Annotated in this window: 57 protein-coding genes and 1 tRNA gene (2 of these 58 running past the window's edge); 34 read left to right on the top strand and 24 right to left on the bottom strand. The window is 70.7% G+C overall.

The annotated features are described in order from the left end of the window. Window positions 1-43: the final stretch of a non-homologous end-joining DNA ligase gene (gene ligD, locus BLR91_RS11895; RefSeq protein ID WP_172823209.1), read on the top strand. 977 nt of this gene lie to the left of the window's left edge; the window shows 43 of its 1020 coding nt (coding positions 978-1020); its start codon lies off the left edge, out of view; its stop codon occupies window positions 41-43. A gap of 4 nt (window positions 44-47) precedes the next feature. Here ligD and BLR91_RS11890 read toward each other — a convergent pair whose 3' ends face one another. Together BLR91_RS11890 and BLR91_RS11885 are read right to left on the bottom strand one after the other, a co-directional pair. Then, a complete protein-coding gene (locus BLR91_RS11890; protein ID WP_089875143.1) occupies window positions 48-695 on the bottom strand; it encodes a UdgX family uracil-DNA binding protein in 648 nt (215 codons plus the stop codon). Window positions 696-759: 64 nt separating this feature from the next. Beyond that, window positions 760-1824: an ATP-dependent DNA ligase gene (locus BLR91_RS11885; RefSeq protein WP_089875145.1), complete on the bottom strand. Its 1065-nt coding sequence runs from the start codon at window positions 1822-1824 to the stop codon at window positions 760-762. Between the two features lie 120 nt (window positions 1825-1944). Here BLR91_RS11885 and BLR91_RS11880 point away from each other — a divergent pair, with 120 nt between their 5' ends. Next, complete coding sequence (locus BLR91_RS11880) at window positions 1945-2391, top strand: SIP domain-containing protein (RefSeq protein WP_089875147.1); 447 nt, start codon at window positions 1945-1947, stop codon at window positions 2389-2391. A 117-nt stretch (window positions 2392-2508) separates the two neighbouring features. Here BLR91_RS11880 and BLR91_RS11875 read toward each other — a convergent pair whose 3' ends face one another. From BLR91_RS11875 to BLR91_RS11845, 7 genes are all read right to left on the bottom strand, one after another. Beyond that, window positions 2509-3354, bottom strand: coding sequence for an SDR family NAD(P)-dependent oxidoreductase (locus tag BLR91_RS11875; RefSeq protein ID WP_089875149.1), 846 nt, complete (start codon window positions 3352-3354; stop codon window positions 2509-2511). Beyond that, entirely contained in the window at window positions 3351-3731 is a 381-nt protein-coding gene (locus tag BLR91_RS11870; RefSeq protein ID WP_089875152.1) for a Fe-S oxidoreductase, read from the bottom strand. Before BLR91_RS11870 ends, BLR91_RS11875 begins: the two co-directional genes overlap by 4 nt. Further along, entirely contained in the window at window positions 3728-5179 is a 1452-nt protein-coding gene (locus BLR91_RS11865) for a dihydrolipoyl dehydrogenase family protein (RefSeq protein ID WP_089875154.1), read from the bottom strand. Before BLR91_RS11865 ends, BLR91_RS11870 begins: the two co-directional genes overlap by 4 nt. An 87-nt stretch (window positions 5180-5266) precedes the next feature. Next, the gene (locus BLR91_RS11860; protein WP_089875157.1) at window positions 5267-6052 is read right to left on the bottom strand and encodes a crotonase/enoyl-CoA hydratase family protein; all 786 of its coding nucleotides are present in this window, start codon (window positions 6050-6052) and stop codon (window positions 5267-5269) included. 10 nt (window positions 6053-6062) lie between these two features. Continuing rightward, window positions 6063-6944, bottom strand: a complete 882-nt coding sequence (locus tag BLR91_RS11855; RefSeq protein ID WP_089875160.1) for an arginase family protein — start codon at window positions 6942-6944, stop codon at window positions 6063-6065. After that, window positions 6941-7690, bottom strand: coding sequence for a PspA/IM30 family protein (locus BLR91_RS11850; RefSeq protein WP_089875162.1), 750 nt, complete (start codon window positions 7688-7690; stop codon window positions 6941-6943). The genes BLR91_RS11855 and BLR91_RS11850 overlap by 4 nt, the downstream gene beginning before the upstream one ends. Before the next feature lie 56 nt (window positions 7691-7746). After that, on the bottom strand, window positions 7747-9834 hold the full coding sequence (locus BLR91_RS11845) for a TPM domain-containing protein (protein ID WP_089875164.1): 2088 nt from the start codon (window positions 9832-9834) through the stop codon (window positions 7747-7749). A gap of 124 nt (window positions 9835-9958) precedes the next feature. On the opposite strand from BLR91_RS11845, the gene BLR91_RS11840 reads away from it, so the two are divergent. After that, complete coding sequence (locus BLR91_RS11840; RefSeq protein WP_089875165.1) at window positions 9959-10705, top strand: gamma-glutamyl-gamma-aminobutyrate hydrolase family protein; 747 nt, start codon at window positions 9959-9961, stop codon at window positions 10703-10705. A gap of 7 nt (window positions 10706-10712) precedes the next feature. Here the strand turns inward: BLR91_RS11840 and BLR91_RS11835 are convergent, their stop codons facing one another. The 7 genes from BLR91_RS11835 to BLR91_RS11805 all read right to left on the bottom strand — a co-directional run bounded on the left by BLR91_RS11835 (window position 10713) and on the right by BLR91_RS11805 (window position 18142). Beyond that, entirely contained in the window at window positions 10713-11429 is a 717-nt protein-coding gene (locus tag BLR91_RS11835) for a protein-L-isoaspartate(D-aspartate) O-methyltransferase (protein WP_269457365.1), read from the bottom strand. Further along, entirely contained in the window at window positions 11383-12387 is a 1005-nt protein-coding gene (locus tag BLR91_RS11830; RefSeq protein ID WP_089875168.1) for an N-acetylglucosamine kinase, read from the bottom strand. The genes BLR91_RS11835 and BLR91_RS11830 overlap by 47 nt, the downstream gene beginning before the upstream one ends. Continuing rightward, a complete protein-coding gene (locus BLR91_RS11825) occupies window positions 12384-13655 on the bottom strand; it encodes a 6-phospho-beta-glucosidase (RefSeq protein WP_089875170.1) in 1272 nt (423 codons plus the stop codon). Before BLR91_RS11825 ends, BLR91_RS11830 begins: the two co-directional genes overlap by 4 nt. Before the next feature lie 4 nt (window positions 13656-13659). Then, a complete protein-coding gene (locus BLR91_RS11820; protein WP_018190310.1) occupies window positions 13660-14571 on the bottom strand; it encodes a carbohydrate ABC transporter permease in 912 nt (303 codons plus the stop codon). Further along, on the bottom strand, window positions 14568-15551 hold the full coding sequence (locus tag BLR91_RS11815; RefSeq protein ID WP_089875171.1) for a carbohydrate ABC transporter permease: 984 nt from the start codon (window positions 15549-15551) through the stop codon (window positions 14568-14570). Before BLR91_RS11815 ends, BLR91_RS11820 begins: the two co-directional genes overlap by 4 nt. Before the next feature lie 10 nt (window positions 15552-15561). Further along, window positions 15562-16893: an ABC transporter substrate-binding protein gene (locus BLR91_RS11810; RefSeq protein WP_018190312.1), complete on the bottom strand. Its 1332-nt coding sequence runs from the start codon at window positions 16891-16893 to the stop codon at window positions 15562-15564. Between the two features lie 97 nt (window positions 16894-16990). Beyond that, a complete protein-coding gene (locus tag BLR91_RS11805; protein WP_089875173.1) occupies window positions 16991-18142 on the bottom strand; it encodes an ROK family transcriptional regulator in 1152 nt (383 codons plus the stop codon). Window positions 18143-18301: 159 nt separating this feature from the next. On the opposite strand from BLR91_RS11805, the gene BLR91_RS11800 reads away from it, so the two are divergent. Further along, entirely contained in the window at window positions 18302-18859 is a 558-nt protein-coding gene (locus tag BLR91_RS11800) for a COG4315 family predicted lipoprotein (protein WP_089875174.1), read from the top strand. An 18-nt stretch (window positions 18860-18877) separates the two neighbouring features. Here BLR91_RS11800 and BLR91_RS11795 read toward each other — a convergent pair whose 3' ends face one another. Beyond that, window positions 18878-19873 carry an SDR family oxidoreductase gene (locus BLR91_RS11795; protein WP_018190315.1) on the bottom strand — a complete coding sequence of 332 codons (996 nt, stop codon included), beginning with the start codon at window positions 19871-19873 and terminating at the stop codon, window positions 18878-18880. 157 nt (window positions 19874-20030) lie between these two features. On the opposite strand from BLR91_RS11795, the gene BLR91_RS11790 reads away from it, so the two are divergent. Continuing rightward, window positions 20031-21278: a mechanosensitive ion channel family protein gene (locus BLR91_RS11790; protein ID WP_089875176.1), complete on the top strand. Its 1248-nt coding sequence runs from the start codon at window positions 20031-20033 to the stop codon at window positions 21276-21278. Then, a complete protein-coding gene (locus BLR91_RS11785) occupies window positions 21275-21703 on the top strand; it encodes a hypothetical protein (protein WP_089875178.1) in 429 nt (142 codons plus the stop codon). The genes BLR91_RS11790 and BLR91_RS11785 overlap by 4 nt, the downstream gene beginning before the upstream one ends. A gap of 1 nt (window position 21704) precedes the next feature. On the opposite strand, the gene BLR91_RS11780 is transcribed toward BLR91_RS11785, so the two are convergent. After that, on the bottom strand, window positions 21705-22430 hold the full coding sequence (locus BLR91_RS11780) for an alpha/beta fold hydrolase (protein ID WP_089875180.1): 726 nt from the start codon (window positions 22428-22430) through the stop codon (window positions 21705-21707). A gap of 208 nt (window positions 22431-22638) precedes the next feature. Between BLR91_RS11780 and msrB the strand changes: the two genes are divergently transcribed. The 4 genes from msrB (at window position 22639) to BLR91_RS11760 (ending at window position 25358) form a co-directional block, all read left to right on the top strand. Next, window positions 22639-23085, top strand: a complete 447-nt coding sequence (gene msrB, locus BLR91_RS11775) for a peptide-methionine (R)-S-oxide reductase MsrB (RefSeq protein WP_018190319.1) — start codon at window positions 22639-22641, stop codon at window positions 23083-23085. Between the two features lie 11 nt (window positions 23086-23096). Further along, window positions 23097-23606, top strand: a complete 510-nt coding sequence (msrA, locus tag BLR91_RS11770) for a peptide-methionine (S)-S-oxide reductase MsrA (RefSeq protein ID WP_089875181.1) — start codon at window positions 23097-23099, stop codon at window positions 23604-23606. An 82-nt stretch (window positions 23607-23688) separates the two neighbouring features. Next, window positions 23689-24549: an ABC transporter ATP-binding protein gene (locus tag BLR91_RS11765; RefSeq protein WP_089875183.1), complete on the top strand. Its 861-nt coding sequence runs from the start codon at window positions 23689-23691 to the stop codon at window positions 24547-24549. Further along, on the top strand, window positions 24546-25358 hold the full coding sequence (locus BLR91_RS11760) for an ABC transporter permease (protein WP_089875185.1): 813 nt from the start codon (window positions 24546-24548) through the stop codon (window positions 25356-25358). Before BLR91_RS11765 ends, BLR91_RS11760 begins: the two co-directional genes overlap by 4 nt. Window positions 25359-25387: 29 nt before the next feature. Here the strand turns inward: BLR91_RS11760 and rlmC are convergent, their stop codons facing one another. Beyond that, a complete protein-coding gene (gene rlmC / locus BLR91_RS11755) occupies window positions 25388-26512 on the bottom strand; it encodes a 23S rRNA (uracil(747)-C(5))-methyltransferase RlmC (protein WP_089875186.1) in 1125 nt (374 codons plus the stop codon). Window positions 26513-26624: 112 nt separating this feature from the next. Between rlmC and BLR91_RS11750 the strand changes: the two genes are divergently transcribed. From BLR91_RS11750 to BLR91_RS11735, 4 genes are read left to right on the top strand one after another with little or no spacing between them, the layout of a single operon-like run. Next, on the top strand, window positions 26625-27410 hold the full coding sequence (locus BLR91_RS11750) for a DeoR/GlpR family DNA-binding transcription regulator (RefSeq protein WP_231918894.1): 786 nt from the start codon (window positions 26625-26627) through the stop codon (window positions 27408-27410). Next, window positions 27407-28357 carry a hexose kinase gene (locus tag BLR91_RS11745; protein ID WP_172823208.1) on the top strand — a complete coding sequence of 317 codons (951 nt, stop codon included), beginning with the start codon at window positions 27407-27409 and terminating at the stop codon, window positions 28355-28357. The genes BLR91_RS11750 and BLR91_RS11745 overlap by 4 nt, the downstream gene beginning before the upstream one ends. 41 nt (window positions 28358-28398) lie before the next feature. Continuing rightward, window positions 28399-30486 carry a PTS fructose transporter subunit IIABC gene (locus tag BLR91_RS11740; RefSeq protein WP_089875192.1) on the top strand — a complete coding sequence of 696 codons (2088 nt, stop codon included), beginning with the start codon at window positions 28399-28401 and terminating at the stop codon, window positions 30484-30486. 31 nt (window positions 30487-30517) lie between these two features. Beyond that, a complete protein-coding gene (locus BLR91_RS11735) occupies window positions 30518-30787 on the top strand; it encodes an HPr family phosphocarrier protein (protein WP_089875194.1) in 270 nt (89 codons plus the stop codon). Window positions 30788-30815: 28 nt separating this feature from the next. On the opposite strand, the gene BLR91_RS11730 is transcribed toward BLR91_RS11735, so the two are convergent. Together BLR91_RS11730 and BLR91_RS11725 are read right to left on the bottom strand one after the other, a co-directional pair. Continuing rightward, a tRNA-Arg gene (locus BLR91_RS11730) sits at window positions 30816-30891 on the bottom strand. An 86-nt stretch (window positions 30892-30977) separates the two neighbouring features. After that, window positions 30978-31592: a hypothetical protein gene (locus tag BLR91_RS11725; RefSeq protein WP_018190328.1), complete on the bottom strand. Its 615-nt coding sequence runs from the start codon at window positions 31590-31592 to the stop codon at window positions 30978-30980. A 141-nt stretch (window positions 31593-31733) separates the two neighbouring features. On the opposite strand from BLR91_RS11725, the gene argS reads away from it, so the two are divergent. From argS to prfA, 8 genes are all read left to right on the top strand, one after another. Then, window positions 31734-33422: an arginine--tRNA ligase gene (gene argS / locus BLR91_RS11720; RefSeq protein ID WP_020075233.1), complete on the top strand. Its 1689-nt coding sequence runs from the start codon at window positions 31734-31736 to the stop codon at window positions 33420-33422. An 18-nt stretch (window positions 33423-33440) separates the two neighbouring features. Further along, entirely contained in the window at window positions 33441-34238 is a 798-nt protein-coding gene (locus BLR91_RS11715; RefSeq protein WP_089875196.1) for an LmeA family phospholipid-binding protein, read from the top strand. Window positions 34239-34360: 122 nt separating this feature from the next. After that, window positions 34361-35818 (top strand): diaminopimelate decarboxylase, encoded by a 1458-nt coding sequence (gene lysA / locus BLR91_RS11710; protein WP_089875198.1) that lies wholly within the window; start codon window positions 34361-34363, stop codon window positions 35816-35818. After that, a complete protein-coding gene (locus BLR91_RS11705) occupies window positions 35815-37188 on the top strand; it encodes a homoserine dehydrogenase (protein WP_018190332.1) in 1374 nt (457 codons plus the stop codon). Before lysA ends, BLR91_RS11705 begins: the two co-directional genes overlap by 4 nt. Further along, window positions 37188-38312, top strand: a complete 1125-nt coding sequence (thrC, locus tag BLR91_RS11700; protein ID WP_018190333.1) for a threonine synthase — start codon at window positions 37188-37190, stop codon at window positions 38310-38312. Before BLR91_RS11705 ends, thrC begins: the two co-directional genes overlap by 1 nt. Further along, on the top strand, window positions 38309-39277 hold the full coding sequence (thrB, locus tag BLR91_RS11695) for a homoserine kinase (protein WP_089875201.1): 969 nt from the start codon (window positions 38309-38311) through the stop codon (window positions 39275-39277). The genes thrC and thrB overlap by 4 nt, the downstream gene beginning before the upstream one ends. Window positions 39278-39528: 251 nt before the next feature. Beyond that, complete coding sequence (gene rho, locus BLR91_RS11690; RefSeq protein WP_089875203.1) at window positions 39529-41757, top strand: transcription termination factor Rho; 2229 nt, start codon at window positions 39529-39531, stop codon at window positions 41755-41757. 90 nt (window positions 41758-41847) lie between these two features. Next, a complete protein-coding gene (gene prfA / locus BLR91_RS11685; protein WP_089875205.1) occupies window positions 41848-42924 on the top strand; it encodes a peptide chain release factor 1 in 1077 nt (358 codons plus the stop codon). 82 nt (window positions 42925-43006) lie between these two features. Here the strand turns inward: prfA and prmC are convergent, their stop codons facing one another. Then, entirely contained in the window at window positions 43007-43903 is an 897-nt protein-coding gene (prmC, locus tag BLR91_RS11680) for a peptide chain release factor N(5)-glutamine methyltransferase (protein WP_089875207.1), read from the bottom strand. Between the two features lie 101 nt (window positions 43904-44004). On the opposite strand from prmC, the gene cysK reads away from it, so the two are divergent. Together cysK and epsC are read left to right on the top strand one after the other, a co-directional pair. After that, the gene (gene cysK, locus BLR91_RS11675; RefSeq protein WP_089875210.1) at window positions 44005-44943 is read left to right on the top strand and encodes a cysteine synthase A; all 939 of its coding nucleotides are present in this window, start codon (window positions 44005-44007) and stop codon (window positions 44941-44943) included. A 5-nt stretch (window positions 44944-44948) separates the two neighbouring features. Beyond that, window positions 44949-45518: a serine O-acetyltransferase EpsC gene (gene epsC, locus BLR91_RS11670; protein ID WP_018190339.1), complete on the top strand. Its 570-nt coding sequence runs from the start codon at window positions 44949-44951 to the stop codon at window positions 45516-45518. Between the two features lie 117 nt (window positions 45519-45635). On the opposite strand, the gene BLR91_RS11665 is transcribed toward epsC, so the two are convergent. Then, window positions 45636-46625 (bottom strand): TetR/AcrR family transcriptional regulator, encoded by a 990-nt coding sequence (locus tag BLR91_RS11665; protein ID WP_089875212.1) that lies wholly within the window; start codon window positions 46623-46625, stop codon window positions 45636-45638. 132 nt (window positions 46626-46757) lie between these two features. On the opposite strand from BLR91_RS11665, the gene BLR91_RS11660 reads away from it, so the two are divergent. Continuing rightward, a complete protein-coding gene (locus tag BLR91_RS11660; RefSeq protein ID WP_089875215.1) occupies window positions 46758-47675 on the top strand; it encodes an ATP-binding cassette domain-containing protein in 918 nt (305 codons plus the stop codon). Continuing rightward, window positions 47672-48469: an ABC transporter permease gene (locus tag BLR91_RS11655; protein ID WP_089875218.1), complete on the top strand. Its 798-nt coding sequence runs from the start codon at window positions 47672-47674 to the stop codon at window positions 48467-48469. Before BLR91_RS11660 ends, BLR91_RS11655 begins: the two co-directional genes overlap by 4 nt. 105 nt (window positions 48470-48574) lie before the next feature. Here BLR91_RS11655 and BLR91_RS11650 read toward each other — a convergent pair whose 3' ends face one another. Then, on the bottom strand, window positions 48575-49201 hold the full coding sequence (locus BLR91_RS11650; RefSeq protein WP_089875220.1) for an HAD family hydrolase: 627 nt from the start codon (window positions 49199-49201) through the stop codon (window positions 48575-48577). Between the two features lie 59 nt (window positions 49202-49260). Here BLR91_RS11650 and BLR91_RS11645 point away from each other — a divergent pair, with 59 nt between their 5' ends. From BLR91_RS11645 to atpA, 8 genes are all read left to right on the top strand, one after another. Next, the gene (locus BLR91_RS11645; RefSeq protein ID WP_089875223.1) at window positions 49261-49971 is read left to right on the top strand and encodes an L-threonylcarbamoyladenylate synthase; all 711 of its coding nucleotides are present in this window, start codon (window positions 49261-49263) and stop codon (window positions 49969-49971) included. After that, window positions 49968-51227 carry an MraY family glycosyltransferase gene (locus BLR91_RS11640; RefSeq protein ID WP_018190345.1) on the top strand — a complete coding sequence of 420 codons (1260 nt, stop codon included), beginning with the start codon at window positions 49968-49970 and terminating at the stop codon, window positions 51225-51227. The genes BLR91_RS11645 and BLR91_RS11640 overlap by 4 nt, the downstream gene beginning before the upstream one ends. Next, window positions 51224-51718, top strand: a complete 495-nt coding sequence (locus BLR91_RS11635; protein ID WP_089875226.1) for a hypothetical protein — start codon at window positions 51224-51226, stop codon at window positions 51716-51718. Before BLR91_RS11640 ends, BLR91_RS11635 begins: the two co-directional genes overlap by 4 nt. Before the next feature lie 179 nt (window positions 51719-51897). Beyond that, window positions 51898-52695: a F0F1 ATP synthase subunit A gene (gene atpB, locus BLR91_RS11630; RefSeq protein WP_018190347.1), complete on the top strand. Its 798-nt coding sequence runs from the start codon at window positions 51898-51900 to the stop codon at window positions 52693-52695. A gap of 51 nt (window positions 52696-52746) precedes the next feature. Next, complete coding sequence (gene atpE / locus BLR91_RS11625) at window positions 52747-52968, top strand: ATP synthase F0 subunit C (protein ID WP_018190348.1); 222 nt, start codon at window positions 52747-52749, stop codon at window positions 52966-52968. Window positions 52969-52996: 28 nt separating this feature from the next. Continuing rightward, complete coding sequence (locus tag BLR91_RS11620; protein WP_018190349.1) at window positions 52997-53569, top strand: F0F1 ATP synthase subunit B; 573 nt, start codon at window positions 52997-52999, stop codon at window positions 53567-53569. Beyond that, window positions 53569-54360 (top strand): F0F1 ATP synthase subunit delta, encoded by a 792-nt coding sequence (locus tag BLR91_RS11615; RefSeq protein ID WP_089875227.1) that lies wholly within the window; start codon window positions 53569-53571, stop codon window positions 54358-54360. Before BLR91_RS11620 ends, BLR91_RS11615 begins: the two co-directional genes overlap by 1 nt. A gap of 22 nt (window positions 54361-54382) precedes the next feature. Then, window positions 54383-55920: the 5' portion of a F0F1 ATP synthase subunit alpha gene (atpA, locus tag BLR91_RS11610; protein ID WP_018190351.1), read on the top strand. The gene runs 100 nt beyond the window's last position; the window shows 1538 of its 1638 coding nt (coding positions 1-1538); it begins with the start codon at window positions 54383-54385; its stop codon lies off the right edge, out of view.

Raw genomic sequence — 55920 nt, 5'->3', positions numbered from 1 at the left:
GGAGCCGCCGCGCGTGCAGCCGAGCCGCGCGAAGAAGGCGTAGCGGGTCAGTCCGCCGCGAGACCGGAGGCCGCCTTCGCCGCCGTCTCCAGGTCGGCGACGAACGCGTCGAACGCGGCATCCCATCCCGGATCGTCGCGCAGCCGCAGCAGGGCGGACGGGTGCGTCGTGACGAGTACCGGCCGGCCCTCTGCGGACTCCTGGACGCGTCCCCGCTCCTCCTGGATGCGCGCCGGGCGCCCGAGGACGCTCCGAGCGGCCGTCGCGCCCAGGCAGACGACGAGCCGGGGGCGGACCGCCGCGAACTCCGCCTCCAACCACGGGTGGCAGGCGACGATGTTGCCGACGGCCGGCTTCTCGTGGATGCGCCGCTTGCCCTGGCGGTGGAAGCGGAAGTGCTTCACCGCGTTTGTGACGTACACGTCGCCGCGGTCGATCCCCGCCGCTTCCAGCGCCTGGTCGAGCAGGCGCCCGGCCGGCCCGACGAACGGCTCGCCCTCGATGTCCTCCCGGTCGCCGGGCTGCTCGCCGACGAGGGCGAGCGCGGCCCCCGCGCGACCCGAAGAGAAGACGACCTGCGTCGCATCCCGGTACAGCTCGCAGCCGCGGCAGTCCGGCGCGGCGGCCCGCAGGCTCCGCAGGTCGCGTTTCTCGGGGAGGAACTCGTCGGCTCCAGGTCGCTCGACATCCGCCATGCGAATCACGGAACCACCGGGGAGCGTGTCTCGCAACGCCCTCACGGCGCTGTCGTGTGGCGGATCAGGTCAGCACGTCGCCCAGGTCGTACGCGATCGGCCGGTCCAGCTGCTCGAAGGTGCACGACCGCGCCTCGCGGTCCGGCCGCCAGCGCTCGAACTGCGCCGTGTGCCGGAAGCGCATCCCCTCCATCTGGTCGTACCGCACCTCGAGAACGCGCTCGGGGCGCAGCCGCACGAACGACACGTCCTTGCTGCCCGAGAAGCGGCTCCGGTCGGTCTCGCCGGTGACGGCCGCTCCGCTCTCGTCGCGCTCCACCAGCGGCTCCAGCTCGTCGATCAGGGACAGCCGCTTCGCGTCGGTGAACGCCGAGACGCCGCCCACGTTGCGCAGCTGGCCGTCGTCGTCGAACAGCCCGACGAGCAGGGAGCCGACGCCGCGGCCGCTGGTGTGGATGCGGTACCCGAGCGCCACGACATCGGCCGTCCGGTGGTGCTTGATCTTGAGCATCGTGCGCTTGTTCGGCGCGTACGGCCCGGCCAGCGGCTTCGCGACGACGCCATCCAGCCCGGCGCCCTCGAACTCGACGAGCCAGCGGCGCGCGAGGTCGACATCCGTCGTGGTGCGCGTCAGCTGGATCGGAGCGGGCAGGTCGCCGGCGAACTCCTCCAGAGCCGCCCGCCGGTCGGCGAACGGCCGGTCGACGTACGAGTCGTCGCCGATGGCGAGCAGGTCGAAAGCGACGAAGGTGGCCGGCGTCTGCTCCGACAGCAGCTTCACGCGGGTCGCGGCCGGATGGATGCGCTGCGACAGCGCCTCCCAGTCGAGCCGCTGCTTCCCGGGCTCGCCGGTCGGCACCACGATCTCGCCGTCGAGCACGCACGGGCCGGGCAGGATGCTGCGGAACGCCTCCACGAGCTCTGGGAAGTACCGCGTGAGCATCTTCGAGCCGCGGCTGCCGATCTCCACGGACTCCACCGCGCCGTCGCCCTCGGCGTAGACGATGGCCCGGAAGCCGTCCCACTTCGGCTCGTAGCTGAGGCCGCCCGTCACGCTGTCGGGCTCCGGGACGGCGGGGACCGCCTTCGCGAGCATCGGGGCGATGGGGGAGGAGGCGGAGGGCTGCATGCTCCGATCATGCCGCGAACGACCGACCTCGGGAAGGGATGCGGTCACCCGCGTCGCACGCTGAGGATGCGCTCACAGCCGTTGGAGCTTAGGTAAGGCTCGCCTATACTCGATCGCGAGATGTACCGTCCCGATCACGCCACCCACACCGCCTCGACCGCGCACCACGACGACCGCGTGCAGTTCCTGGTCGTCGGGGATGAGACCTCGCTCACCGAGCTGGAGGCCGAACTCGCGCTCCTCCCGCTGTGCGCGCGCGGCCGCGTGTTCGTCGAGGTCGGGGAGCCCTCGGAGGTCGTGCCGCTGGCGACGCCGATGCGCATGACCGTCACCTGGCTGATCCGCTCGCACCGCAGCGGTCGGCCCGGCACCGGCGAGCTGTGCGCCCGCGGCGAGGCCGGCGCCCGCGCCGTGCGCGCCTGGTGCGACGAGATGCTGTGCGACGGGCCGGGCGAAACGCGTGCGATCGTCACCGGCGGCTTCGCGCTTGCGACCGAGGTGCGCGACCACCTCATCCACACGGTCGGCATGCACCCCGAGGCCGTGGCGGCGCCGTCCTTCCGCTGACGCCGGGCGTCCGCCGTGTCGCCCACCCCAGGTCGGTGAGCTGGTTGACGCGGCACGCCGCGACGCGTCCGTATTGCGCGGCGTGTTGCGTCAACTCGGCGGGGTCAGCCGGCGGGATCAGGCGGGGACGTCCAGCCCCACCAGCGCCTCGCTCGCGGCCCAGAGGTCGCGCCCGAGCTGCGCGTTGCGCGCCTGCGGGTTGACGCGGCCGTTCACCGTCAGGCGGTCGAAGTACGTGCCGCTCGGCGCACCGACCCGCGCCGGCCCGGCCAGGAACAGCAGGGGAGCGGCCCCCGCCGCGACCGAGATGCCGAAGCTGCTCCGCGTCACCAGGTGGCCGAAACGGATCAGCGGCGACGAGTTGCCGAAATTGGTGGCGATGGTTCCGGGATGGAACGAGTAGGCGCTCACGCCGGTCCCAGTCAGGCGCTCGGCCAGCTCGGCGGCGAACAGGATGGTCGCCAGCTTCGCCGTGCCGTACGCGCGCCAGCCGCCCTGCCAGGGGCGCCGCTCCCAGTCCAGGTCGTCGATGCGCAGGTTGCCGAACCGGTTGGCGAGGCTGGCGGTGGAGACCACCCGCACATCCCGTCCGGACGCCGCGGTCTCGACGAGTCGCGGCCGCAGCAGTGCGGTGAGCAGGAAGGGCGCGAGGTGGTTCGCCTGGATGGTCCGCTCGTGCCCATCCACCGTCAGCTCGCGCTCGTGGTAGAGCCCGCCGGCGTTGTTGGCGAGCACGTCGATCGTGTCGTACCGGTCGAGCAGGGCCGCCGCGAGGGCGCGCACGTCGTCGAGGCGCTCGAAGTCGGCGAGGAACGGCGTCGCTCCGATGCGTTCCGCGACTGCGCGGGTGCGCTCGGGGTTGCGGCCGACGACCGCGACCTCGTCGCCGCCCGCCTTCAGCTGCTCGGCCGCCACGGCTCCGATGCCGGAGCTCGCGCCCGTGATCACGATGGTGCGCGTCATCGGTACCCGCCTTTCTCGAGGCCCGCCTCGATTTCGAATCGGTTGCGGAGGGGATTGCGGCCGGCGACGAAGTAGAGCAGCGGGAACAGCATCCCGTACCGCTGCCACTGCCGCTTGTGGATCGCCTCGTGCTCGAGCACGTCGTCGCTCACGTTGTGGTCGGTGAGGTACACGCCGCCCACACACGACCCGCCGCGGCCGAAGGTCGCCTTCGGCATGCCGCGGAACACCGTGAGCCCGGCGCGACGCTCGATGCGCCCGGTGCTCCAGAGGAATCCCCAGGTGAGGCCGACCGCGGTCGCATAGAGGTATCCGGCGCGGCTCACCGGCGAATCGAGCAGGATGCGGCCGAGCGGCGTGCGGTCGAAACCGCTCACTTCTCGGGTCTTCCGTAGGTCTCGAGCAGCCGCAGCCACACCTCGCTGACCGTCGGGTACGACGGGACGGCGTGCCACAGGCGGTCCAGCGGCACCTCGCCGACGACGGCGACGGTGGCCGAGTGGAGGAGCTCGCCGACGTCCTGACCGACGAAGGTCACCCCGAGCACGACCTTGCGGTCCTCGTCGACGACCATGCGGGCCTTGCCCTCGTACCCGTCGGCGACGACGTGCGCACCGGACACGCTCCCGATGTCGTAGTCGACGACCCGGATGCGGTAGCCCGCCTTCTCGGCGCGAGCGGCGGTCAGCCCGACGGAGGCGACCTCCGGGTCGGTGAAGGTGACCTGGGGGACGGCCTCGTGGTCGGCCGTCGCGACGAAGGCGCCCCACGGCTCCAGCGAGACGTCGCGTCCCTTGGCGCGAGCGGCGATGGCGTCGCCGGCGGCGCGGGCCTGGTACTTGCCCTGGTGGGTGAGCAGCGCGCGGTGGTTGACGTCGCCGACGCCGTACAGCCAGCCGCCGTCGACGGGCCGGCCGTCGCCTCCGAGCACGCGCATGCTGTCGTCGACGTCGAGCCAGGCGCCGTCCTCCAGACCGAACGCGTCGAGTCCGATGCCGAACGTGCGGGGGAGGCGCCCGGTGGCCACGAGGAACTCGTCGGTCTCGAGCACCGTGCCGTCGTCGAGGCGGATGCGGAAGCCCTCGTCGTCCGTGCGCTCCACCTGCTCGACGCCGGAGTCGAGGTGCAGGGTGGCTCCGAGCTTCGTGAGTGACTCGGCGACCATCTCGCCGGCGAACGGCTCGTCGCCGCCCAGCAGGCCGCTGCGTGCGATCAGGTGCACCTCGGTGCCGAAGCCGGCGTAGGCCGTGGCCATCTCGGTGGCGACGACACCGCCGCCCAGGATCGCGAGGGAGACCGGCACGCGCTGGGCGCTCGTCGCCTCACGGCTCGACCACGGCTCGCTCTCGCGGAGCCCGGGGATATCGGGCATGAGCGCGGCGGATCCGGTGGAGACCGCGACCGCGTGCTTCGCGCGGAGCACCGTGACCGTGCCGTCCTCCGCCGTCACGGTGACCTCGCGCGGCGCGGTGATGACGCCCCACCCGCGCACCAGGTCGATCCCGGCGCCGTTCAGCCACTCGACCTGGCCGTCGTCGTTCCAGTTGCTTGTCATGTCGTCGCGGCGCTTCAGCACCGCGGCCACGTCGAGCGGACCGGTGACCGCTTCGCGCGTCCCTCCGACCTTCTGGGCCGCGCGCAGCAGCGCCCCGCTCCGCAGCAGCGTCTTGGAGGGCATGCACGCCCAGTAGGAGCATTCGCCTCCGACGAGCTCGGACTCCACGATCACCGTCCGCATGCCGCCCTGAGCGGCCCTGTCGGCGACGTTCTCGCCCACGGCTCCCGCACCCATCACGATGACGTCGTAGTCCTTGATCTCGCTCATGTCTTCTCCCTGCCGCTGTCGATGGTGTGTCGGATGTGGTGCGTCGTGTCGTCCGTGGGGTTCGTCGCGCGCCCGCGGATCGGATGGCTAGCGGCCGACGAAGTGCGCCTCCGTGCGGGTCAGGAACGCCTCCATGCCGATCCGGGCGTCCTCGCTGCCGACGAGCCGGACGAGGGCGGGCTGCAACTCGGCCTCCGCCGCGGCATCCCCGTCGCGCACGGCCCGCTTCGCGTTGGCCAGCGCGGCCTGCACCGCCAGGGGCGCCTGTGCGGCGATCCGCTCGGCCAGCTCCAGGGCGCGGTCGAACTGCTCGCCGTCCTCGACGAGCTCCTGGACGAGGCCGATGCGGTGCGCCTCGGCGGCGTCGAAGAGGTCGCCGGTGAGGATGTAGCGCATCGCGTTGCCCCATCCCACCGCCCGGGGGAAGCGGAGGGTGGCGCCGCCGAACGGCAGGATGCCGCGCGTGACCTCGATCTGACCGAACCGCGTCCCGCGTGCCGCCACCGCGATGTCGGAGGCGAGGATGAGCTCGATCCCGAGGGTGAGGCAGGTGCCTTGCACGGCGATGACGACCGGCTTGGTCAGCTGCTGCCCCGAGACCTGCCACGGGTCGATGCCGTCCTCGCCGACGAAGGAGAGCCCGTCCTGTCCGATGCGCGGCCCGAGGTCGGCCAGGTCGAGCCCGGCCGTGAAGTGCTCGCCCACGGCGTGCACGAGACCGACCCGCAGTTCGGGATCGCGCTCCAGCTCTCCGTAGGCCAGCGCCAGCTGGCTCAGCAGCTCGAAGTCGGCCGCGTTCCGCTTCTCCGGCCGGTTCAGGCCGATCAGCAGCACGTGCCCGCGCCGCTCGGTCAGGATCTTGGGCTCGCTCATGGCTCCCAAGCTACCGCGCTCCGTCGGAGCCGGCCGCGGCCTGCGACGCGGTCGGGCCGGTCAGCGCACCGAGGATGCGGAGGATGACCGGGAGGTCGTGAGCTGCGGCGTCCGGGTTCTCCGGCGCGAACTCCATGAGGCCCGCGCCCGCGAGCTCGAACCGCCGGCGGAGTGCGCGGATCGCCTCGGTGAGCCGCTCCGGGAGCACGCCGAACGGCTCCGGGTAGCCGATCCCGTCGATGGTGGACGGGTCGAGCACGTCGAGGTCGATGTGGAGGTACACCGACGTCGCGCCGGTGGCCGCCACCGCGTTCACGGTCGCCTCCGGGTCATCCAGCTCGCCGGGTGCGACGACGCGGATGCCGGCCTGGTCCACGAAGGCCGACTCGCCGTCGTCGAGCGCCCGGACACCCGCGAGGATCAGCTGAGCGGGAGCGAGAACCTCCGGCCCGGTCGAGGCGAGCCCGTCCGGTCCGTCGCCGAGCAGCGCGCGCAGCACCATCCCGTGGAAGGCGCCGGACGGCGAGGAGTCGACATCGTTGAGGTCGCCGTGGGCGTCGAACCACACGACCGCCACCGACCCGGCGGGATGCGCGGCGAGCGCGTGCTGGATGGGCGCGAGCTCCGCACCGCAGTCGCCGCCGACCGTGACGACCGGCGCCTCGAGCAACGCGAGCTCGGCCAGCGTCGCCTCGCGGACGGCCGCGAGGGACGAGAACCGGTTGACGCCGCTGCCGAGCGACTCGCCCGCGGCGGCGGGCACCGGCACCTGGTGGGTGCGGGTGCCCGGCAGGTCGCCGCGGATGGCGTCGGCGCCGTCGATCAGGCGCATGGCCCGTGACGAGCCCGACCCCTGCCACTGCGGGACGACGAGGAAGGACGCGCCGCTCACCCCTGGGCGCCCGAGGTCACGGCCCCCTGCGACCCTCCGCCGGACTTGAGCGCGGCGAGCCGTGCCTCGACCTCGGTCATCTCGCCGAGGTCGTCGAGCTGCTCGAACTGCGAGTCGAGGCTGGATGCGGCGAGCTCCTGCGCGCCCCGCACCTTGGCCTCCTCCCGGCGGATCTTCTCTTCGAAGCGGGAGACCTCGCTGGTCGGGTCCATGATGTCGACGCTCTTCACGGCATCGATCACCTGCGCCTGCGCCTGCGCGCTCTTGGCGCGGGCGATCAGCTCGGAGCGCTTGCTCTTCAGCTGCTCCAGCTTCTCCTTCATGGCGTTGAGCCCGGTCTTGAGCTTCTCGACCACCTCGGTCTGCGCGGCGATCTGCGGCTCGGCGGCCTTCGCCTCGTTCTCCGACGAGATCTGCCGCTGCAGCGCGACCTTGGCGAGGTTGTCGAACTTGTCGGCGTTCGCGGTGTCGCCTGAGGAGCGGTACTGGTCGGCCTGACGGCTGGCGGCGAGCGCCTTGTCGCCCCACTCGGCCGCGGCCTCCACGTCTTCGCGGTGGTCGTCTTCGAGCAGTCGCAGGTTGCCGATCGTCTCGGCGATGGCGCTCTCGGCGTCGGCGATGCTGTTGGTGAAGTCGCGGACCATCTGGTCCAGCATCTTCTCCGGGTCCTCCGCCTGATCGAGGAGGGCGTTGATGTTCGCTCGCAACAGTTGCGAGATCCGTCCGAAGATGGATTGCTTCGCCATGTGCTCTTCCTTTCGCTCCCGCCCCCGTTGGGCGCTTGTGAGATGTGTCCGGCGGTTCAGAACCGTCCGCCGCCACGCCGGCTGCGGGTGCCCCCGCCGCCGAAGCTTCCTGCGCTGAAGCCGCCGCCGCCGCTCCGGGTGCGGCCGCCGCCTCCGCCGAAACCGCCACCGCCGAAACCGCCGCCGCCCCAGTTGCCTCCGCCGCCGCCCATCCCGCCGCGCAGGACCGAGTCGATGAGGATGCCGCCGAGGATGGCGCCCATCGTGCCGCTCCCGCCGCCGCGCCCGGAGGTGCCGCCGCCGAAGATGTCGCCGAGGCCGCCGCCTGCTCCGCCCATCCCGCCGAGGTCCGGCTGGAATCCGCCCACGTCCTGCTGGGCGAGCTGTGTCGCCTGGTCGGCGAGCTCCGCCGCGCGCTGGGCCTGGGCCAGGGCGGACACGGCGTCGGTCGCCGCGGTCTGCTCGGCCTGGACCACGAGCCGGGCAGCCTCCGCCAGCCGGGTGCGCGCCTCGGCGCCGACGGCTCCGCGCCGGGCGGTGATGAAGTCCTCGCACGCCGACACGCGCGCTTTCGCGGTCATCAGGGTCTGCTGGAGTGCCGACTGGGCGCGCTGCGCCTGGGCACGGGCATCGCGGACGCCCTGTAGCACCCCGTCGATGGATCGGTTGGCGGCGTCGAGCCGCTGGGCCAGTTCGAGAGGGTTGACGCGTCCGGCGGAGAGGGCCGCCTGCACGTCGGTCACGGTCTGCTCCGTGCCGGCGACCGCCGCGGCGATGGCGCCGCCGGGGTCGCTGGAGGCGGCGAGCGCGCGCGCCTCCGCCAGGTCGCTCCGCAGCTCGGCGAGGGTGCCGTCGAGCGACTGCTGCGCGGCGGCCAGGTCGGAGCCGAGCCGGTCGACCGCGTCGAGCAGCAGTCCCGCCTGGTCCGCCGACTCCTCGGCGGCGCGAACGCCCACCGCCGCGGCGCCCGCATCGCCGGCCGCCGCCTTCTGCGCGGCGCCCGCCAGCGCGGTGTCGGTGAAGTCGAGGCGCTGCGTCGCCTGGTCGATGTTGTCGTGAACGGTCCCGAGGGAGGCGTCGGTGTACCGCTGCGCCAGTCCGTCGAGCGTGCCGCGCGTCGCCGCGAGACGCTGCCGGAGGGCCGCGGCCTGGGTGGCGATCTCGGCACTCGCCTCGGGGATGCGCTTCTCGATCGCCCGCAGTTCGTCGAAGGCGTCGGCCTGCGCATCCAGTGCCTGATTGGCGGTGGCGCAGAGCTGGACGATCCGGATGTTCCACTCGCGGCGCTGCTCGTCGGTGTCGGGCTCCGCGTCGTCGAGCCGCTGCTTGAGCGTGAACGCCTCGCGCAGCTGCCCCTTCGCCGTGTCGAGGGCGGACTGGAACGGCACCACCGCATCCGCCCCGTACTGTGCGGTGGCGAAGCCGAGCTCCTCCTCGCTCGTACGGATGGCGTCGTCGGTCTGCACCAGCGCGGACCCGGCTCGCCGTTCGAGGTCGGGGAGGGAGATGGTCTGCAACTCGCTCTGCGGCGTGGTCGGCCCCGCGGCGGCCTTCTTCTTGCGGGAACCGCGTGAGCGGACCAGTAGGAACACGACGAGGCCGACGATCAGCACGCCGATGAGGAACACCCAGAAGAACACGGCGCCGCCACCACCTCCGCCGACGGCGTCGCCGAGCCCGTTCGCCGCGGCGACGGCCGCCCCGGCCCAGTCGCCGTCGTGCAGCTTCGGTTCGATGTCGTTGCGCTCGATGGAGTCGAGCTGGTCGGCGCTCACCGGGCCGTTGTCGTCGCCCGACAGGTAGTAGGTGCGGCCCTCGGTGGAGACCGCGAGCAGGTAGTCGCGCTGCCCGAGTCCGTTGCGCGCGGCCGTCTCGTTGGCCCAGTCGGCGGCCTCGGTCGGATCGGTGAACCGGTCGACGTAGACGACGTAGAGGTCGATGCGGTGATCGTCGTAGAGCTTTTTCGCGGCCGCCGTGATCGTCGACTCGTCCGATCCGCTGAGCACCTGCGCCTGATCGACGACGTGGCTGGGACCGAGATCGACCGGGTCCTGTGCGGAGGCCGGCGAGGCCGTGAGCAGCGTCGGCCCCGCTACGAGTCCGAGCGCCAGCAGGGCTCCGGTCAGCAGACGTCGCAAGCGCATCCACCCACTCTCTCGGGTCCGGCTGATACGCAGCCGAGTCTATTGGTGCTCTCCGACAGTGTCACTGTTTCGGCCTGTTACGGCCACCCGTGCGCTCGACGGACCCTGCTGGTGGGATGGGATCATGTCCGAGCAGCCGACTCTCGCCGTCGTCGAGGCCACGCGCTTCCGCGGCCATGATCCGGCCTATCACGACTACGTCCAGCTGCTCGTCGGCAACGTCATCGCCGAGGCCGAGGCGCAAGGCTGGAGGGTCGACCGGCTCGCGGCGGACCGCGGCGCCGACGCACTGCTCGCCGAGACCGAGCCGGCCGACGCCGTCGTCATCGTCGGCGGCGAGGACATCCATCCCGACTTCTACGGCGGCCGGACGGGCTACCCCAACGAGTCCCGGCATCTGCCGGCGGCCGACGCCGCGCAGATCGCCCTGGTGCACGCCGCCCTGGTGCGCGGCACTCCGCTCCTCGGCATCTGCCGCGGGCTCCAGATCGTGAACGTCGCGCTGGGCGGCACGCTGGTCCAAGACCTGGGCGAGGAGTGCGCGCACGTCAACCGCGGCGTCCCCATCCCGCAGGTGCTCACCACGCACACCGTGCAGGTCGAGGCGGGCAGCCGCGCGTCCGATCTCCTCGGAGCGGGTTCGCTCGAGGTGCGCAGCGCCCACCATCAGGCGGTGGATGCGCTCGGCGCCGACCTCGTCGTCACCGCCCGGTCCCACGACGGCCACGTCGAGGCCATCGAGCACGCCGACGCCCCGCTCCTCGCGGTGCAGTGGCACCCCGAGGACATCGCCGCCCCGGCCGGGCAGCTGACCGCGCTGCTCCGAGCGCTGAGGGTCGCCGTCCCGGCTCGCGAGGTCGTCGCGGCCTGAGCGGTGCTCAGTCCCGGGGCGGCCGCACCGGCCAGCCCTGCTCACCCAGCAGGGGCACGAACGCCACACCGCCGAGGTTCGTCTCGTGCAGCGACCCGTCGTCGCCGCGCGTGAACGCGGCCAGGTGCTGCGCGCCTCCCGGCCGCCCGACCGGCATGACCACGCGTCCGCCCGGCGCGAGCTGCGCCCGCCAGGCGCCGGGAACGGCTGGACCTGTCGCGGCCGCCAGGATCACGTCGTACGGAGCGCCGGACGGCCAGCCCAGCGTGCCGTCGCCGGTCACCACCTCCACCCGGTAGCCGAGTGCGTCCAGCGTCGCCGCGGCCCCCACCGCCAGCCCAGGATGCCGCTCGATGCTGACCACGCGATGCGCGAGCAGAGAGGCGACGGCTGCCGCGTATCCCGAGCCGGTGCCCACATCGAGCACGACGTCCTCCGGGCCGATCCGCGCCGCCTGCAGCATCAGCGCGACGATGTACGGCTGCGAGATCGTCTGGCCATCGCCGATGGGCATCGGATGGTCCTCGTACGCGTAGGGCTCGGCCGACGGCTCCACGAACAGGTGCCGGGGCACACGTCGCATCGCATCGAGGACGCGCTGGTCCTCGATCCCGCGCGGGACGAGCTGCTGCTCGACCATCCGCGCCCGCTCCGAGTCGTGATCGTGGTCCGTGCGGCTATTGAACCACCGCGGCGGGTCGCTCCTCCAGAGTGCGTCGGGCAGCGTCCAGCGCGGCCGGGTCTGCTCCGGCCGACTCCAGTGCCAGGAGGGCGGCGCCGAGGATGGGCGCGGCGGTGACGAGCTCCATGCGCGCTGCCGGCGCCCGCTCGGCGAGCAGCCGCTCGATGGTGCCGAGCAGCCGCTCGTCGCGCCCGCCGATCACGCCGCCGCCGAGGACGACGGGGACCGGCCGGTCGAGCAGGTCGAGTCGGCGCAGCGTCGTCACCGCGAAGGTGGCGATCTCTTCCGCCTGCTCGTCGATCAGCGCCGCCGCTATGGCGTCCCCGGCGCGCGCGCTCGCGAACACGGTCGGTGCGAGCAGCGCGAGGTCGCGGTTCGGGAGGCGGCCGAAGTGCAGCGCTTCGATGACCGCCTGGACGCTGTCCAGCCCGAACGCCGCGGGGACCGCCCTGGCGAGCTCCGTCGCCGGACCGCGGCCGTCGACCGCGCGTGCCGCGTGCCAGAGCGCACGCTCTCCGAGGTGCCAGCCGCCGCCCCAGTCGCCCGAGATGGTCCCGAGCGACGGGTAGCGGACGACGGCGCCGTCGGCGCGGACGCCGACGCAGTTGATGCCCGTGCCGCAGACCACGGCGACCGCGTCCGGCTCGTCGGTTCCCGCTCGGAGCAGGGCGAACAGGTCGTTGTCGACCGTCGCCGCCGCCCACGGCGTCCCCGCGATGCTCGCCCGGAAGTCGTCGATCTCGGTGGGCAGGTCGAGTCCCGAGAGGTACAGGTTGGCAGCGGCGATCGGACGCGGGCCGGTCTGCTCCAGCAGGCGGCCGATCAGTGCCGAGACGAGATCGGCCGAGCCGCGCATCCCGATCAGGTGCGGGCTGGAGGTGGTGCCCCTCGCCTCGGCGACGACCGTGCCGTCGAGCTCCAGCGCCACCGCGTCCGTCTTCGATCCGCCGCCGTCGACGGCGATCACGAGCGGCGCGATGGGCGCGTTGTCGTCGGTCACTTGGCCCACTCCAGGTGGTCGCGGTTGTGAGCGATCAGTAGGTCGGTCAGTCGCTCGGCCCGATCGTACTGACCGACGAGGGGATGCGCGAGCATGGCCCGCAGCACGCGGTCGCGTCCACCGTGCACCGCGGCGTCGAGCGCGAGCCGCTCGTAGCCTGCGACGTGGGAGATCAGCCCGGCGTGATCGGCGGGCAGAGGGTCGATCGGGAGGGCGGTGACGCCCCGCGCATCCACTGTCGCCGACACTTCGATCACATGGTCGTCGGGGAGGAACGGCAGCGCTCCGTCGTTGCGCAGGTTCACGACCTGCACGTCGCCGCGGTCGCCGGTGAGCGAGGCGATCAGGTCGACCGCCGCCTCCGAGTAGAACGCGCCGCCGCGCTGCGAGAGCTGCTCGGGCTTGGTGTCGACCGCCGGGTCGCCGTACAGCTCCAGCAGCTCGCGCTCGACGCGCTGCACGGCCTCGGCGCGGGTGGGGGAGTCGAGCTGCTCGCGGAGGACCTCGTCGTGGGCGTAGTAGTAGCGCAGGTAGTAGCTGGGCACGTCGCCGAGCAGCCGGATCAGGGACGCGGGGAGCTCGACCTCCTCGGCGAGCTGCTCCAGCCGGGTGCCGAGCAACTCGGGAAGGGCGTCGCGCGTGCCGGAGTCGTCGGTGACGAGGGCGGAGCGCTCCCACGTCAGGTGGTTCAGCCCGACGTGGCCGAGCTGAACCTGTGCCGGGGCGACGCCGAGCATCCCGGCGAACCGCCGCTGGAAGCCGATGGCGACGTTGCAGAGCCCGACTGCGTGGTGGCCCTCCTGGAGAAGCGCGCGCGTCACGATGCCGACGGGGTTGGTGAAGTCGACGATCCAGGCGCCCGGCTTTGCGTGCGTGCGGACCGCGTCGGCCACGCGCAGCACGACCGGCACCGTCCGCAGCGCCTTGGCGAAGCCGCCGGGGCCGGTCGTCTCCTGACCGATGCAGCCGCACTCGTGCGGCCAGGTCTCGTCGCCGTGGCGCGCCGCCTGACCGCCGACCCGCAGCTGGATGAGGACGACGTCCGCGTCCGAGACGCCCGCGACCAGGTCCGAGGTGGGCACGACGCGACCCGGGTGGCCGGCCGCGCGGAACATCCGCTGGCTCATCCCGCCGACCAGGCGCAGGCGCTCCGGATCGGGGTCGACCAGCCAGAGCTCCTCGATCGGGAGCAGGTCGCGCAGCCGCGCGAACCCGTCGATGAGCTCGGGGGTGTAGGTGGAGCCGCCTCCGACGACCGTCAGTTTCACGTGTTTATCCCTTCACGCCGGTGAGTGTGATGCCCTCCACGAAGACGCGTTGGGCGAAGAAGAAGATGAGGACGACCGGGACGGTGACGAGCATCGTCATGGCCATGGTGAGCCCCCAGTCGGTGCCGTGGACGCCGCGGAACGACGCCAGGCCGTAGGCGACCGGCCACGCGGCCGGGTTCTCGGAGGTGTAGAGGAGCGGCCCGTAGTAGTCGTTCCAGGAGGCGAAGAACAGGAAGATCGCGGTGGCCGCGATCCCCGGCTTCGCCATCGGGAGCACCACCCGCCAGAGCACCCCGAACTCGCCGTTGCCGTCGATCCGCGCCGCGTCGGCGTACTCGCTCGGGATGGTGAGGAAGAACTGCCGGAGCAGGAAGATCGAGAACGCATCGCCGAGCAGGTTCGGCAGGATGAGCGGCCACAGCGTCCCGGTGAGTCCCAGTTGCGACCACATCACGTAGATCGGGATGGCCGTCACCTGGGGCGGCAGCAGCATGGCGATGATGATCACGGTGAACAGCACGCCGGAGCCACGGAACCGGATCTTGGCGAGCGCGTACGCGGCCGGAACGCTCGAGAGCAGCATGAAGGCCGTCGCGAGCACAGCGTACATCGCGGAGTTGGCGAACCACTGCGCGAGCGGCACCGTCGTGAACACCTTGACGTAGTTGTCCCAGTGGAACGGCTGCGGCCAGAGCGATGCGGTCAGGGTCTGCTCGCTCGACATCAGCGAGGTGAGGAACACGAAGATCACCGGCGCGATGAACAGCACCGCGAGCACGACGAGCACCGCGTGCTCGGCGATCCAGCTCAGGATGCGCCGGGCGCGGGCGGACCGCGGGGTCGGGATGCGCCGGGGCGGCAGGGCGGGACGGTCCGTCGTCGCCGTGCCGGGGGTGAGGGTTGCCGAGGTCATTGCGCGCCTTCCGGGGTGAACGCCTTGAAGCGGTGGAGCAGCAGGACGAGGATGACCGCGGCCACCACGAACAGCAGCACCGCGAGGGCGGAGGCGTAGCCGAGCTGGTAGGTGCCGAAGCCGCGCACATACAGCCACTGCGTGTACGTGAGGAGCGAGCCGTCCGGGTAGCCGAGATTGGAGCTGATGCCCTGCCCGACCACGGCCTTGCCCGACGCCACCGAGGAGGCCACGGCCGCCTCGGTGAAGTACTGGATGGCCGCGATGACGCCGGTCACGACGGCGAAGAGCAGCACGGGGGCGATCGACGGCATGGTCACGTAGCGCACCTTCTGCACGCCGTTGGCGCCGTCGAGCGACGCCGCCTCGTACTGCTCGCGGGGCACATCCAGCAGGGCGGCGAGGAAGATGATCATCACGTCGCCCATGACCCAGATTCCGAGCAGCACGAGGGAGGGCTTCGACCAGGCCGGGTCGTTGAACCACAGCGGTCCCTGGATGCCGAAGAAGCCGAGGATGTGGTTCACCGGTCCGGTGCCCGGGTTGAACAGGAAGACGAACGCGACGACGCTCGCGACCGGCGGCACTAGGGCGGGCAGGTAGAACACCGTCCGCCAGAAGCCGGATGCGCGGCGCGCCCGGGCGAGGAGCCCGGCGACGATCAGCGCGAACGCCGTCTTGACCGGCACCCAGATCACGACGAACCACAGCGTGTTGAGCGTCGCCAGCCAGACGTTCGGGTCCTGCGTGAACAGGTACTGGTAGTTGCGCAGGCCGATCCACTGCGGCGGCGACACCAGGTCGAACCGCGTGAACGAGTAGTAGACGGAGGCGATCAGCGGGTAGACGAAGAAGATCAGCAGCCCGAGGAGGGCCGGCGCGAGCAGCGCCAGCGTCACCAGGGAGCGCTTGCGGCGGGCCGGGGAGCGGCGCGTGGGGCGGGCGGTGGCCCGCCCCACGCGTTCTGCGGTCGCGGTCATGGCGTCCGGCTCACGGTCCGGTGCTCAGCGCGAGCGCGTCGTTGATCTGCTTGTCGACCGACTTCAGTCCGGCGTCGAGGTCGCCGCCCTGGCTCTGATACTTGTTCCACCAGTCCTGGAGCGACTGCTGGTAGCCGGGGCCGAGCGGGCTCGGCGGCGTGGTCTGGACGTTCTTGTTCGACGCGATGTCGAGGAACGTCTTGAACTGTTCCGAGACCTCCAGCTTCGGCGAGGCGAGCGCGTCCTTCGTCGTCGGCACGTTCTTGAGGCCGTTGGCGAGCTTCACGACGGCGTCCGTGTCGGTGGTCAGGTAGCGCAGCAGCGCCCAGGCGAGCTCGGGCTGCTTCGACCCCTTGGAGATGCCGATGATGTTGCCGGTGATGTAGCCGCCGCCGTACAGCTGCGTCTGGTCATCGGCGGTCGGGAAGGGCGCGGTGCCGTAGTGGAGGTCCTTCGCCTGGTCGTCGATGAACGCCGTGCGGTACTCACCGTCGAGGTTCATCGCGACCTGCCCGGTCTGGAACGCGTTGTCGGCCGAGAACTCCTGACCGAGCCCGGAGGTGAAGGCGTTGAGCTTGTCCCAGCCGATGGTGTCGACGAACTTCTTCTGCCAGGTCATCAGCTCCTTCCAGCCCTCGCTGGAGCCGACCGCACTGGTGCCGTCGGACTTCAGCCACTTCGCGTCGGCGGCGGGACCGACGTGGGCGGCCGAGTTCTCGTACCAGCCCATGGTCGGATTGAAGCCGAGGGTCTTGATGGAGCCGTCCGGGTTGAAGGTCGTCAGCTTCTCGGCCATCGACTCCAGCTCGCTGAGCGTCTTCGGCGGCGCGGTGTAGCCGGCCGCCTTCAGCAGGTCGGTGTTGTAGTAGAGGCCGTAGACGTCGGCGAGCATCGGCATCGCGCAGCGGGTGCCCTTGAACTCGGTGTACGACTTCACGGTGTCGGAGAACTGGCTCATGTCGACGCCGTCGCGCTCGATCACTTTGTTGAGGCTGCGGAAGGCGCCGTTCGAGCAGAAGTTCCCGACGATGTCGGTGGAGTACGAGAGGCCCACGTCGACCTTGCTGCCGGTGGCGATGGCCTTCTGGAGCTTCTCGTCGTCCTGGCCGGAGTGGACGTCGACCTTGATCTTCGGGTACTTCTTCTCGAAGTCGTCGACGACGGACTGGATGACCTTCGCCTCGCGGTCGGAGAAGAAGTGCCAGAACGACACGGTGCCGCTGAGGTCCTTCGGGGTGCTGGCGGCGAAGTCGGTGCCGCCTCCGCCGCCGGAGCAGCCGGAGAGGGCGAGCGCGGCGGCGGCGGTGACCGCTGCCGCGGCGATGAGATGGCGGTGTTTCACGGGTGGCTCCCTCACTGTCGGTGGGTGCAGGTGTGGTGGTGCGGGATGTGGGTGGATGGGGTGGTGCGGGTGGATGCGGTGGTGCGGTCGCGGGTCGCTACGGTGCGATCCGCGACACTTCGGCGAAGAGCGCGTCGCGCACCTCGCCGATGAGGTGCTCCCTGGCTCCGCGGAGCACCGGGTGGGCGTCGACGCCGGTCGCGACGACGCTGCGTTCGCCCCAGGCGGGGCGGAGTTCGGAGGTGACGAGTTCGGCGAGCCGGTCGCCGCCCGCCGAGCCGGTGGGGCCGCCCAGCACGACCAGCTCCGGGTCGAGGAGGGCGAGGACGGGGACGACGCCGACGGCGACCCGGCTGGCCAGCTCGCCGAGGAACGCCTCGCGTGCGTGCGGGTCGCCGGCGAAGGCGCCGTCGCTGGAGACCCCGTGGCGGGCCGCGAGCCGGGCGACCGCCGGGCCTCCGATGAGGTCCTGCAGGTCGCCTGCCTCGGGGTCGAGCTCGGCGGCGGAGCGGGGGATGGGCAGATAGCCGATCTCGCCGGCGCCCCCGGACGCGCCGCGGTGGACGCTGCCGCCCTGGTCGACCGATAGCCCGAGGCCGTCGCCCATCCAGAGCAGCGCGAAGCCGCCCGTGTCGCGCCCGGCGCCGTCCGTGCGCTCGGCGAGCGCGGCCAGGTTCACGTCGTTGTCGATGCGCACCTCGATGCCGAGGGCGTCGCGCAGCCGCCGGCCGATGCCCTGCTTGGGCCAGCCGGGGAGCGTCTCGATGTAGGTCAGTTCGTCGGTGCGCGGGTCGAGTGCTCCCTGCACGCCGATGCAGACGGAGCGCACCTGCTGCGGATCGGCGCCCGCTACTGCGCAGGCCGCGTCGATCGCCGCGCGCACATCCTCTTCGGGGGAACGTCCGGCGAGGGGCGTGACGGCGATGGGCTGCTCGGAGCCGGAGGCGTCGACGACGGTCGAGTGCAGGGCCTCGGCGTCGATGTCGATGGCCACGGCGAGCATCCGGTCGGTCCGCACCGCGTAGCTGGCGGCGTTCGGACCGCGGCCGCCGGAGACCTCCCCGACGACGTGGATGAGCCCCGCCGTCTCGAGCCGCGCGACCATCTGCGCGGCGGTCGGCTTGGAGAGCCCGGAGAGCTCGCCGATGCGGTTGCGGGTGAGGACGCCGTGCTGCAGCAGCAACGACAGGGCGGTGCGATCGTTGGTCTCGCGCAGCCACCCGGGGGTGCCCCGAACCGGTCCGGTCATCCTCATCCCTTCGTCGGAACGATGCTCTCGCGGAAATGTATCAGGAAAGTTTCTTTATAGTAAAGCTCCTGTTTCCGAATAGGCGCCTGATGGTCCTCTCCGGAAGTGAACCATCCGCCCTTCGGGCAGCGTGCCATGGGTGGAAGGGAGCATCCGCTCATGAGAAACATCACCTCACCCACGCGCTTCGCGGCACTGGCGGCCGGAGCCGCCGCCGTCCTCCTGGCGCTCGCCGCCTGCTCGACCACGGGAGGCGGGGGATACTCGGCGCCCGCCTCGTCCAGTCCGTCGACGTCCACGTCGTCCGGCGCCTCTGCGTCCGGCGCGACCGCCCTGAAGACCGGCTCGACCACGCTCGGCACCGTGGTCGTCGACGGGAAAGGCCTCACCGCCTACGTCTTCGACAAGGACACCGCCGGTTCCGGGATGAGCGTCTGCTCCGGGCAGTGCGCCACCCAGTGGCCGGCCATCGAGGCCGGGAGCGACCACCCGACCGTGCAGGGGGTCACCGGCACCGTCGGAACGATCACCGGCGTCGACGGCAAGAAGCAGGTCACCCTCGATGGGCACCCGCTGTACACCTACGCCGGCGACTCCTCGGCCGGCGACGTCACCGGCCAGGGCTTCGGCGGCATCTGGTGGGTCGTCGCACCGGACGGCACGAAGATCACCTCCTCGTCGTCCACGCCGACCTCCGGCAGCGGCTACACCAAGTGACGCAGCGCGCCCGCGTGCTCAGCCGAGCGCGCGGGCGTGCTCCACGAGGCGGTCGAACGCCGCATCCAGGTCGGGGTCGACACGCTGCCGCTCCTGGTCGGCGAGGTACCACTCCACGATCTCCCCGGCGCCGCGGGCGAACGGCACCCGCGCACGGAACCCGGGAACCATCGCCTTGATCTTGCTGTTGTCGAAGTGCATCGAGTGGGCCTTGTCGCCGAGGAGGCCGGGGCCGACCTCGGGGATCACGGCGGCGATCGACTCGCTCGACACGTGCACGAGTTCGGCCTCGACGCCGAGCGCCTCCGCCAGGTAGCAGTAGATCTGATCCCACGTCGGGGCCTCGTCGCCGGTGATGTGGAAGGCGTCTCCGACGGCCTCCGGGCGGCCGAGCAGTCCGACGAACCCCACCGCGAAGTCGGTGTTGTGCGTGATCGTCCACCGGCTCGTCCCGTCGCCGTGCACGACGACGGGGGCGCCCCGGCGCATCCGCTCGAGGTCGGTCCAGTGACCGGACGTCGGGATCATCGTGCGGTCGTAGGTGTGCGACGGCCGCACGATCGTGACGGGGAAGCCGCGGTCGCGGTACGCCTCCATCAGCGCATCCTCACAGGCGATCTTGTCGCGCGAATACTGCCAGAACGGGTTGCGCAGCGCGGTGGACTCGGTCACCGGCACGCGCGACGGCGGCTTCTGGTAGGCGGAGGCGGAACTGATGAAGACGTACTGCCCGACCCGGCCCTCGAACAGGTCGAAGTCGGTCGTGATGTGCTCGGGCGTGAAGGCGAGGAACTCGGCGGCGACATCGAAGCTGCGCTCGCCCAGCGCGCGGTGCACGCTCTCCGGGTCGCGGATGTCGGCGTGCAGCACCTCGACGCCATCGGGGAGGGGACGGGTCGAGCTGTTCCCGCGGTTCACCACCGTGACCTCGTGGCCCTGCTCGAGGGCCTCCGCCACGCACGCCGAGCTGATGACGCCCGTCCCGCCGATGAAGAGTGTCCGTGTCGCTGCCATTCCCGCTCCTTTACGCGTCCTGCGTCGCCGATCGGCGGACGTCGCCCCGAATGGCCAGGCTAGTCCGCTGGCCCCGCGCTTGCGAGGGCGGGTCGACCCTCCGGCGGTGCGCGCGTACACTCCTTCGCGAATTCGACCCCGAGGAGTCCTCCCACCCGTGTTCCCCCTCCACAGCTGGCCCGGCCTCGCCGTCGCCTGCCTCCTGGCCGTCGTCGTCGCGGTCGCCGTCACGGCCATCCTGGCGGTGGTGCTGCGTCTGATCGGCCGGAGGAGACAGTGGCCCGAGCTGCTGATCCGCCACGTCCGCGTGCCTTTCCGGCTGTTCCTCGTCGTGATCGTGCTGTGGATCGCGGTGGCCGTCAGCATGCCGCCGGAGGTCACGGCGGCCTGGCGGAGCGGCATCAATCACACGTTCCTCATCCTGAGCATCGCCACCGGCGTCTGGTTCGTCGCCGCCTTCGTCGTCTTCGTGGAGGACCTCGGGCTCGCGCGCTACCGGCTCGACGTGCCGGACAACCGCTACGCGCGGCGCGTGCGCACCCAGGTGCTCATCCTGCGGCGGCTCACCATCGTGGCGGCGGTCGTCATCGGCCTGGGAGCTGTGCTGCTGACGTTCCCCGCGCTGCAGGCGGCGGGCGCGAGCCTGCTGGCCTCCGCAGGCGTCATCGGGATCATCGCCGGTGTGGCCGCCCAGTCGAGCCTCGCGAACCTGTTCGCCGGCATCCAGCTCGCGTTCTCCGACGCCATCCGCATCGACGATGTCGTCGTGGTGGAGCAGCAGTGGGGCACCATCGAGGAGATCACGCTCACCTACGTCGTCGTGCACGTCTGGGACGACCGCCGACTCGTGCTCCCATCCACCTACTTCACGACGAAGCCGTTCGAGAACTGGACGCGGCAGCACAGCGAGCTGCTCGGCTCGATCGAGTTCGACCTCGACTGGCGGGTGTCGACCGGCGGGATGCGCGCGGAGCTCAACCGCATCCTCGCCACCACGGATCTATGGGACCACCGCACCGGCATCCTCCAGGTCACCGACGCCATCGGAGGCTGGGTGCGCGTTCGGGTGCTCGTCACCGCGAAGGACGCACCGACGCTGTTCGACCTGCGCTGCCTCGTCCGCGAGCGGCTGATCGACTGGATGCAGCGGTACTCTCCCACGTCGCTCCCGCGACAGCGGGTGGAGCTCGTCGAGCCGCCGGAACCGCGCGACCGGCCGGCGCGCGCCCGCAGCGAGGAGGAGGGCCGCCTGTTCAGCGGCAGCCCCGAGAACGAGCAGCGCGCGCAGCAGTTCACCGACGCCATCCCGATCATCCGGGACAGCGACGGCGACCTCGACGCCGACGCCGACCGCACCGCCGCGGCCGCCGAGGCGGCGAGCCCGAGAGACGAGGAGAACCGATGACCGACGGACCCGACGAACCCCACACGCGACCCGGCGGCCTGGACGACGCGACGGTGGATGCGCTCGGCAGCCTCAGCGAGGCGCTCGAGGTGGTCGAGCACGCGCGCGGACTCCTCTACGGTTTCCACCGCCTGACCGGGAAGGCCGATTTCACGCTCGGCGAGGCCGTGGAGAAGCTGCGCGACGCAGGCCACGCCGACCTCGCCGACCGCATCGAGCGCGAGCTGCTCGGCCGGAACGTCATCGAGGGACGGTGGACGTTCCAGATCGTCGAGGACTACGACGATGGCTACTACGCCCTGTTCCGCGACCTCGAGCGCGAGGCGCGGGACCGGCTCGCCGGGGGCCGCCGCCACCTCTACGAGGCGGAGCTCAAGGAGCAGCGGCGCACCCACGGCGAACCGGGCCACGAGGCCCGCCCGTGACTCAGGAGAGGGACTCGGCCGCCGCGACGATCGTGCCTGTCACGACATCCGGGGCGGCCAGCATCGACACGTGCCCTGCGGCCGTCTCCACGATCGTCGCCTGCGCGCGCTCGGACATCCGCCGCTGGAGCGCTGGAGGGATGATGCGGTCCTCGGTGCCGACGACGGACCAGACGGGGAGGCTCTGCCACGCGGCAGGGCCGGCCGCGATGACGTTGGCGGCGAGCGCGATCGGCCGCTGACCGGCGGCGATCAGGTCCTGGTCGGTCTCGGAGAGGTCCTGGGCGAAGAAATCGCGGACCGTCGATGCCTTCAGGTACGCGTCCGCATCGCCTTCCGGCGCCCCGGGGTAGCCGACGATGTCGAGCACCGTCGTCGGGTCGGGGACGTCGAGGGCGGAGCCGGAGCCGGCGAGCAGACCGACGACGTTCTCTCCCTCGTCGGGGATGAACGCATCCACGTAGACGAGGGCCCGCACATCGCCGCCGCCGAGCCCGGCGCCGCTGACGACGGCGCCGCCGTACGAGTGCCCGGCGAGAACGACCGGCCCCTCGGTGTGCTGCGCGAGGAAGGCGGCGACGTAGGCGGCATCCCCGGTCACTCCGCGGAGCAGGTTCGGCGGGGCGTACACGGTGAATCCCCGCGCGCGGAGATCCGAGATGACGGGGTTCCAGCTGGAGGCGTCCGCCCAGGCGCCGTGGACGAGGACGATGGTGGGATTCGGCATGGATGTTCCTTCGCTCTGTGCTGTGAACGGGTGGGTGACGCTCTCGGAACGCCGCCAGGCTAGGGGGCGGCTTCGGCGCGCGTCTACCCCTTTCCGTTCGGCTTTCGCGCACTCGGCGAACTCACAGGATCAGCGGGACCATCCCGGAGTGCTCGGGTGTTCCATCTACTGACGGCGCCGCAGCCAGCGCGCCGCACGAGGAGGAAACGTGACACAGGACTACCGCAAGGACCCGGAGGCCCTCGCCCAGCTGACGCCGCGCCAGTACGCGGTCACGCAGGAGGCCGCCACCGAGCCCGCCTTCCGCAACGAGTTCTGGAACAACCACGAGGAGGGGCTGTACGTCGACATCGTGTCGGGGGAGCCGCTGTTCGCGTCCGTGAACAAGTACGACAGTCGCTCGGGATGGCCGAGCTTCACCGTTCCGGTGGAGCCCGCGAACATCGTCGAGAAGGTGGACCGCACCTACGGGATGGTGCGAACCGAGGTCCGCTCGGCCCACGGCGACAGCCACCTGGGTCACCTGTTCGACGACGGGCCCGCCGAGGCAGGCGGCCTGCGCTACTGCATCAACTCCGCCGCCCTCCGCTTCGTCCCGCTCTCCGAGCTCGACGCGGCCGGCTACGGCGACTACACGAAGCTCTTCGAGAAGTAAGGACACAGAAAATGACTGAGAAGGCCATCCTCGCCGGCGGATGTTTCTGGGGCATGCAGGATCTCATCCGCAAGCTCCCCGGCGTCACCAGCACCCGCGTCGGCTACACCGGGGGCGACGTCCCCAACGCCACCTACCGCAACCACGGATCCCACGCCGAGGCGATCGAGATCGAGTACGACCCCGAGCGGACCACCTACCGCGACCTGCTCGAGTTCTTCTTCCAGATCCACGACCCGTCGACGAAGAACCGCCAGGGTAACGACGTCGGCACCAGCTACCGTTCCGCGATCTTCTACGAGAACGACGAGCAGCGCCGCGTCGCCGAGGACACCATCGCCGACGTGGACGCGTCGGGGCTGTGGCCCGGAAAGGTCGTCACCGAGGTGACCGCCGCCGGTCCCTTCTGGGAGGCCGAGCCGGAGCACCAGGACTACCTGGAGCGCATCCCGTGGGGCTACACCTGCCACTTCGTGCGCCCGGGCTGGAAGCTGCCGAAGCGCGAGACCGCGGCGAGCTGAGCGATCCGAGCTATCCGAGCGATCTGAGCGACACCACCGGCCGGTGGACACACGTCCACCGGCCGGTTGCCATACTGAGGCCGTGAGCAGCGACAGCGCGGTGACGGTCCGGGAGCTTCGGAAGTCCTACGGATCGTTCGACGCCGTGCGGGGGATCGACTTCGACATCCACGCGGGGGAGACGTTCGCCCTGCTCGGCCCGAACGGCGCCGGTAAGAGTACGACGATCGAGATCCTCGAGGGATACCGTGACCGGTCGTCGGGCGACGTGTCCGTCCTCGGTGTCGATCCGGCCAAAGGCGGGACGAAGTGGAAAGCACGACTCGGAATCGTCCTCCAGACCGGGGCGGAGGCGACGAACGTCACCGTCCGCGAACAGCTCACCCACTTCGCACGGTTCTACCCGACGCCGCGCGACGTCGACGAGGTGATGGCGGCGGTCGGGCTCTCCGACAAGGCCAAGGCGCGCGTCCGCAGCCTGTCCGGCGGCCAGCGCAGGCGGCTCGACGTGGCGCTCGGCGTCATCGGCCGGCCCGAGCTGCTGTTCCTCGACGAGCCCACCACCGGTTTCGACCCCGAGGCGCGGCACCAGTTCTGGGAGCTGATCCGTTCGCTGAAACGCGAGGGGACCACCATCCTGCTCACCACGCACTACCTCGACGAGGCCGCCCAGCTGAGCGACCGCGCGGCCGTGATCGCCGAGGGACGGCTCGTCGACATGGGCGCCATCCACCAGCTCGGGGGAGCGGCGGCCCGCGTCCCGATCGTGCGCTGGCGTGACGCGGACGGCATCCCGCGCTCCGAACGCACCGACACGCCCGCGGCCGTCGTCGCACGGCTGACCGCGGAGACCGGCGGCGAGCCCTCCGACCTCGAGGTCATCCGGCCGAGCCTGGAAGATGTGTACCTCGACCTCGTCCAGCGGGCGGGAGCGGAGTCGTGAGCGCCCTCGGCCTGGGGATCGAGCGGGCCAGGTACGAGACGATCACCTACTTCCGCCAGCCGGACACGATCTTCTTCACCTTCCTGTTCCCGGTCGTGATGCTCGGCATCTTCTCCGTCGCGTTCCAGGGGATGGGGGACGTCGGAGCGGCGCCGGACGGCACGGGAGGGATCAGCCAGGCCGCCTACTACCTGCCCGCCATGATCGCGGCGGGCATCCTGCTCTCCGGCGTCCAGAACCTGGCCGTCGACATCGCGGGGGAGAAGAGCGACGGCACCCTGAAGCGCCTCGGCGGCACCCCGCTGCCGGTGATCTCGTACTTCATCGGGAAGATGGGCCAGGTGCTCGCGACGAGCGTGCTGCAGATCGGCCTGCTGCTCGTGGTCGCCCGGTTCGCGTTCGACGTCGCGCTCCCGACCGAAGCCGAGCTCTGGGTACGCTTCGCGTGGATCTACCTGCTCGGCATAGTGACATCCGCCGTGCTCGGGATCGCGCTGTCCTCCATTCCGCGCACCGGTCGGAGTGCAACGGCCGTCATCATCCCGATCGTCCTGATCCTGCAGTTCATCTCCGGCGTCTACATCCCCTTCAACGTGCTGCCGACGTGGCTGCAGAACGTGGCCAGCGTGTTCCCGCTGAAGTGGATCGCCGAGGGGATGCGCAGCGTCTTCCTGCCGCCGGACTTCGAGGCGCGGGAGCCGGGAGGCAGCTGGCAGCTCGCCGGGATCGCGATCGTGCTCTCGGTCTGGCTGGTCGTCGGTCTGCTGGCGAGCCGGATCACGTTCCGCTGGATCCGGAAGGACACCTGAGCGGAAGGACGCCTGAGCGGACGCGTCGCTCAGCGGCGCTCGAGCAGCACCGCCACCTCCATGTGTCCGGTCTGCGGGAACATGTCGAGCACCCGGCCGGCCCGGACCCGGTACGACGGCATCCGTGCGAGGTCGTGTGCGAGGCTCTTCGGGTTGCAGCTGGAGTACACGACGCTGCCGACTCCGGATCCCTCGAGCCACCCGGCGAGCTCTGCTCCGATCCCGCGGCGCGGCGGATTCACGATCACGAGCTCCGGCGCCGCCGCTGCGGACACGGCGAACGCCGTCGCGTCACCGGCACGGAACGCCACCTGCGGCAGTCCGGCGGCGGCCGCCGTCGCCCGGGCACTGCGCACGGCCTCCCGGCTGGTCTCGACGCCGACCACCCGGCGTCCGGGAGCAGCGACATGCAGGGCGAACCCGCCGACGCCGCAGTACAGGTCCCACACCGAGGCCGGGCCGATCTCGTCGACCCAGGCGGCGACCTGCCCGTAGAGGGCGGTGGCCACGTCGGTGTTGGTCTGGAAGAAGCTCTGCGGCCGGAGGCGCAGCGACACGGGTCCGAGACGCATCGTGAGGGTGGACTCCCGGGTGAGCACGACCTCCGTGTCGCCCTCCACCACCGCCTTGTGCTCGGGCTGCACGTTCACCGTGACGACGCGGGCGTTCGGCAGGTCGCCCAGCAGCCGGCCGAGGCCGGCGCGGACGCGCGCGACCGTCTGCCCCGAGCGGGCGACGAAGCGCACCATGAGCTCGTGGTCCGGCGACTCGGTGACGAGCACGTACTTCAGCTCGCCGCGGCGCTCGGGGACGCGGTACGGCTCCAGCCGCTGCCGCGTGATGAACCCCGCGAGCACGGGCAGCGCAGCGCGGATGCCGGGGGAGCAGATGCCGCATTCGCGCAGGTCGACGCCGCGGCCGGCTTCGTCGAGGATGCCGATGGTCGGCCGCTCCACGGTGCCGCCGATCACCATCTTGGCCTTGTTGCGGTATCCCGCTTCTGCGCTCGCGACCGGCGCGAGCCAGGTGGCGTCGCCGAAGGGGGCGAGCAGCTCACGGGCCAGGCGGTCCTTGCCGTCGAGCTGCTCCGCGTACGGGACGCCCATCAGCGTGCACGAGCGGCATACGCCGGCGTCGAAGTAGGAGCAGTCCATCGGAGTGTCGATTCTACGGGCCGCCCGAGGACGGCAACAGAAAACCACATCTGCATGTTGTTTTCTCTGTGAACGTGTTGTAACGTGTGGGAAACCAACGGAGGGACACCGCGTGTACGCAATGGAGCGCCAGGGGCTGATCGAGCGGATGCTGCTCGACGACGGCCGCGTCGCCGTCGTCGACCTCGCCCAGCGATTCGGGGTCACGACCGAGACCGTGCGCCGCGACCTGGACGCGCTCGAGCAGTCCGGTGCGCTCCGGCGGGTGCACGGCGGAGCCGTCGCGATCGACCGCGTCAGCACCTCCGAGGTCTCCGTCTCAGAGCGCACAGCGCTGCGGGCGGACACCAAGCAGCGCATCGCCGCGCGGGCGCTGGACATCCTCGGAGACGGCTTCCGCGGCTCCCTCTACCTCGACGCGGGCACGACCACCGCCGCCGTCGCCGAACTCCTGCCCGACCGGCTGTCCGGCACACGCGGCGAGGCCGAGGTCGTGACCCACTCGCTGGCCGTCGCGCCGGCGCTGGCCGGAACCGAGCGCGTGTCGCTGACCGTGATCGGCGGGCGCATCCGCGGGGTCACCGCCGCCGCGGTCGGCGCCGGGACCGTTCGGTCCATCCACTCGCTGCGCCCGGACATCGTGTTCGTCGGCGCCAACGGCGTCTCGGCCGGCTTCGGCCTGAGCACGCCGGACCCGGAGGAGGCCGCCGTGAAGGAGGCCATCGTCCGCGCTGCGCGCCGTGTCGTCGTCGTCGCCGACTCCAGCAAGTTCCAGCAGGAGTCGCTCGTCGCCTTCGCGCCGCTCGACGCCATCGACCTGCTCGTGACGGATGTCGCGCCGGAGGGCGCCCTGGCCGAGGCGCTGGCCGCGGCGGATGTCGAGGTGTGGTCCGCATGATCGTCACGCTCACCGCCAACCCGTCGCTCGACCGCTCCGTCACGCTCGGCGCCCCGCTGCTGCCCGGCGAGGTCCAGAGTGCGGTCGGGGCGCGGGAGGATGCGGGCGGCAAGGGCATCAATGTCGCCCGGGTGATCGCCGCCGCTGCCGTCCCAGCTCTCGCCGTCCTGCCGCTCGCCGCGGACGACCCGTTCGGGGTCGCGCTGCAGTCGGCCGGTGTGCGCACGCGTCCCGTCCCCATCCACGGCCACGCCCGCGCGAACCTCACCATCACCGACCCGGCCGGCATCACGACCAAGCTCAACCTGCCGGGCACGATCCTCGAGCGCGCGGAGAGCGCGGCACTCGTCGCGGCCGTCGTCGACGCGTGCGCGGGCGCACGCTGGCTCGTCCTGGCCGGATCACTCCCGCCCGGTGCGGGGGACGACTTCTACGTGACCGTGATCCGGGCGGTCCGTGACCGGTGGCGGGACGATGCACCGAAGATCGCGGTCGATACGTCGGGCGACGCCCTGCGTGCCGCCGTCTTCGACGCGCAACCGGACCTGATCAAGCCGAACGAGCAGGAGCTCGCCGAGCTGACGGGCACGGGCCGGCCGGATCCGGACGGGCTGGTCGACGCGGTCCTCGCCGCAGCGGGCCCCCTCGTCCCGGAGACCGTCGGCGCGGCGCTGATCACGCTCGGCGCGGAGGGTTCCGTCCTCGTCACCGCCGACGGCGCGTTCGTCGCCGAGGCGCCGCGCATCCGGGTGCGGAGCACGGTCGGAGCGGGCGACAGCGCCCTCGCGGGCTACCTGCTGGCCGACCTCGCCGACGCCGCCCCCGCGGAACGGCTCGTCAACGCGGTCCGTTACGGTTCGGCCGCCGCATCCCTGCCGGGCACCCAGGCCCCGCGCCCCCTCGACCTGCCGCCGGGCGACATCCGCGTCGCCGCGCTGCATCCCTGAACCCCATCCACCTGTCACCCCGAACCACCCTGGAGGACACCGTGTCATCGAAGACCATCATCCCCGAACTCGTCGAGCTCGACGTGGGCCGCGCGGACAAGAGCGAGGTGATCCGCGAGCTCGCCGCGCACGTCGTCGCGCAGGGGAGGGCGACGGACGCCGACGCCCTCTACGAGGACGCCTGGGCTCGTGAACAGAAGGACGAGACCGGGCTACCGGGCGGCATCGCGATCCCGCACGCGAAGAGCGCGGCCGTGACCGTGCCGTCCCTGGCGTTCGCCCGGCTGAAGCCCGGCGTCGACTTCGGCGCCTCCGACGGCCCGGCCGACCTCGTCTTTCTCATCGCCGCCCCCGCCGACGCGGCGGAGACGCACCTCGCGGTGCTCTCGAAGCTCGCTCGCAGCCTGATGCTGGAGGAGTTCACCGCCGGCCTCCGTGCCGCGAAGACGCCGCAGGATGTCGTCGCGCTCGTCGACGAGGCGATCGGCGAGGGGGAGGCCACTGTTGCGGCGCCCGCCGCCGCGCCGCAGACGGCCCGCCCGGATGCCGCCGTCGCCGACGGCCTCCTCATCGACGGCCGCCCGGCCCGGATCGTCGCCGTCACCTCCTGCGCGACCGGCATCGCCCACACGTTCATGGCCGCCGACGCGCTCACCGCGGCCGGCAAGAAGTCCGGTGTCGACCTGGTCGTCGAGCCGCAGGGTTCGAGCGGCTACCAGGCGCTCCCGCAGAGTGTGATCGATGCCGCCGACGCGGTCATCTTCGCCAACGACGTGGATGTGCGCGAAGAGGCGCGCTTCGCCGGCAAGCCGGTCGTCCGCTCGGGGGTCAAGCGCGGCATCGAGCAGCCCGCGGCACTCGTCGCGGAGGCGGTCGCCGTCGCGAAGGACCCGAACGGTGCCCGCGTCCAGGCCGGTGCCAACACGACGTCCGGGGCATCGTCCGCGCCGTCCCAGAACGTGTCGTGGGGCCGCAACCTCCAGCGCATCCTGCTCACGGGCGTCAGCTACATGATCCCGTTCGTCGCGGGCGGCGGGCTGCTCGTCGCGATCAGCTTCCTGCCCTTCCTCGGCGGGTACGGCATCGCGCTGGCGCACGGCGATTCCGGCGTGAACAACGCCGTGTACACGCTGCAGCACTTCGCGATCTGGAACCTCCCGCCGGAGGGGCTCGGCTACTACCTCGGCGCGATCGCGTTCGAGATCGGCAGCGTGAGCCTGGGCTTCCTGGTGCCCGCGCTGGCGGGATACATCGCCTTCGCCATCGCCGACCGGCCGGGTATCGCTCCCGGTTTCGTCGCCGGCGCCATCGCGGTCTTCATGAACGCCGGATTCCTCGGCGGCCTGGTCGGCGGTCTGCTCGCCGGATTCGCGGCGTGGCTGATCGGGCGTCCCACCGTCCCGCGGTGGCTGCGCGGCCTGATGCCGGTGGTGATCATCCCGCTCGGGGCGTCCATCATCGCGTCCGGGTTGATGCTGCTCATCCTCGGTGCCCCGATCGCCTGGCTGATGACCCAGCTGAACGGCTTCCTCAACGGTCTGAGCGGCGGCGCTGCGATCGTGCTCGGCATCATCCTCGGACTGATGATGTGCTTCGACCTCGGCGGCCCGGTCAACAAGGTCGCCTACGCGTTCGCCGTCGCCGGCCTGGCGCAGCAGACGGACGCCAGCTTCCAGGTCATGGCCGCCGTCATGATCGCCGGAATGGTGCCCCCGCTGGGCATGGCCCTCGCCTCCACGGTCCTGTACCGGCGCGGCTTCACCGAGGTGGAGCGCGAGAACGGCGCGGCCGCCTGGCTGCTGGGCGCCTCGTTCATCTCCGAGGGCGCCATCCCGTTCGCCGCGGCGGACCCGCTCCGCGTCATCCCCGCGAACCTCGTCGGGGGAGCGGTCGCCGGCGGCCTCGCGATGGCCTTCGCCGTCGAGTCGCGCGCCCCGCACGGCGGCGTTTTCGTCTTCTTCGCGATCGACCCGCTGTGGGGCTTCCTACTGGCTCTCGTCGCCGGAACGGTCACCACCGCCCTGATCGTGACGGCTCTGAAGCGGTTCACCGCTCCCGGCCGCAGGGTCGAGTCGGCGCCGGCCGACACCACCGCCGAGCAGCCGGTCCGGGAGACCGTGGCCGCGTAACCATCCGACACTCAGAACGAGGACACATCCCATGACCGAACGTCACGCCACCATCGCCAGTTCCTCGGGACTCCATGCCCGACCCGCCAAACTGTTCGTCCAGTCGGTGCAGGAGAAGGCCATCCCGGTCACGATCGCCGTCGGCGACGGACCCGAGCTGGATGCGCGCAGCATCCTCTCGCTCATGGGCCTCGCCGCAAGCAAGGGGACGGTCGTCACCCTGCGCTCGGACACACCGGGCGCGGAGGGAGCCCTCGACGAGCTCGTGGAGCTGCTCGAGACGGACTTGGACGCCGTCTAGGAACGGGCTCGATCCCGAAGGAGTCGCATGGTGCCCCCAGTAGGATTTGAACCTACGGCCTTCTGCTCCGGAGGCAGACGCTCTATCCCCTGAGCTATGGGGGCCAGGGTGTTCTCCAGGCTAGCATCCCGTCGGCCGCCGCCGCGAAATCGGCGGGGCCGGCGGGTGTTCGCTGAGAACGGGTGCCCGGTCAGGACGCGGGGATGTTCGCCAGCACGTTCTGCATCAGCGGTGCCGCGTCGCCCGGCTCGAAGAACGCGCCCGACTCGGACACGATCCAGTACGGGCCGCGGAAGATCTGCACCTGGCCGCTGCTGCCGGCCTTGAAGTAGCCCTCGATCTCCGGCGGGACGCCATAGGTCGGCACCGGCTTGGCGTCGGTGATCGCCACGTTCTTCAGGTTCTCCATGGCGTCCGACGGGGGCTTCGCGACCGCGATCTGCACGACGTCGCCGCTGGTCTGGTTCTTCCAGGCGCACGAGACGCCCTGCCAGTCGACGATCTTCTTCTCCAGGGTGCCGTCCTTGGGCGCATAGTCCGGATCCGGGCCGTAATTCGGGTTGAACGCGTAGAGCTGGTCCGCGGTGAGCACCTGATCGCAGGTGATGCCGACGGGCGTCGGGGGAGCGGTCGGCGTCACCACCGGAACGGGCGTCGCCGTCGGCGTCTTGGTGGCCGACGCGGACGCGGTCGGCGTCTTCGACGGCGTAGGCGTCGGTGTGCAGCCGGCGAGCGCCGCGGATGCGAGGAGGCCTGCCGCGACGGTCGCGGTCAGAAGGGCGAAACGGCGGGTGGATGAAGGCATTCGGCTTTTCGTCTCTCTGTTCGGCACGCCGTGCGGGAGCGCGCGTCGCGATGACCCTATCAATTCGCGCGCCGCGAACCCGACGGCCCGCCGTGCCCCGCCGACGCCGTGCCCTGCGGCCGCCCGGTAGAATCGATCCTCATGACTCCCGCTGACCTCTCCGCCGCCCTCCTCGACATCGTGACGACGGTGGTCGAGCAGCGACGAGCGGCCGGCGCGGACATCCCCGAGCTCGCTCTCACGGTCGACGACGTGCCGCTGGAGCGCCCGAAGAACCGCGACCACGGCGACTGGGCGTCGAACGTGGCGATGCGTCTCGCGAAGAAGGTCGGGGCGAACCCGCGCGAGCTCGCCGAGCAGATCGCCGCGGCCGCCGCCGGCATCGACGGTGTGGCGTCCGCCGAGGTCGCCGGTCCCGGCTTCATCAACTTCCGCCTGGAGGCCGCGGCCGCCGGGCAGCTGGCCAAGACCATCGTCGAGTCCGGCGACGCGTACGGTCGCGGCGACGTCTACGACGGCCTGACCGTGAACCTGGAGTTCGTCTCGGCCAACCCGACCGGCCCCGTCCACATGGGCGGCGCGCGCTGGGCGGCCGTCGGCGACAGCCTGGCCCGCATCCTGCAGGCCGAGGGCGCCGACGTGACCCGCGAGTACTACTTCAACGACCACGGTTCGCAGATCGACCGGTTCGCGCGCAGCCTGCTCGCCGCCTACCTGGGCGAGCCGACGCCGGAGGACGGCTACGGCGGCGGCTACATCGGCGAGATCGCCGAGCGTGTTGTGCAGGGATTCGACGGCGACCTCGCCGCCCTTCCGCGCGAGCAGCAGCAGGAGGTGTTCCGCTCGGCGGGCACCCAATTGATGTTCCAGGAGATCAAGGACCGCCTGCACTCGTTCGGCGTGGACTTCGACGTCTACTTCCACGAAGACTCCCTGCACGAGTCCGGTGCGGTCGACCGTGCCATCGCACGACTGCGCGAGCAGGGCCACATCTTCGAGGCCGACGGCGCCATCTGGCTGCGCACCACGACGTTCGGCGATGACCGCGATCGCGTGATCATCCGCTCCAACGGCGAGCCCGCCTACATCTCCGGCGACCTCGGCTACTACCTCGACAAGCGCGAGCGCGGCTTCGAGCAGAACATCATCATGCTGGGCGCCGACCACCACGGCTACATCGGCCGCATGATGGCCATGGTCGAGGCGTTCGGCGACAAGCCGAACGAGAACCTGCAGATCCTCATCGGCCAGATGGTCAACCTGGTGAAGGACGGCGAGCCCGTCCGCATGTCCAAGCGCGCGGGCACCATCGTGACGCTCGACGACCTGGTGGATGCGGTGGGCGTCGACGCCGCACGCTACGCCCTGGTGCGCTCGTCGACCGACTCGCAGCTCGACATCGACCTCGACCTGCTGACCAAGCGCAGCAACGAGAACCCCGTCTACTACGTGCAGTACGCCCACGCGCGCACCCGCTCGGTGGCGGCGAACGCCGAGAAGGCGGGAGTCGACCACAGCGCCTTCGCGCCGGAGCTGCTCACGCACGAGACCGAGTCGGCGCTGCTGGGCGGTCTGCAGGAGTTCCCGCGCGTGGTCGCCCAGGCGGCCGAGCTGCGCGAGCCGCACCGCGTCGCCCGCTACATCGAGGAGCTCGCCGGCCTCTACCACGCCTGGTACGCCGTCCGCGACGGCTCGACGCGCGTGCTGCCGCACGGCGAGGAGCCGGTGACCGACCTGCACCGCACCCGCCTCTGGCTGAACGACGCGACCGGCCAGGTGATCCGCAACGGCCTCGGCCTGCTCGGGGTCTCCGCGCCGGACCGCATGTAGCGAACGGATGACGACCGGATGAGCGACAACACCACCCAGGTGATCCCCGAGCCGCAGGCCGCAGCGACACGTCGCCGGCGTCCGCGGTGGCTGCGCCTCCTGCTCGCCATCGGCATCCCGGTCGTCGTGATCGTGGTGCTGCTCGTCGTGGTCGACACGGCCGCGCGTGCCTACGCCGAGCAGCGGGTGTCCGACGAGATCGAGAAGAACCTGCCGGCCGACATCCGCGGCGAGGTGAGGACGCACATCGGCGGCTTCTCCGTGCTGCAGCAGTACCTGTCCGGCTCCTTCCAGAGGGTCGAGCTGGATGCGCCGAAGCTCGTCGTGCAGGGAGCCCCGCTGAGCGCGACCGTCGTCGCCACCGGCGTCCCGGCCGACTTCTCGAAGCCCATCGCCGACGCGACCGGCACCTTGCGCATCAGCCAGGAGTCGCTGAACACCCTCGTGAAGATCCCCGGAGCGACCGGAGACATCACCCTCGGCGACGGCACGATCGGCTACGACGGGAAGATCGACCTGCTCGGCCTCCCCGTCGGCTACACCGTGACAGCGACGCCCGAGGCCGCTGGCAAGCAGGTGCTGCTGAAGCCGGACAAGGCCAACCTGACGACCGGAGCCGGCGACGTCAACCTCAGCCGTCTGCTGCAGGCGCTGACCTCGCAGGGCCCGTTCCCGGTGTGCGCGGCGCAGTACCTCCCCGACGGCGTCGAGGTGTCCGACATCCAGGTGACCCCTGGCCACGCCACCGTCGAGCTGACCGCGAGCGACTTCGTCCTCGACCAGAAGTTCATGGCCAGCAAGGGGAGCTGTTCGTAACACGCACCGAGCGTGTCGTGCGGCCTGGATAGACTTCTGCTGTCATCTCCACCGGCTTCAGGGGCCAATCCGGGTCCGCTCGCCTAGGAGACCCCCACTCGTCGCCACCCGTGAGGTTCCCTATGGCTGATCCTGTCGCTGCGTCCAACCCGCTCGCCCCGCCGTGGCTGCACGTGCCCGCGGATGTGAACGCGCTCGCCCCGGGCCTCTGGTCCCGGACGGTCGATCGCGACGCGGGAGAGCTGGTCGTCGGCGGTCTCGCGGCGAGCGAGCTCGCCGCCCGCTTCGGCACGCCGCTGTACGTGATCGACGAGGAGGACGCCAGGGCGCGCGCCGTCGAGGTGCGCGAGGCTTTCGACCGCGCGTTCGCCGAGATCGGCACCGCCGCGAAGGTCTACTACGCAGGCAAGGCGTTCCTCAGCATCGAGGTGGCGCGGTGGATGTCGGAGGCCGGCCTCAACATCGACGTCTGCAGCGGGGGCGAGCTGGCCGTCGCGCTGGCCGCCGGGGTCGACCCGGAGCGCATCGGCTTCCACGGCAACAACAAGTCGCTCGCCGAGATCGACCGGGCGGTCGAGGCCGGCATCGGCGCCATCATCATCGACAGCGTGCAAGAGATCGGCCGCGTCGCCGCCGCAGCCGAGCGCCACAGCGTGGTCCAGAGCGTCCGCCTACGGGTGAACAGCGGCGTGCACGCGCACACCCACGCGTTCCTCGCGACCGCCCACGAGGACCAGAAGTTCGGCATCGCGCTGGAGCAGGCGGCAGAAGCCGTCGCGCTGATCCGGTCGCACGCCTCCCTCGCGTTCCGCGGTCTGCACTGCCACATCGGCTCGCAGATCTTCGGCGCGGACGGCTTCGCGGAGTCGGCCGCCCGGCTGCTCACGCTCCACAAGGAGCTCCTCGCGGGCGGCGACGTGCCCGAGCTGAACCTCGGCGGCGGCTTCGGCATCGCCTACACGTCCGCCGACGACCCCGCGCCGATCGGCGAGCTCGCCCGGCGCATCGCGGAGACGGTGGCGGCGGGATGCGAGGAGCTCGACATCCCGACGCCGGTCGTCGCGTTCGAGCCGGGCCGGTCGATCATCGGCACCGCCGGTCTGACGCTGTACACCGTCGGCACCACGAAGGACGTTCCGGTCGCGTTCCAGGACGACGGCGAGACCGCGGTCCGCCGATACGTCAGCGTCGACGGCGGGATGAGCGACAACGCCCGCCCCGCGCTCTACGGCGCCGACTACTCGGCCAGGATCGCGAACCGCGTCTCGCCGGCCGCTCCGGCCCTCGTGCGCGTCGCCGGCAAGCACTGCGAGAGCGGCGACATCGTCGTCGACGCGGAGTACCTGCCCGGCGACATCCAGCCCGGTGACCTGCTCGCCGTGCCCGCGACGGGCGCCTACTGCTGGCCGCTGTCCAGCAACTACAACCACATCGGGCGGCCTCCGGTCGTCGCGGTGCGCGACGGAGAGGCGCGGGTGATCGTCCGCGGCGAGACCATCGAGGACCTCCTCGCGCGCGACGCCGGCTACACGGCGCCCGCATCCACCGTTTCCGCGTCGAAGGAGCGCAGCCAGGCATGATCGAGTACCGCAACCTCCGTGTCGCCCTGCTCGGGGCCGGCTCCGTCGGATCGCAGGTGGCGCGCCTCCTGCTTTCGCAGGGCGACGAGTTCGCCTCCCGCATCGGCGCACGCCTCGAGCTGGTGGGCATCGCCGTCCGCGACGTGGATGCGCCGCGCGACACCGACCTGCCGCGCGAGCTGTTCACCACCGACGCCTCCTCGCTGATCCTCGGCGCCGACATCGTCGTGGAGCTGATGGGCGGCATCGAGCCGGCCCGCGGCTACGTGCTGGAGGCGCTGAACTCCGGTGCCGACGTCATCACCGCCAACAAAGCGCTACTGGCGACGCACGGCCCCGAGCTGTTCGACGCCGCCGAGCAGGTCGGCGCGCAGCTCTACTACGAGGCGGCCGTCGCCGGCGCCATCCCGATCATCCGGCCGCTGCGCGACAGCCTCGCGGGCGACCGCATCAACCGCATCCTCGGCATCGTCAACGGCACGACGAACTTCGTGCTCGACCGGATGGACGTGAACGGCGAGACGCTGCAGGACGCGCTGGCGACGGCCACAGACCGCGGATACGCCGAGGCCGACCCGACCGCAGACATCGGCGGGTACGACGCGGCGCAGAAGGCGGCCATCCTGGCCAGCCTGGCCTTCCACACCGTCGTGCCGCTGGAGCGCGTCTACCGCGAGGGCATCACGAGCGTCACCAAGGCGCAGGTGGATGCGGCCCGCGAGGCCGGCGCGGTCATCAAGCTCCTGGCGATCTGCGAGCGTCTGACCGACCCGGAGACGGGGGAGGAGGGCGTCTCAGCCCGCGTCTACCCGGCGCTGATCAGCCGCGACCACCCGCTCGCCGCCGTGCACGGCGCCCACAACGCGGTGTTCGTCCAGGCGGCCGCCGCTGGCGACCTCATGTTCTACGGCGCGGGTGCCGGCGGTGTCGAGACCGCGTCGGCCGTGCTCGGCGACGTCGTCTCCGCCGCGCGGCGGCACGTGGTGGGCGGCCCTGGCGTCGCCGAGTCCACGCACGCCGACCTGCCGGTGCTCGACATCGGCCGCGTCGTCACCCGCTACCAGATCACCCTCGACGTCGAGGACCAGCCGGGCGTCCTCGCCGCGGTCGCGCGCATCCTGAGCGACGGCGACGTCAGCGTCGAGACCGTGCAGCAGTCTGTGCCGAACACCGCAACAGGACCCGTCGCGATCGCCGGAGCGGCATCCGCCGCGACCGGGCCGATTCACGGCGGCGGGACGGCCACCGCTACCCTGGTGATCGGCACCCACGAAGCCGAGGAGGCCGCACTCGCGGCCACCGTCGAGGCTCTCGCGGCGAGCGACGTCGTGACCGCCATCTCTTCCGTTCTCCGAGTCGAAGGATCGTAATGCCCCAGCCGAAGGCCTACAGTCGTCAGTGGCGCGGCGTCCTCCGCGAGTACGCGGACCGCCTGAACATCTCCGATGCCACTCCGATCGTCACGCTGGGCGAGGGCGGCACGCCGCTCATCCCGGCCCCCGCGCTGTCCGCGCGGACGGGCGCCGACGTGTACGTGAAGTTCGAGGGCATGAACCCGACCGGATCCTTCAAGGACCGCGGCATGACCATGGCGATCTCCAAGGCCGTCGAGCACGGTGCGAAGGCGGTCATCTGCGCCTCCACCGGCAACACCTCGGCGTCGGCCGCCGCCTACGCGACGCACGCGGGCATCCAGTCGGTCGTGCTCGTGCCAGAGGGCAAGATCGCGATGGGCAAGCTCAGCCAGGCCATCGCGCACAACGCCCAGCTGCTGCAGGTGCAGGGCAACTTCGACGACTGCCTCGACATCGCGCGCGAGCTGGCCACCAACTACCCGGTGCACCTGGTGAACTCCGTGAACCCCGACCGCATCGAGGGGCAGAAGACCGCCGCCTTCGAGGTCGTCGAGGCCCTGGGCGACGCCCCGGACTTCCACCTGGTCCCGGTCGGCAACGCCGGCAACTACACGGCCTACCACCGCGGCTACACCGAGGAGCTGCAGCGTGGCGAGTCCACCAAGCTGCCCCGGATGTTCGGCTTCCAGGCCGCGGGGAGCGCCCCCATCGTCCTCGGCCACGCCGTGAAGGACCCCGACACGATCGCCACCGCGATCCGCATCGGCAACCCGGCGTCGTGGGAGCTCGCACTGAACGCCCGCGACGACAGCGACGGCTGGTTCGGAGCGATCAGCGACGCCAAGATCCTCGAGGCGCACCGCATCCTCTCCGCCGAGGTCGGCATCTTCGTCGAGCCGGCGTCCGCGATCAGCGTCGCCGGGCTCCTGGAGCGCTCGGAGGCCGGAGTGATCCCCGCCGGCGCGACCGTCGTCCTCACCGTCACCGGCCACGGCCTGAAGGACCCGCAGTGGGCCCTCCGCACGGCCGACGGCTCCGACGTCCAGCCGACCGTCGTCCCGGTCGACACGACCGCCATCGCCGACGTGCTCGGCCTGGCGCCCGCCGGGCAGACCTCGGCCGCAGAGGCGACCGCGTGACCACGCCCGACCTCCGCGGCCGGACCGTCGCGGTCAAGGTCCCGGCGACGAGCGCCAACCTCGGACCGGGATTCGACACGCTCGGCCTCGCCCTCGCGCTGTACGACGAGCTCGAGGTCTCCGTCCGCGACGAGCCCGGTGCGACCGTCGAGGTCACCGGTGTGGGTGAAGGAGAGGTAGCGACCGACGAGAGCAACCTCGTCGTCCGCGCGATCGCGCACACCTTCGAGGCCGTCGGCATCCCGCTTCCCGGCCTGAATCTGCGGGCGCGCAACAGCATCCCGCACGGGCGGGGGATGGGCTCCTCCGGCGCCGCCATCGTCTCCGGCATCATGGCCGCGAAGGGGCTGCTGGAGGGCGTCGTCGACCTGGATGCGCAGACGCTGCTGGCGCTCGCGAACGACATGGAGGGACACCCCGACAACGTGGCGCCCGCCCTGTTCGGCGGCCTGACGATCGCGTGGGTGACCCCGGAGGGTCCGCGGTTCAAGAAGCTCATCGTGCACCGCGGCGTCTCGCCGCTCGTGCTCGTGCCCGAGACGGTCATGTCCACCGCGCTCGCCCGAAGCCTCCAGCCGCAGTCGGTGCCCCACGAGGACGCCGTCTTCAACGTCTCCCGCTCCGCCCTGCTGGTCGCGGCTCTCATCCAGAGCCCCGAGCTGCTGCACGCGGCGACCGAGGACAAGCTCCACCAGAGCTACCGGGCCTCGGCGATGCCCGAGACCGACCGGCTGATCACGCTGCTGCGCGAGAACGGCTTCGCCGCCGTCGTGTCGGGCGCGGGCCCGTCCATCCTCGTGCTCGGGAGCGACCCGAGCCAGCGTCTGGCCGCCGCGCGCCTCGTCGAGCAGTCGGCCGAGACCCGCTGGCAGCCGCTCATGCTCGCCGTCGACTTCAAGGGCGCGACGGTCAGCCGTGTCGCCGCCGAGGCCGCGACGACACGGACGGACACGCCAGCGGCCTAGCGTCGGACGGCCCCGCCGCGAGGTGGTAAACTGCAGTCGCACCCGTGAAGAACCCGCGTCACGAGCGAATTCCGCTTCCGGGTGATCTCCTAGCAATCATGCCGTCACTCCTGCCTGCCTTCCCGGCTCTCCCTTTCCGGAGAACCCGGGCGGCGACGTAGCGCGGATCCGAACGCAGCACGTTCCCGGCAGTTCATGTGACGAAGCTTCAGACGGCGCGTAAGGCGCGCCGGGGGAAAGGATCCTCTTCCGTGACTGATGTCGAACTCCACGCCGGGGGCGTGGACACCAGCGACCTGACCGGCCTCAAGGTGGCAGAGCTGCAAGCTCTCGCCGCCGGGCTCGGGCTCCAGGGCGCAACCCGGCTCCGCAAGGGCGAGCTGGTCGAGGCGATCGCCGCAGCGCGCGCCGCCTCCGCACCGGCCGACACCCTCGAGCTTCCCGAGACCGAGGAGCCGGCCGCCGAGCCGGCCGCCGCCTCCCAGGTGCTCACCGAGCCGCTCATCGCTGAGCCGCTCATCGCCGAGCCCGCAGGGGCCGAGCGCGTCGAGCCCACCGTGGGCGACCCCGTGCTCCCGCAGGCGGACGCCTCCGCCGAGCAGACCGGCGGACGTCGCCGCGGCTCGCGCCGCGTGTCGAGCCCCGACGGCACGGGCATCGCCGGTGCCACCGCCGGATCCGGCGTCGCCGCCGGATCGCACGTCAACTCCGGCGCCACGGGCGTCGAGTCGCTCATCCCCGATGTGGATGCGCTGCTCGACTCCGCACTCGCCTCCCGCGAGCAGGCGCGCGGCCAGAACGGGCAGGGCGCGCAGGACGAGCAGAGCAACGGCCAGAACCAGGGCGGCGGACGCCGTCGCCGCGGTCGCGGCCAGGGCGGCCAGAACGGCGACCAGGGCGCCGACCAGAACCGCGACGGCCAGCAGCGCGACGGCCAGCAGCGCGACGTCCAGCAGCCGCAGGCGGAGCAGGGCCAGCAGGCCGACGCGCCGCAGGGCGACGTCCAGCAGGGCGAGCAGGGCGACAACGCCGGCGAGCAGCAGGGCCAGGGCCGCAACCGCCGCAACCGCAACCGCAACAAGAACAACGGCCAGCAGAACGAGCAGGGCCAGGCGCAGGGCCAGAACCAGCCGAAGGACCTGCAACAGGGCGGCCAGCAGGGCGACGGCCAGCAGAACCGCGGCCAGAACGCCCAGCAGCAGCTCGAGGGCGACCGCGGCCGCTACCGCGACCGCAACCGCAAGCGCCGCGGCGGCGCCCCGGGTGACGAGTTCGAGCCGGAGCTGTCCGACGACGACGTCCTCATCCCCGTCGCCGGCATCCTCGACGTGCTCGACAACTACGCGTTCGTGCGGACGACCGGGTACCTCCCGGGCGCCAGCGACGTGTACGTCTCGCTCGGCCAGGTCAAGAAGTACAACCTCCGCAAGGGCGACGCCGTCGTCGGCGCCATCCGCCAACCGCGCGAGGGCGAGAACAACAGCCGCCAGAAGTACAACGCGCTGGTGAAGGTCGACTCGATCAACGGGCAGACCCCGGACGAGGCGGCTACCCGTGTGGAGTTCGGCAAGCTTACCCCGCTGTACCCGCAGGAGCGCCTGCGCCTGGAGACCGAGCCCAGCAAGCTCACCCAGCGGATCATCGACCTGGTCGCCCCGATCGGAAAGGGCCAGCGCGGTCTCATCGTCGCACCGCCCAAGGCCGGCAAGACCATCGTGATGCAGCAGATCGCGAACGCGATCACCGCCAACAACCCTGAGGTCCACCTCATGGTCGTGCTGGTGGACGAGCGTCCCGAAGAGGTCACCGACATGCAGCGCACGGTGAAGGGGGAGGTCATCGCCTCCACCTTCGACCGTCCGGCCGAGGACCACACCACGGTCGCCGAGCTCGCCATCGAGCGTGCGAAGCGCCTCGTCGAGCTGGGCCACGACGTCGTCGTGCTGCTCGACTCGATCACCCGCCTCGGCCGCGCGTACAACCTGACCGCGCCGGCCTCCGGCCGCATCCTCTCCGGTGGTGTCGACGCCTCGGCGCTGTACCCGCCGAAGCGGTTCTTCGGCGCCGCGCGCAACATCGAGCACGGCGGTTCGCTCACCATCCTCGCCTCGGCGCTGGTGGAGACCGGCTCCAAGATGGACGAGGTCATCTTCGAGGAGTTCAAGGGCACCGGAAACATGGAGCTCCGCCTGTCGCGCCAGCTGGCCGACAAGCGCATCTTCCCGGCCGTCGACGTGAACGCCTCCGGCACCCGCCGCGAGGAGATGCTCATGGGCCAGGACGAGGTCAAGATCACGTGGAAGCTGCGCCGCGCCCTCGCCGGGCTCGACCAGCAGCAGGCCCTCGAGATCGTCCTCGGCCGCCTGAAGGAGACCTCGAGCAACGTCGAGTTCCTGATGCAGGTGCAGAAGTCGATGCCGGCGCCGACCAACGGCCACGGCAACGCGCACTCGCACGGCCACGAGAACGACCACCGCTAGCTGCGATCAGCGCCCGCCCGCCGTGCCACCGTGCATGGCGGGCGGGCGCTTCGTCGTTCCCCGGCAGCACCCCTCCAGAAAGAAGACCCCATGTTCGAATCGGTGAACAGCCTCATCGCCGAGCACGACGACCTCCAGCAGCAGCTCTCCGACCCGGAGCTGCACAGCGACCCGGTCCGCTCCAAGCGCGTCAACCGGCGCTACGCAGAGCTCAGCCGGATCGTGGCCGCGTACAACGAGTGGAAGCAGCTGTCCGACGACCTCGACGCCGCCCGTGAGCTGGCGACGGAGGACGCGGCGTTCGCCGAGGAGGTCCCCGGTCTGGAGCAGAGCGTCGCCGAGTCGGCCGAGAAGCTGCGCCGCCTGCTCATCCCGCGCGACCCCAACGACAGCCGCGACGTGATCATGGAGATCAAGATGGGGGAGGGCGGCGCCGAGTCCGCTCTCTTCGCCGGAGACCTGCTGCGCATGTACCTGCACTACGCCGACTCCAAGCGGTGGAAGGCCGAGATCATCGAGCAGACCTCCAGCGACCTCGGCGGCATCAAGGATGTCCAGGTCGCGTTCAAGGGCAGCTCCACCGATCCCGCCGAGGGCGTCTGGGCGCACCTGAAGTACGAGGGCGGTGTGCACCGCGTCCAGCGCGTGCCGGCGACCGAGTCGCAGGGCCGCATCCACACGTCCGCCGCCGGCGTCCTGGTGTTCCCGGAGGTGGACGAGCCGGAGGAGGTCGAGATCAACCCCAACGACCTCAAGATCGACGTGTTCCGGTCGTCCGGCCCCGGCGGTCAGTCGGTCAACACGACGGACTCGGCCGTGCGGATCACCCACGTGCCGACCGGCATCGTCGTCTCGATGCAGAACGAGAAGAGCCAGCTGCAGAACCGCGAGGCCGCGATGCGCGTGCTCCGCGCCCGGCTGCTGGCCCGGCAGCAGGAGGAGGCGGACGCCGAGGCCGCGGAGTTCCGCAAGGGCCAGATCCGCACGATGGACCGCTCCGAGCGCATCCGCACGTACAACTTCCCGGAGAACCGGATCGCGGACCACCGCACCGGCTACAAGGCCTACAACCTCGACGCCGTCATGAACGGCGCCCTCGACCCCGTCATCGAGTCGAACATCCAGGCCGACGAAGAATCGCGCCTCGCCGACCTAGCCACCGACTAACGGCCCAATCCAACAGCTCCTGAGTTTTTCGGCCCGACCCGCGGTCGGAGGCCGAAAAACTCAGGAGCTGTTGGCTTGGGTGTCAGCGGAGCGCAGTGGTCGCGCGGTCCCGGGTCGTGAGGTCGCGGTGCGTCGCGGCAGCGCGCCAGCCGTCAGCGGTCAGGAGGTCGCGGATCGCCGCGCCCTGCAGCTCGCCGTGCTCGAGCACGAGGGTGCCGCCCGGGTGGAGCAGACGCTGGGCGACCCGGGAGATCGTGCGCACCACATCCAACCCGTCCGGGCCTCCGTAGAGCGCGGCGTGCGGATCGTGCAGCCGGACCTCGGGATCGCGCGGGATGGCGTCGTCCGGCACGTACGGCGGGTTCGAGATGACCACATCCACCGTCCCGTCGAGCTGCGGGAGCGCGTCGGCGAGGTCGATGAACACCGGCGTCAGGTTCGTGGCGCCGACCTCGTCGATGTTCCGGCGCGCCCAGATGAACGCCTCCGGCGAGTTCTCGACCGCGTACACGCGTGCGTGCGGCACCTCGGTCGCGAGGGCCAGCGCGATCGCGCCGCTCCCGGTGCCGAGGTCGACCGCGACCGGCTCGGGCGAGGGGACGGCGCGGAGTGCGTCGATCGCGAACTGCGCCACCTGCTCCGTCTCGGGCCGCGGTACGAAGACACCCGGCCCGACGTTCAGCTCGAGCGAGCGGAACGGGGCGCGGCCCGTGATGTGCTGCAGCGGCTCCCGGGCGGCTCGGCGTTCGACGAGGGACCGCAGCGTCGCGGCGTCCTCGGGAGGGAGTTCCGCATCCATCACGACGAGCGCCTGGACGCGGCCACGGCCGACGCCGAGCACGTGCCCGATGAGGAGTTCGGCATCCACCTCCGGGTCGGGGACGCCCGCGCGCGACAGTGCGGCGACGGCATCCTCCCGTGCGGATCGGACGGAGACGGCGCCAGAGGATGCGCCAGGAGCAGGGGTGGTGGGGGTCATCGCCAGAAGAGCCTAGCGGCTGGCGCACGGCGTCTAGAGTGGAGACGCGATCACGCATCCCCCTGTCGTCATCCACCGTACGAGAGCACGAGGAACAGGCCATGTCAGGTCACATCTACGAGAACGTCACCGAGGCCGTCGGCCGTACGCCGCTCGTCCGCCTCAACCGGCTGACCGAGGGCGTCGACGCGACGATCCTCGCCAAGCTCGAGTTCTACAACCCGGCCGGCAGCGTCAAGGACCGCATCGGTGTCGCGATCGTCGACGCCGCGGAGAAGGCCGGAGCCCTCACGCCCGGTGGCACGATCGTCGAAGCCACCAGCGGCAACACCGGCATCGCGCTCGCCATGGTCGGTGCGGCGCGCGGCTACAAGGTGATCCTCGCGATGCCCGAGACCATGAGCAAGGAGCGCCGCGTGCTGCTGCGCGCGTTCGGCGCCGAGATCGTGCTGACGCCCGGCCCCGACGGGATGCGGGGAGCGGTCGAGACGGCGCAGGACATCGTCGCGAAGACCGACAACGCCATCTGGGCGCGCCAGTTCGCCAACGAGGCCAACCCGGCCATCCACCGCGCCACCACGGCGGAGGAGATCTGGGAGGACACGGCCGGCGACGTCGACATCTTCGTCGCGGGCGTCGGGACCGGCGGCACGATCACCGGCGTCGGCCAGGTGCTCAAGGAGCGCAAGCCCGGCGTCACGGTGGTCGCCGTCGAGCCGCTCGACTCGCCCATCCTGAACGGCGGCAAGCCGGGACCGCACAAGATCCAGGGGATCGGCGCGAACTTCGTGCCCGAGATCCTCGACACCACCGTGTACGACGAGGTGGTGGACGTCTCCTTCGACGACGCGCTCGACGTGGCGAAGCGGCTCGCCAGCGAGGAGGGCATCCTCGCCGGCATCTCGTCCGGTGCGATCGTCTGGGCGGCTCTTCAGCTCGCGAAGCGTCCGGAGAACACGGGCAAGACCATCGTCGCGATCGTCTGCGACACCGGTGAGCGGTACATCTCCACGCCGCTCTGGGCCGACCTGCTGGACTGAACGGGGTGCCGATCTTCCGAGCGCGCGAGGACATCCGCAACGCGCGCAGGCACGACCCTGCGGCCCGCACCGGGTTCGAGGTCGCCACGGCGTACTCCGGGCTTCATGCCGTGTGGTCGTATCGCATCGCGCACCGGATGTGGCGCGCGGGCCTGCGGACGCCCGCGCGGTTGCTGTCGCAGTTCACCCGCTTCCTGACCGGGATCGAGATCCATCCGGGCGCGCGCATCGGTCGCCGTTTCTTCATCGACCACGGGATGGGCGTGGTGATCGGCGAGACGACGTGGATCGGCGACGACGTCATGCTCTACCACGGCGTCACGCTGGGCGGCCGGGGGAGCGGGCACGGCAAACGGCATCCCACGGTGGAGGACGGCGTGATCGTCGGCGCCGGGGCCAAGGTGCTCGGTGCGATCACGATCGGGGCGCGCTCGGTGATCGGGGCGAACGCCGTCGTCACGCGGGATGCGCCCGCTGACTCGCTGCTCGTCGGCGTGCCAGCGCATCCCCGCCCCCGCTCCGGCCACGAGCAGATCGCGGGCGACGACTGGATCGACCCGGCCATGTACATCTGACCCGTTCCGCCCACCGTCGAGTCCGCAAACTTTGTACGCTCGGGCCGCGCGGCGCGAGCGTACAAAGTTTGCGGACTCGACGGCGGGCGGAGGGGTGCGGCGCGGAGGGGGCGAGGGTCAGCGGGCGGCGCGCTCCGCCTCACGGGCGGCGCGCTCGCGGGCGCGCGCGATCGCCTCGCGCTCGTTCTTGCGGGCCTCGCGCAGTCGCGACTCCGCCTCCCGGCGCGCCTTCGCCGCCTCGCGAACCGCCTTGTCACGCGGGATCGGCTCCGGCCGATCCTCGTAGGGGGTGACGGGCTCGCCGCTCCGCCGTGCGGCCATGTACGTCGCGATGCCGTCGAGGATGCGCTCCAGTCCGAACGCGAAGTCGTCCTGGTCGTCGGCGCCGTCGGAGTCCGCGTAAGCACCTGATGACATGAGCGGCGCCAGGTCGGGGAAGCGCTCGGGCGTCACCAGCTCGGCGAGCGCTGCGGTGAACGCCTCGCCGTGGGCGGGCGGAGCGTCGGCGGAGCGCGAGCGGCTCACATCCCGCTCGACGATGGCGACCGCGCGGGCGTACGACGACAGCAGAAGCGCTGTCGACATCTTCTCGGCGTCCGTGAGCGGCAGGCCGCGCATCTCACGGAGCCCCCAGTCCAACACGGCCAGGTTGTTGGGCATCAGCGGGATGCCGCTGATCGGGATGTCGGGGAACCACGGGTGCGCCTGGATCACCTCGATGTTCGCCAGGGCCCACCGCCGCAGCCCGGCACGCCAGTCGTGATCCGAGCCGTCCGTGCGCGAGCCTTCCTGGCTGCCGGCGTCCCCGCGCCGCCCCAGCTCGTCGTCCGGCGGGATCGGGATGGCGCAGACCGCATCCTGCATCAGAGCGAGGACGTCGTCCTTGCTGGTGACGTACCGGTAGAGCGACATCGTCGTGAAGCCGAGGTCGCCGGCGATGCGGCTCATGGACACCGCGCCCAGGCCGTCGGCGTCCGCGATCTCGATGGCCGTGTCGACGATGCGCTCGATGCTCAGCTCGCGCTTCGGCCCGCGCTGCGGGTGTTCGGCGACGCCCCAGCTGAGCGCGACGGCGCGGGGGAGGACATCCTCGACGTCGTCGGCCATGGTTCCGCCCTTCTCATCCCGTGCTCCCGGATCTTCGGGATCAGGTGTTGACACTCATCCTAGGACTGTGTATCACTTAAACAGTTGTTTACTGCATAAACAGTTTAGGCAGCACACAGAAGGGAAAGTCCGATGAACGGAACCGCGATCGAGGTGGTCGGCCTCCGCAAGTCCTTCGGGGAGCAGACGGTCCTCGACGGCATCGACCTGCGCGTGCGGTCGGGGAGCGTCTTCGCGCTGCTCGGGCCGAACGGTGCGGGCAAGACGACGCTGATCACCATCCTCTCGACCCTGGTCCGGCCCGACGCGGGAAGCGTCACGGTCGCCGGTCACGACGTGGTCGCCGAGCCCGAGGAGGTGCGGCGCGCGATCAGCGTGACGGGCCAGTCCGCGGCGGTCGACGGCGTGCTCACGGGGGAGGAGAACCTGCGGATGATGGCACGGCTCTCCGGCTTCACCGCCGCCGAGTCGCGCCGAAGGGCCGGCGAGCTGATCGACGCGTTCGACCTGGCCGCGGCGGCACGCAAGCGCGTCAAGACCTACTCCGGCGGGATGCGACGGCGCCTCGACCTGGCGCTCAGCCTGGTCGCGACGCCGCCGGTCATCTTCCTGGACGAGCCGACGACCGGCCTCGACACCCGCAGCAGGCAGGCGCTCTGGGACATCATCCAGGATCTGGCGCGTCGAGGAACCACCATCCTGCTCACCACGCAGTACCTCGAGGAGGCGGACCAGCTGGCCGACCGGATCGCGGTCCTCGACCACGGGACGATCGTCGCGGAGGGGACTGCCACCGAGCTGAAGGCGCGCGTCGGCGGCGAGGTCGTCGAGCTCCGCGACGCGCACGGCGAGATCGTACGGGAGGTGCCGACCGACGGAAGCGTCGAGGCGCTCCGCGACGCCATCGACACGCTCGACGCCCTCCGCGTCCCCGGAGCCTCCATCGGCATCCGCAAGCCGTCGCTCGACGACGCCTTCCTCGCCCTGACCGGGCAGTCCGTCCAGAACGTCCCCCAGAACACCTCGACCGAGAAGGAGGTCGTCCGATGACCGCTCTCACCGTCCCCGTCCGCTCGGCGCGGCGGGTTTCGCCCTTCACGAGCACCCTCGTCTTTGTGGGCCGCAGCGTCCGCCACTCGCTCCGCGATGTGGACGCGCTCACCATGGCCATCGCGCTTCCGGTGATCCTCATGCTGCTGTTCACGTTCGTGTTCGGCGGCGCCATCGACCGCTCGGGGGATTACGTCCAGTACGTCGTGCCCGGAATCATCCTGCTGTGCGCCGGTTTCGGGGCGTCGAGCACCGCGGTGGATGTGGCCAACGACATGAGCGACGGCATCGTCGACCGCTTCCGGACCATGCCGCTGCGGTCGCGTGGCGTCGTGACCGGACACGTGGTGGCGAGTCTGCTGCGCAACCTGGTCGCGACCGGCGTCGTCATCGGCGTCGCCCTGCTGCTGGGCTTCCGCCCGACCGCCGATGTGGCGCAGTGGATCGGCGCGCTCGGAATCGTCGCCCTGTTCATCCTGGCGATCACCTGGCTGTTCGCCGCCATCGGCCTCGCGGCGAAGAGCCCGACCGCGGCGAGCGGGTACGGCTTCGCCGTGCTGTTCCTGCCGTACCTGTCGAGCGCGTTCGTGCCGACGGACACGATGCCGGACTGGCTGCGGTGGGTGGCCGAGAACCAGCCGATCACCCCGATCATCGAGACGATCCGCGCGCCGCTCTTCGGACGCGACCCGGGCACCGACCTGTGGTGGGCGCTCGGCTGGTGCGCTCTCATCGTCGCGGCCGCCTACGTCTGGGCCGCCTGGCTCTTCCGCCGCTCCGCCGGCCGCCGCTGAGCCCGCTCCCACCCACCGTCGAGTCCGCACAAATTGCACACGCACCCCGCGTGTCGCGTGCAAAGTTTGTGGACTCGACGGTGGGGGAGGCGAAGAGGAACGGGGTCAGCGGGCGGAGAAGGCGTGGAGGGCGTCGAGCATACCGTCGGTGTCGAAGGTGCCGTCCTCGCGCTTGGCGAAGTGGTACGCGTGCATCCCGCACTCGCGGGCGCCCTCCACATTCGCGATCGAGTCGTCGAAGAGGATGGCGTCCTCCGGCCGCACCCCGAACCGCCCGAGCGCCCTGGTGTAGATCCGGCGCTCGGGCTTCCGTGCGCCGAGCACGGCCGAGACCAGGTCGTTGTCCTGCAGCACGTCGACGATCTCGGGCGTCAGCACCGGCAGCGAGTCCTTGAACGGGATGGGGTTGTTCGACAGCAGCGACACCGTCCCCAGCGTCGCGGCCTCGTGCAGCGCCGCGATGGCGCCGGGGATGGGCGTCATGGCCGCTTTCCGCGCCTCCTGCCACTGCGCGAGCGTCAGCCGGGCGCCGGTCACCTCGGCGAACGCCTCCAGGTACTCCTCGCTCGTGGCGTACTCGCCGATCTCGGCCGCACGCTCGTGTCCACCCGCCCACCAGCTGGATGCGAGCCTGTACTGGCTCACGCCTCCCAGCTCCGCGAGCTTGGGCAGCCGCTTGTGGAAGTCGTAGTCGTAGAGCGTCTTGTCGCAGTCGAAGAAGTAGACATCCATCCCCTCCAGTATCGTCCTCCCAGTCTGGGCTTCCGCGCCCCGGCTATCATTGAGCCGTCATGGCCTCCATCTACGACTGCTCCGTTGACTCCGAGCTGCTCACCGGCATGCGCCTCGCACGGGCCGCGATCGGGCGCGGCGAACTCGTCGTCATCCCCACCGACACGGTGTACGGGGTGGCTGCGGACGCCTTCAGCCCTGCCGCCGTGCAGCGCCTGCTCGACGCGAAGGGACGCGGCCGCCAGTCGCCGCCCCCGGTGCTGGTCCCCGGCATCCCGACGCTCGCCGCCCTCGCCGAGCGGGTGCCGGACGAGGTGGATGCGCTGGTGAAGGCCTTCTGGCCAGGCGGCCTCACGATCGTCCTGCCCGCGTCGCCGTCGCTGGTCTGGGATCTCGGCGAGACGAAGGGCACGGTCGCCCTCCGCATGCCGAAGGACACGATCGCGCTCGAGCTGCTGTCCGAGACCGGTCCGCTCGCCGTGTCGTCCGCGAACCTGACCGGCCGCCCGGCCGCCCGTACCGCCGCAGAGGCCGAGGCCATGCTGGGCGACTCCATCTCCGTCTACCTCGACGGGGGAGAGGCCGGTTCCGACTACGAGCACGTCGAGGGCAAGGACTCCTCGTCGACGATCGTGGATGCGACCGCTCTGGCCGCAGGTGTGGGCGGACTGCGCATCCTGCGCCACGGCGTCATCTCGGTCGATCAGCTGCGCGAGGTCGTCGGCGACGCCCTGGACGAGCCGGCGGCCGCTGCGGACGCCGCCCCGTGACCCTCCTCCTCGCCCTCGCACTGATCTCGGCCGTCATCACGTTCGGGATGTCGTTCGTCGTCTACAAGCTGGCGATGCGGTACCGCCTGTACCCGAAGATCCGGGCTCGCGACGTGCACACCCGGCCGACGCCCCGCCTCGGCGGCGTCGCGATGTTCCTCGGCATCCTGGTCGCGTTCGGCGTCTCGTGGCTGCTGTCGAGCCAGTTCGGCGTGCTGACGCTGATCTTCTCCGACCAGGGGCCGATCCTCGCGATCCTGGGGGCCTCCCTGCTCATCGTCGTGATCGGCGTCGCCGACGACATCTGGGATCTCGACTGGATGACGAAGCTGGCCGGGCAGTTCGTGGCCGCCGGCCTCGTCGCCTGGCTGGGCGTGCAGATCTATTCGCTGCCGATCGGCGGCCTCACCGTCGGTTCGCCGGTCATGTCGATCATCATCACGCTGTTCGCCATCGTGCTGGTGATGAACGCGATCAACTTCATCGACGGCCTGGACGGGTTGGTCGCGGGCGTCGCGCTGATCGCGAACGGCACCTTCCTCGTCTACACCTACCTCCTCCAGCGCGAGATCAGCCCGCAGAACTACTTCAGCCTCGCCGGCGTGATCGCCGCGATCCTGGTCGGCGCCTGCGCCGGGTTCCTGCCGCTCAACTGGCACCCCGCGAAGATGTTCATGGGAGATGCGGGCGCGCTGCTGATCGGCCTGCTCATGGCGACCTCGGCGATCTCGGTGACGGGGACGATCAACCCGCAGGACCTGCAGACGCTCGGCCGGTCGTCGCTCGTCCCGGCGTTCATCCCGATCATCCTGCCGTTCGCGGTGCTCATCATCCCGCTGCTCGACTTCGGGCTCGCGGTCATCCGCCGCCTGCGCGCGGGCAAGTCGCCGTTCAGCGCCGACCGCAAGCACCTGCACCACCGACTGCTCGACATGGGTCACACCCACCTCCACGCGGTGCTCATCTTCTATGCGTGGACCGCCGTGCTGTCGATCGGCTGCCTGCTGTTCTTCTTCGACCCGTATTGGATGGCGATCGTCTTCGTCGCGATCGGGCTCGTGGTCTGCACCGCGTTCACGCTCGCTCCGCTGAGCCGCAGGAAGGCGAACGAGGCCGTCGCCGAGCTCGCACCGGCGGGCAGCCGCGAGGCAGCGGAGACCGCGCGCTTCGACCAGCTGGATGCGGCGAGCGAGAGCACGCCGGCCACGCCCGCATCCCCGACATCCCCGACCGCTCTGACCGAGGAGACCCGATGACCGACCAGCAGGACGGAGCCGCCGCCCCGCGGCCGGCCCAGCCGCCCGCCCAGCCCACCTCGACGCCCGTGCTGAGGGACGTGCTGAAGTACGGCCTGATCCTGGCCGCGGTGATCGCCGTCGTGGGGATGCTGCTCGGCGGTCTGTTCGCCGGATGGGTCGGCGTCACCAGCGCGCTGATCGGCACCGCGATGGCGGCGGTGTTCCTGTCGATCACGGCGCTCAGCATCCTGATCGCCAACCGTTTCATCGGCACCGACCTCTTCGTTGGCCTGTTCTTCGGCATCGTCCTGGGCGGCTGGATCGTCAAGTTCGTGCTGTTCCTGGTGCTCGCGATCCTGCTGCGCGACCAGCCCTGGATCAACCCCGTCGTGCTCTTCCTCAGCCTGATCGCCGGGGTGATCGGATCGCTCGTGGTGGACATGATCGTGGTCTTCCGCTCCCGCGTTCCCTACGTCAGCGACGTGACGCTGCCGGGGGAGAAGCGCTGACCTGTATCCAATTCGTTATGGGCTGAAAACTCTTGTAGAGTTATGAGCGATCCCCCACCCCGTTCGCGCCCGAGAAACTCTGAGGTCGCGAGAAGTGCAGGGTGTCCCACCGTTCGTCGTCGCGAGAGCTGTTTCAGCTCGACGCCCCGAAACAGGAGATAGCGCTGTTAGCTAACGCTGTGAACCTGCTGGTCCAGGCCGCAAGCTCCGATGATGGAAGCTTCCAGGGTCCCTCGATCAACGAGTTCTTCCCCCCGACCCTGTTCACGATCGGTGACCTCGAGTTCAACCGCATCTTCGTGGTCCGCGCTCTCGCGACCATCGCGCTGATCCTCATCTTCTGGCTCGGCACCCGCCGGATGCGCCTCATCCCCGGCCGCTTCCAGTCGGTCGTCGAGATGGGTCTCGACTTCGTGCGCGTCAACATCGCGGAAGACCTGCTCGGCAAGAAGGACGGCCGCCGGTTCCTGCCGCTGCTGACCACCATCTTCTTCATGGTGCTGTTCTTCAACATCACCGGCATCATCCCGTTCCTCAACATCGCCGGCACCTCGGTCATCGCCGTGCCGCTGCTGCTCGCGATCGTCGCGTACATCGCCTTCATCTACGCGGGCGTCAAGAAGAGCCCGAAGAACTTCTTCAAGAACGCGCTCTTCCCGCCCGGCGTTCCGTGGTTCCTCTACATCATCGTGACGCCGATCGAGTTCGTCTCGACCTTCATCCTGCGTCCGATCACCCTGACGCTGCGACTCCTGATGAACATGGTCGTCGGGCACCTCCTGCTCGTCCTGTTCTTCCTCGCCACGGAGTTCTTCTTCTTCACGGCGGGCGGCTGGTGGTCGCTGTTCGGCGTCGGCACCTTCGCCTTCGGCTTCGCATTCACCGTCTTCGAGATCCTGGTCGCAGTCCTGCAGGCCTACGTCTTCGCACTGCTCACAGCTGTCTACATCCAGCTGGCAGTCGCCGAGGAACACTAAGAACGATCCGCGCACCCGCACGGATCGCCATCACGGAAGGAAACACACAACGTGGACATCGCTGCAATCAACGGCAACATCGCCACCGTCGGTTACGGCCTCGCGGCCATCGGCCCGGCCATCGGCGTGGGCATCGTCGTCGGCAAGACCATCGAGGGCGTCGCTCGTCAGCCTGAGCTGGCCGGCCGCCTCCAGGTCCTGATGTACATCGGTATCGCATTCACCGAGGCGCTCGCGTTCATCGGTATCGCTACCTACTTCATCTTCCAGTAATCCTCTTTTCCCTCAGTAAGGAGGAACCATGCTCAAGAGTGTGGTGATCGCAGCCTCAGAGGGGTCGCACAACCCGCTGATCCCGGAGTGGCCGGACATCATCGGCGCGCTTCTCTGCTTCCTGATCATCCTGTTCTTCTTCTGGAAGCTCGTGCTTCCGCGCATGAAGAAGCTGCTGGATGAGCGCGCAGAGGCGATCGAGGGCAACATCGAGAAGGCCGACGAGGCGCAGCGCAAGGCCGAGGCCCTGCTGGAGGAGTACACCGCCCAGCTCGCCGAGGCGCGTGCGGAGGCGGGCAAGATCCGTGAGACCGCCCGTGCCGACGGTCAGAAGATCGTCGCAGAGGCCCGCGAGGCCGCTGCCACGGAGGCCGCGCGTGTGACCGCCCAGGCGCAGGCGCAGCTCGAGGCGGAGCGCCAGACGGCGCTCGTCCAGCTGCGCGGCGAGGTGGGCTCGCTGGCGATCGACCTCGCGTCGACCGTCGTGCGTGAGGCCCTCGATGAGGACAAGCGCGCACAGGCGATCGTGGACCGCTTCCTGGCGGACCTCGAGGCCGACGAGAAGGCTCAGGCCGACCAGAAGGCAGGATCGGGCAACTGATGGGAAGCGCCACCAGAGAAGCATTGGCCAACTCCGTCTCGGCTCTGGCCGACCTGGGGTCCCAGGCCGATCTGGCGACGGCTGAGGACCTGTTCAGCGCAGGGCGAGTCGTCGCCGACTCGGCCCAGCTGCGGGCGGTCCTCGGCGACCCGACGGTCCCGGCGGAGGGCAAGACGGTGCTCGTGAAGCGCGTCTTCGCCTCGCTGTCGGCTCCGGCCGTCGAGCTGCTCACCGTGATCGCCGCTCAGCGCTGGTCGTCGCACGACGACCTGCTCGGGGCGATCGAGGAGCTCGGGATCCGTGCGATCGCCGGCTCCGCGCCCCGGAACGTCGACATCGTCGCCGAGCTGCTGACCTTCGGAGGCGCCGTGACCTCCGACGCGAGCCTCGAGCTCGCGCTGCGCAGCAAGCTCGCCTCGGCCGACTCCAAGGTCGCGCTGGTCGAGCGCCTGCTCGGCGGAAAAGCGTCGAAGGAGACCGTCGCCATCGTGCGCCAGCTCGTCGCCCAGCCCCGCGGCCGCAGCGTCCGCGAGTCGCTCCGTGCGGCCGCGCGCATGGTGGCCGCCCAGTCCGGGCAGACCATCGCGACGGTCTACGCCGCGTCCGCGCTTCCCGAGGCCCAGGCCGAGCGCCTGCGCACGGTGCTCAGCGCCTCCTACGGCGACCTCAGGATCAACCAGGTCGTCGACCCCTCGATCATCGGCGGATTGCGCGTGCAGATCGGTGACGACGTCATCGATGGAAGCATCGCGTCGCGTCTGGCCGAACTCCGGCTTCAGCTGGCGGGCTGACCGCCTCAAGATAGGAATCACTATGGCAGACACACAGATCAGCCCCGACGACATCCGCGACGCGCTCAAGGACTTCGTCAACACGTACGAGCCGGCGTCCGCACAGGCGACCGAGATCGGCCACGTCCTCGACGCCTCCGACGGCATCGCGCACGTCGAGGGTCTCCCGAGCGTGATGGCCAACGAGCTCATCCGCTTCGCGGACGGCACGCTGGGCCTCGCTCAGAACCTCGACGAGAACGAGGTCGGTGTCGTCGTGCTCGGCGAGTTCGACCACATCGTCGAGGGCATGGAGGTGACCCGCACCGGCGAGGTCCTCTCCGTCCCCGTCGGCGACGGCTACCTCGGCCGCGTCGTCGACCCGCTCGGCAACCCGATCGACGGTCTCGGCGAGATCGCCAGCGAGGGCCGCCGCGAGCTCGAGCTCCAGGCGCCCGGCGTCATGCAGCGCAAGTCGGTGCACGAGCCGCTGCAGACCGGCATCAAGGCCATCGACGCGATGATCCCGGTCGGCCGCGGACAGCGCCAGCTGATCATCGGCGACCGCCAGACCGGCAAGACGGCCATCGCCATCGACACGATCATCAACCAGAAGGCCAACTGGGAGTCGGGCGACGTCAACAAGCAGGTCCGCTGCATCTACGTCGCGATCGGCCAGAAGGGCTCGACCATCGCCTCGGTGAAGGGCGCGCTCGAGGACGCCGGCGCGATGGAGTACACCACCATCGTCGCGGCCCCCGCCTCCGACCCGGCCGGCTTCAAGTACCTCGCCCCCTACACCGGCTCGGCCATCGGCCAGCACTGGATGTACGGCGGCAAGCACGTCCTCATCGTCTTCGACGACCTGTCCAAGCAGGCCGAGGCGTACCGCGCCGTGTCGCTGCTGCTCCGTCGTCCGCCGGGACGCGAGGCCTACCCGGGTGACGTCTTCTACCTGCACTCCCGCCTGCTGGAGCGCTGCGCCAAGCTCTCCGACGAGCTGGGCGCCGGCTCGATGACCGGTCTGCCGATCATCGAGACCAAGGCGAACGACGTCTCGGCGTACATCCCGACCAACGTGATCTCGATCACCGACGGCCAGATCTTCCTGCAGTCCGACCTCTTCAACGCCAACCAGCGCCCTGCGGTCGACGTCGGCATCTCGGTCTCGCGAGTCGGTGGCGACGCGCAGGTCAAGTCCATCAAGAAGGTCTCCGGCACGCTCAAGCTCGAGCTGGCGCAGTACCGCTCGCTCGAGGCGTTCGCGATGTTCGCGTCCGACCTCGACGCGGCGAGCCGCCGTCAGCTGGCGCGTGGCGCCCGCCTCACGGAGCTGCTGAAGCAGCCGCAGTACTCGCCGTTCCCGGTGGAGGAGCAGGTCGTCTCGATCTGGGCCGGCACCAACGGAAAGCTGGACGAGGTCGCCGTCGAGGACGTCCTGCGCTTCGAGGCCGAGCTGCTCGACCACCTGCGCCGGAACACCGACATCCTCGACACACTGCGCGACACCAACGTCCTCGACGACGACACGGTCGCGAAGCTCGACTCGGAGGTGGACGCGTTCAAGCTCGAGTTCCAGAC

The sequence above is a fragment of the Leifsonia sp. 466MF genome (assembly GCF_900100265.1).
In the GTDB taxonomy this organism is placed as follows: domain Bacteria; phylum Actinomycetota; class Actinomycetes; order Actinomycetales; family Microbacteriaceae; genus Leifsonia.
This window is presented reverse-complemented; position numbering and strand designations above follow the sequence as displayed.

Bases quoted from the DNA above. Each gene is read 5' to 3' on its own strand.
- BLR91_RS11725 (WP_018190328.1), bottom strand. From the start codon at position 31,592: ATGCCTTCATCCACCCGCCGTTTCGCCCTTCTGACCGCGACCGTCGCG.
- BLR91_RS11645 (WP_089875223.1), top strand. From the start codon at position 49,261: ATGGCCTCCATCTACGACTGCTCCGTTGACTCCGAGCTGCTCACCGGC.
- thrC (WP_018190333.1), top strand. From the start codon at position 37,188: ATGCCCCAGCCGAAGGCCTACAGTCGTCAGTGGCGCGGCGTCCTCCGC.
- argS (WP_020075233.1), top strand. From the start codon at position 31,734: ATGACTCCCGCTGACCTCTCCGCCGCCCTCCTCGACATCGTGACGACG.
- BLR91_RS11865 (WP_089875154.1), bottom strand. From the start codon at position 5,179: ATGAGCGAGATCAAGGACTACGACGTCATCGTGATGGGTGCGGGAGCC.
- BLR91_RS11815 (WP_089875171.1), bottom strand. From the start codon at position 15,551: ATGACCGCGACCGCAGAACGCGTGGGGCGGGCCACCGCCCGCCCCACG.
- BLR91_RS11745 (WP_172823208.1), top strand. From the start codon at position 27,407: ATGATCGTCACGCTCACCGCCAACCCGTCGCTCGACCGCTCCGTCACG.
- BLR91_RS11655 (WP_089875218.1), top strand. From the start codon at position 47,672: ATGACCGCTCTCACCGTCCCCGTCCGCTCGGCGCGGCGGGTTTCGCCC.
- BLR91_RS11840 (WP_089875165.1), top strand. From the start codon at position 9,959: ATGTCCGAGCAGCCGACTCTCGCCGTCGTCGAGGCCACGCGCTTCCGC.
- BLR91_RS11780 (WP_089875180.1), bottom strand. From the start codon at position 22,430: ATGCCGAATCCCACCATCGTCCTCGTCCACGGCGCCTGGGCGGACGCC.
- msrA (WP_089875181.1), top strand. From the start codon at position 23,097: ATGACTGAGAAGGCCATCCTCGCCGGCGGATGTTTCTGGGGCATGCAG.
- BLR91_RS11890 (WP_089875143.1), bottom strand. From the start codon at position 695: ATGGCGGATGTCGAGCGACCTGGAGCCGACGAGTTCCTCCCCGAGAAA.
- prfA (WP_089875205.1), top strand. From the start codon at position 41,848: ATGTTCGAATCGGTGAACAGCCTCATCGCCGAGCACGACGACCTCCAG.
- BLR91_RS11715 (WP_089875196.1), top strand. From the start codon at position 33,441: ATGAGCGACAACACCACCCAGGTGATCCCCGAGCCGCAGGCCGCAGCG.
- BLR91_RS11635 (WP_089875226.1), top strand. From the start codon at position 51,224: ATGACCGACCAGCAGGACGGAGCCGCCGCCCCGCGGCCGGCCCAGCCG.
- BLR91_RS11880 (WP_089875147.1), top strand. From the start codon at position 1,945: ATGTACCGTCCCGATCACGCCACCCACACCGCCTCGACCGCGCACCAC.
- BLR91_RS11820 (WP_018190310.1), bottom strand. From the start codon at position 14,571: ATGACCTCGGCAACCCTCACCCCCGGCACGGCGACGACGGACCGTCCC.
- BLR91_RS11885 (WP_089875145.1), bottom strand. From the start codon at position 1,824: ATGCAGCCCTCCGCCTCCTCCCCCATCGCCCCGATGCTCGCGAAGGCG.
- BLR91_RS11845 (WP_089875164.1), bottom strand. From the start codon at position 9,834: ATGCGCTTGCGACGTCTGCTGACCGGAGCCCTGCTGGCGCTCGGACTC.
- BLR91_RS11615 (WP_089875227.1), top strand. From the start codon at position 53,569: ATGGGAAGCGCCACCAGAGAAGCATTGGCCAACTCCGTCTCGGCTCTG.
- BLR91_RS11620 (WP_018190349.1), top strand. From the start codon at position 52,997: ATGCTCAAGAGTGTGGTGATCGCAGCCTCAGAGGGGTCGCACAACCCG.
- BLR91_RS11795 (WP_018190315.1), bottom strand. From the start codon at position 19,873: ATGGCAGCGACACGGACACTCTTCATCGGCGGGACGGGCGTCATCAGC.
- BLR91_RS11875 (WP_089875149.1), bottom strand. From the start codon at position 3,354: ATGACGCGCACCATCGTGATCACGGGCGCGAGCTCCGGCATCGGAGCC.
- BLR91_RS11800 (WP_089875174.1), top strand. From the start codon at position 18,302: ATGAGAAACATCACCTCACCCACGCGCTTCGCGGCACTGGCGGCCGGA.
- BLR91_RS11735 (WP_089875194.1), top strand. From the start codon at position 30,518: ATGACCGAACGTCACGCCACCATCGCCAGTTCCTCGGGACTCCATGCC.
- BLR91_RS11785 (WP_089875178.1), top strand. From the start codon at position 21,275: ATGACCGACGGACCCGACGAACCCCACACGCGACCCGGCGGCCTGGAC.
- cysK (WP_089875210.1), top strand. From the start codon at position 44,005: ATGTCAGGTCACATCTACGAGAACGTCACCGAGGCCGTCGGCCGTACG.
- lysA (WP_089875198.1), top strand. From the start codon at position 34,361: ATGGCTGATCCTGTCGCTGCGTCCAACCCGCTCGCCCCGCCGTGGCTG.
- prmC (WP_089875207.1), bottom strand. From the start codon at position 43,903: ATGACCCCCACCACCCCTGCTCCTGGCGCATCCTCTGGCGCCGTCTCC.
- BLR91_RS11860 (WP_089875157.1), bottom strand. From the start codon at position 6,052: ATGAGCGAGCCCAAGATCCTGACCGAGCGGCGCGGGCACGTGCTGCTG.
- BLR91_RS11805 (WP_089875173.1), bottom strand. From the start codon at position 18,142: ATGACCGGACCGGTTCGGGGCACCCCCGGGTGGCTGCGCGAGACCAAC.
- rlmC (WP_089875186.1), bottom strand. From the start codon at position 26,512: ATGGACTGCTCCTACTTCGACGCCGGCGTATGCCGCTCGTGCACGCTG.
- BLR91_RS11850 (WP_089875162.1), bottom strand. From the start codon at position 7,690: ATGGCGAAGCAATCCATCTTCGGACGGATCTCGCAACTGTTGCGAGCG.
- BLR91_RS11665 (WP_089875212.1), bottom strand. From the start codon at position 46,625: ATGGCCGACGACGTCGAGGATGTCCTCCCCCGCGCCGTCGCGCTCAGC.
- BLR91_RS11650 (WP_089875220.1), bottom strand. From the start codon at position 49,201: ATGGATGTCTACTTCTTCGACTGCGACAAGACGCTCTACGACTACGAC.
- BLR91_RS11705 (WP_018190332.1), top strand. From the start codon at position 35,815: ATGATCGAGTACCGCAACCTCCGTGTCGCCCTGCTCGGGGCCGGCTCC.
- BLR91_RS11660 (WP_089875215.1), top strand. From the start codon at position 46,758: ATGAACGGAACCGCGATCGAGGTGGTCGGCCTCCGCAAGTCCTTCGGG.